The sequence below is a fragment of the Acinetobacter schindleri genome (genome assembly GCF_010918895.1).
In the GTDB taxonomy this organism is placed as follows: domain Bacteria; phylum Pseudomonadota; class Gammaproteobacteria; order Pseudomonadales; family Moraxellaceae; genus Acinetobacter; species Acinetobacter schindleri.
In genome coordinates, this window is the sequence record NZ_CP044483.1 from 2,652,766 (window position 1) to 2,710,436 (window position 57,671).

The 57,671-nt window shown below is 44.0% G+C and carries 54 protein-coding genes and 3 pseudogenes (1 of these 57 running past the window's edge); 28 read left to right on the top strand and 29 right to left on the bottom strand.

Annotated features, from left to right (window positions below):
• The 7 genes and pseudogenes from pcaF to msrA all read left to right on the top strand — a co-directional run.
• Window positions 1–196, top strand: a pseudogene (gene pcaF, locus FSC11_RS12675) (3-oxoadipyl-CoA thiolase); it begins 1,010 nt to the left of the window's first position.
• A gap of 68 nt (window positions 197–264) precedes the next feature.
• Window positions 265–1,041, top strand: a complete 777-nt coding sequence (pcaD, locus tag FSC11_RS12680) for a 3-oxoadipate enol-lactonase (protein WP_163167267.1) — start codon at window positions 265–267, stop codon at window positions 1,039–1,041.
• A gap of 1 nt (window position 1,042) precedes the next feature.
• Window positions 1,043–1,225: pseudogene (locus FSC11_RS12685) on the top strand (thymidylate synthase); the annotation flags it as partial.
• A gap of 96 nt (window positions 1,226–1,321) precedes the next feature.
• Window positions 1,322–1,834: a trimethoprim-resistant dihydrofolate reductase DfrA44 gene (gene dfrA44 / locus FSC11_RS12690; RefSeq protein WP_163167269.1), complete on the top strand. Its 513-nt coding sequence runs from the start codon at window positions 1,322–1,324 to the stop codon at window positions 1,832–1,834.
• A gap of 28 nt (window positions 1,835–1,862) precedes the next feature.
• On the top strand, window positions 1,863–2,909 hold the full coding sequence (locus FSC11_RS12695; RefSeq protein ID WP_163167271.1) for an Lnb N-terminal periplasmic domain-containing protein: 1,047 nt from the start codon (window positions 1,863–1,865) through the stop codon (window positions 2,907–2,909).
• A gap of 100 nt (window positions 2,910–3,009) precedes the next feature.
• Window positions 3,010–3,471 carry an META domain-containing protein gene (locus tag FSC11_RS12700; RefSeq protein ID WP_163167273.1) on the top strand — a complete coding sequence of 154 codons (462 nt, stop codon included), beginning with the start codon at window positions 3,010–3,012 and terminating at the stop codon, window positions 3,469–3,471.
• Between the two features lie 93 nt (window positions 3,472–3,564).
• Window positions 3,565–4,083: a peptide-methionine (S)-S-oxide reductase MsrA gene (msrA, locus tag FSC11_RS12705; protein WP_163167275.1), complete on the top strand. Its 519-nt coding sequence runs from the start codon at window positions 3,565–3,567 to the stop codon at window positions 4,081–4,083.
• A gap of 59 nt (window positions 4,084–4,142) precedes the next feature.
• Here msrA and FSC11_RS12710 read toward each other — a convergent pair whose 3' ends face one another.
• The 5 genes from FSC11_RS12710 to FSC11_RS12730 all read right to left on the bottom strand — a co-directional run bounded on the left by FSC11_RS12710 (window position 4,143) and on the right by FSC11_RS12730 (window position 7,802).
• Window positions 4,143–4,547, bottom strand: coding sequence for an ExbD/TolR family protein (locus FSC11_RS12710; RefSeq protein WP_004813257.1), 405 nt, complete (start codon window positions 4,545–4,547; stop codon window positions 4,143–4,145).
• Entirely contained in the window at window positions 4,547–5,167 is a 621-nt protein-coding gene (locus FSC11_RS12715) for a MotA/TolQ/ExbB proton channel family protein (RefSeq protein WP_163167277.1), read from the bottom strand. The genes FSC11_RS12710 and FSC11_RS12715 overlap by 1 nt, the downstream gene beginning before the upstream one ends.
• 25 nt (window positions 5,168–5,192) lie before the next feature.
• Complete coding sequence (locus FSC11_RS12720; RefSeq protein ID WP_163167279.1) at window positions 5,193–5,948, bottom strand: energy transducer TonB; 756 nt, start codon at window positions 5,946–5,948, stop codon at window positions 5,193–5,195.
• A gap of 207 nt (window positions 5,949–6,155) precedes the next feature.
• The gene (gene purU, locus FSC11_RS12725; RefSeq protein ID WP_004813265.1) at window positions 6,156–7,022 is read right to left on the bottom strand and encodes a formyltetrahydrofolate deformylase; all 867 of its coding nucleotides are present in this window, start codon (window positions 7,020–7,022) and stop codon (window positions 6,156–6,158) included.
• A 60-nt stretch (window positions 7,023–7,082) separates the two neighbouring features.
• Window positions 7,083–7,802 (bottom strand): TetR/AcrR family transcriptional regulator, encoded by a 720-nt coding sequence (locus FSC11_RS12730; protein ID WP_008302057.1) that lies wholly within the window; start codon window positions 7,800–7,802, stop codon window positions 7,083–7,085.
• Between the two features lie 136 nt (window positions 7,803–7,938).
• On the opposite strand from FSC11_RS12730, the gene FSC11_RS12735 reads away from it, so the two are divergent.
• The 5 genes from FSC11_RS12735 (at window position 7,939) to FSC11_RS12755 (ending at window position 12,588) form a co-directional block, all read left to right on the top strand.
• A complete protein-coding gene (locus FSC11_RS12735) occupies window positions 7,939–9,387 on the top strand; it encodes a coniferyl aldehyde dehydrogenase (protein WP_163167281.1) in 1,449 nt (482 codons plus the stop codon).
• Between the two features lie 165 nt (window positions 9,388–9,552).
• Window positions 9,553–9,789, top strand: coding sequence for a 50S ribosomal protein L28 (rpmB, locus tag FSC11_RS12740; RefSeq protein WP_004813275.1), 237 nt, complete (start codon window positions 9,553–9,555; stop codon window positions 9,787–9,789).
• Window positions 9,790–9,805: 16 nt separating this feature from the next.
• A complete protein-coding gene (rpmG, locus tag FSC11_RS12745) occupies window positions 9,806–9,961 on the top strand; it encodes a 50S ribosomal protein L33 (protein ID WP_001205031.1) in 156 nt (51 codons plus the stop codon).
• A gap of 153 nt (window positions 9,962–10,114) precedes the next feature.
• Complete coding sequence (locus FSC11_RS12750) at window positions 10,115–11,830, top strand: cation:proton antiporter (protein ID WP_004890287.1); 1,716 nt, start codon at window positions 10,115–10,117, stop codon at window positions 11,828–11,830.
• 155 nt (window positions 11,831–11,985) lie between these two features.
• On the top strand, window positions 11,986–12,588 hold the full coding sequence (locus FSC11_RS12755) for a DUF1294 domain-containing protein (RefSeq protein ID WP_004890290.1): 603 nt from the start codon (window positions 11,986–11,988) through the stop codon (window positions 12,586–12,588).
• 56 nt (window positions 12,589–12,644) lie between these two features.
• Here FSC11_RS12755 and FSC11_RS12760 read toward each other — a convergent pair whose 3' ends face one another.
• The 11 genes from FSC11_RS12760 to FSC11_RS12810 form a co-directional block, all read right to left on the bottom strand.
• A complete protein-coding gene (locus FSC11_RS12760; RefSeq protein WP_103800898.1) occupies window positions 12,645–12,923 on the bottom strand; it encodes a hypothetical protein in 279 nt (92 codons plus the stop codon).
• A 103-nt stretch (window positions 12,924–13,026) separates the two neighbouring features.
• Entirely contained in the window at window positions 13,027–13,530 is a 504-nt protein-coding gene (locus FSC11_RS12765; RefSeq protein ID WP_004813280.1) for a DUF6586 family protein, read from the bottom strand.
• 411 nt (window positions 13,531–13,941) lie between these two features.
• Complete coding sequence (locus FSC11_RS12770) at window positions 13,942–14,193, bottom strand: RNA recognition motif domain-containing protein (protein WP_163167283.1); 252 nt, start codon at window positions 14,191–14,193, stop codon at window positions 13,942–13,944.
• 83 nt (window positions 14,194–14,276) lie between these two features.
• Window positions 14,277–16,265, bottom strand: coding sequence for an ATP-dependent helicase (locus tag FSC11_RS12775; protein ID WP_163167285.1), 1,989 nt, complete (start codon window positions 16,263–16,265; stop codon window positions 14,277–14,279).
• Between the two features lie 287 nt (window positions 16,266–16,552).
• Window positions 16,553–17,695 carry a glycerate kinase family protein gene (locus tag FSC11_RS12780; RefSeq protein WP_163167287.1) on the bottom strand — a complete coding sequence of 381 codons (1,143 nt, stop codon included), beginning with the start codon at window positions 17,693–17,695 and terminating at the stop codon, window positions 16,553–16,555.
• Between the two features lie 121 nt (window positions 17,696–17,816).
• Window positions 17,817–18,575: a hypothetical protein gene (locus FSC11_RS12785; RefSeq protein ID WP_163167289.1), complete on the bottom strand. Its 759-nt coding sequence runs from the start codon at window positions 18,573–18,575 to the stop codon at window positions 17,817–17,819.
• Between the two features lie 3 nt (window positions 18,576–18,578).
• Window positions 18,579–19,382: an NYN domain-containing protein gene (locus FSC11_RS12790; RefSeq protein WP_004813289.1), complete on the bottom strand. Its 804-nt coding sequence runs from the start codon at window positions 19,380–19,382 to the stop codon at window positions 18,579–18,581.
• 92 nt (window positions 19,383–19,474) lie between these two features.
• Complete coding sequence (gene topA / locus FSC11_RS12795) at window positions 19,475–22,117, bottom strand: type I DNA topoisomerase (protein WP_008303258.1); 2,643 nt, start codon at window positions 22,115–22,117, stop codon at window positions 19,475–19,477.
• 32 nt (window positions 22,118–22,149) lie between these two features.
• A complete protein-coding gene (locus FSC11_RS12800; protein WP_004813293.1) occupies window positions 22,150–22,599 on the bottom strand; it encodes an ammonium transporter in 450 nt (149 codons plus the stop codon).
• A 70-nt stretch (window positions 22,600–22,669) separates the two neighbouring features.
• Complete coding sequence (locus FSC11_RS12805) at window positions 22,670–23,668, bottom strand: hypothetical protein (protein ID WP_163167291.1); 999 nt, start codon at window positions 23,666–23,668, stop codon at window positions 22,670–22,672.
• A gap of 178 nt (window positions 23,669–23,846) precedes the next feature.
• Entirely contained in the window at window positions 23,847–24,092 is a 246-nt protein-coding gene (locus FSC11_RS12810) for a SlyX family protein (protein WP_004813295.1), read from the bottom strand.
• A 35-nt stretch (window positions 24,093–24,127) separates the two neighbouring features.
• On the opposite strand from FSC11_RS12810, the gene FSC11_RS12815 reads away from it, so the two are divergent.
• Together FSC11_RS12815 and FSC11_RS12820 are read left to right on the top strand one after the other, a co-directional pair.
• The gene (locus FSC11_RS12815; protein ID WP_005220838.1) at window positions 24,128–26,038 is read left to right on the top strand and encodes an ATP-binding cassette domain-containing protein; all 1,911 of its coding nucleotides are present in this window, start codon (window positions 24,128–24,130) and stop codon (window positions 26,036–26,038) included.
• A 122-nt stretch (window positions 26,039–26,160) separates the two neighbouring features.
• Window positions 26,161–27,096 (top strand): LpxL/LpxP family acyltransferase, encoded by a 936-nt coding sequence (locus FSC11_RS12820; protein WP_004813297.1) that lies wholly within the window; start codon window positions 26,161–26,163, stop codon window positions 27,094–27,096.
• Window positions 27,097–27,863: 767 nt separating this feature from the next.
• Here the strand turns inward: FSC11_RS12820 and FSC11_RS12830 are convergent.
• On the bottom strand, window positions 27,864–28,991 hold the full coding sequence (locus tag FSC11_RS12830) for an endonuclease/exonuclease/phosphatase family protein (RefSeq protein WP_163167293.1): 1,128 nt from the start codon (window positions 28,989–28,991) through the stop codon (window positions 27,864–27,866).
• 188 nt (window positions 28,992–29,179) lie between these two features.
• Between FSC11_RS12830 and asd the strand changes: the two genes are divergently transcribed.
• From asd to truA, 5 genes are all read left to right on the top strand, one after another.
• Entirely contained in the window at window positions 29,180–30,298 is a 1,119-nt protein-coding gene (asd, locus tag FSC11_RS12835; RefSeq protein WP_048882548.1) for an aspartate-semialdehyde dehydrogenase, read from the top strand.
• 141 nt (window positions 30,299–30,439) lie between these two features.
• The gene (locus FSC11_RS12840) at window positions 30,440–32,026 is read left to right on the top strand and encodes a FimV/HubP-related protein (RefSeq protein WP_163167295.1); all 1,587 of its coding nucleotides are present in this window, start codon (window positions 30,440–30,442) and stop codon (window positions 32,024–32,026) included.
• Between the two features lie 73 nt (window positions 32,027–32,099).
• Window positions 32,100–33,512, top strand: a complete 1,413-nt coding sequence (locus FSC11_RS12845; protein ID WP_163167297.1) for a FimV/HubP family polar landmark protein — start codon at window positions 32,100–32,102, stop codon at window positions 33,510–33,512.
• 45 nt (window positions 33,513–33,557) lie between these two features.
• Window positions 33,558–34,526 carry an asparaginase gene (locus FSC11_RS12850; RefSeq protein WP_171521749.1) on the top strand — a complete coding sequence of 323 codons (969 nt, stop codon included), beginning with the start codon at window positions 33,558–33,560 and terminating at the stop codon, window positions 34,524–34,526.
• 18 nt (window positions 34,527–34,544) lie between these two features.
• Window positions 34,545–35,342 (top strand): tRNA pseudouridine(38-40) synthase TruA, encoded by a 798-nt coding sequence (gene truA, locus FSC11_RS12855; protein WP_163167301.1) that lies wholly within the window; start codon window positions 34,545–34,547, stop codon window positions 35,340–35,342.
• An 87-nt stretch (window positions 35,343–35,429) separates the two neighbouring features.
• On the opposite strand, the gene FSC11_RS12860 is transcribed toward truA, so the two are convergent.
• Window positions 35,430–36,437 (bottom strand): AraC family transcriptional regulator, encoded by a 1,008-nt coding sequence (locus FSC11_RS12860; RefSeq protein ID WP_071320561.1) that lies wholly within the window; start codon window positions 36,435–36,437, stop codon window positions 35,430–35,432.
• Window positions 36,438–36,668: 231 nt separating this feature from the next.
• Here FSC11_RS12860 and infA point away from each other — a divergent pair, with 231 nt between their 5' ends.
• The 3 genes and pseudogenes from infA (at window position 36,669) to FSC11_RS12875 (ending at window position 37,979) form a co-directional block, all read left to right on the top strand.
• Window positions 36,669–36,890 (top strand): translation initiation factor IF-1, encoded by a 222-nt coding sequence (infA, locus tag FSC11_RS12865; RefSeq protein ID WP_001284370.1) that lies wholly within the window; start codon window positions 36,669–36,671, stop codon window positions 36,888–36,890.
• 148 nt (window positions 36,891–37,038) lie between these two features.
• Window positions 37,039–37,418 (top strand): annotated as a pseudogene (locus FSC11_RS16475) (hypothetical protein).
• 150 nt (window positions 37,419–37,568) lie between these two features.
• The gene (locus tag FSC11_RS12875; RefSeq protein ID WP_004813325.1) at window positions 37,569–37,979 is read left to right on the top strand and encodes a hypothetical protein; all 411 of its coding nucleotides are present in this window, start codon (window positions 37,569–37,571) and stop codon (window positions 37,977–37,979) included.
• A 64-nt stretch (window positions 37,980–38,043) separates the two neighbouring features.
• On the opposite strand, the gene leuB is transcribed toward FSC11_RS12875, so the two are convergent.
• The 4 genes from leuB to leuC all read right to left on the bottom strand — a co-directional run bounded on the left by leuB (window position 38,044) and on the right by leuC (window position 41,919).
• The gene (leuB, locus tag FSC11_RS12880) at window positions 38,044–39,123 is read right to left on the bottom strand and encodes a 3-isopropylmalate dehydrogenase (protein WP_163167303.1); all 1,080 of its coding nucleotides are present in this window, start codon (window positions 39,121–39,123) and stop codon (window positions 38,044–38,046) included.
• Window positions 39,124–39,163: 40 nt separating this feature from the next.
• Complete coding sequence (locus FSC11_RS12885; RefSeq protein ID WP_004813328.1) at window positions 39,164–39,727, bottom strand: hypothetical protein; 564 nt, start codon at window positions 39,725–39,727, stop codon at window positions 39,164–39,166.
• 86 nt (window positions 39,728–39,813) lie between these two features.
• A complete protein-coding gene (leuD, locus tag FSC11_RS12890) occupies window positions 39,814–40,464 on the bottom strand; it encodes a 3-isopropylmalate dehydratase small subunit (RefSeq protein ID WP_163167305.1) in 651 nt (216 codons plus the stop codon).
• A gap of 21 nt (window positions 40,465–40,485) precedes the next feature.
• Window positions 40,486–41,919, bottom strand: coding sequence for a 3-isopropylmalate dehydratase large subunit (leuC, locus tag FSC11_RS12895; RefSeq protein ID WP_048882556.1), 1,434 nt, complete (start codon window positions 41,917–41,919; stop codon window positions 40,486–40,488).
• Window positions 41,920–42,185: 266 nt separating this feature from the next.
• Between leuC and FSC11_RS12900 the strand changes: the two genes are divergently transcribed.
• From FSC11_RS12900 to ovoA, 3 genes are all read left to right on the top strand, one after another.
• Window positions 42,186–42,425 carry a DUF2061 domain-containing protein gene (locus FSC11_RS12900; protein WP_004890352.1) on the top strand — a complete coding sequence of 80 codons (240 nt, stop codon included), beginning with the start codon at window positions 42,186–42,188 and terminating at the stop codon, window positions 42,423–42,425.
• Window positions 42,426–42,667: 242 nt separating this feature from the next.
• Entirely contained in the window at window positions 42,668–43,537 is an 870-nt protein-coding gene (locus tag FSC11_RS12905) for a LysR family transcriptional regulator (protein ID WP_004813333.1), read from the top strand.
• Window positions 43,538–43,696: 159 nt separating this feature from the next.
• Window positions 43,697–45,892, top strand: a complete 2,196-nt coding sequence (ovoA, locus tag FSC11_RS12910) for a 5-histidylcysteine sulfoxide synthase (protein ID WP_163167307.1) — start codon at window positions 43,697–43,699, stop codon at window positions 45,890–45,892.
• A 58-nt stretch (window positions 45,893–45,950) separates the two neighbouring features.
• Here ovoA and FSC11_RS12915 read toward each other — a convergent pair whose 3' ends face one another.
• Together FSC11_RS12915 and FSC11_RS12920 are read right to left on the bottom strand one after the other, a co-directional pair.
• Complete coding sequence (locus FSC11_RS12915; RefSeq protein WP_004813337.1) at window positions 45,951–46,199, bottom strand: DUF2789 family protein; 249 nt, start codon at window positions 46,197–46,199, stop codon at window positions 45,951–45,953.
• A 160-nt stretch (window positions 46,200–46,359) separates the two neighbouring features.
• On the bottom strand, window positions 46,360–47,010 hold the full coding sequence (locus FSC11_RS12920) for an HAD family hydrolase (protein WP_004813338.1): 651 nt from the start codon (window positions 47,008–47,010) through the stop codon (window positions 46,360–46,362).
• Between the two features lie 180 nt (window positions 47,011–47,190).
• On the opposite strand from FSC11_RS12920, the gene FSC11_RS12925 reads away from it, so the two are divergent.
• Together FSC11_RS12925 and ptsP are read left to right on the top strand one after the other, a co-directional pair.
• On the top strand, window positions 47,191–47,673 hold the full coding sequence (locus FSC11_RS12925) for an RNA pyrophosphohydrolase (RefSeq protein ID WP_004813339.1): 483 nt from the start codon (window positions 47,191–47,193) through the stop codon (window positions 47,671–47,673).
• A gap of 87 nt (window positions 47,674–47,760) precedes the next feature.
• On the top strand, window positions 47,761–50,058 hold the full coding sequence (gene ptsP, locus FSC11_RS12930; protein WP_004813340.1) for a phosphoenolpyruvate--protein phosphotransferase: 2,298 nt from the start codon (window positions 47,761–47,763) through the stop codon (window positions 50,056–50,058).
• Window positions 50,059–50,068: 10 nt separating this feature from the next.
• Here the strand turns inward: ptsP and FSC11_RS12935 are convergent, their stop codons facing one another.
• From FSC11_RS12935 to FSC11_RS12950, 4 genes are all read right to left on the bottom strand, one after another.
• Window positions 50,069–50,251 carry a DUF7230 family protein gene (locus FSC11_RS12935; protein WP_163167309.1) on the bottom strand — a complete coding sequence of 61 codons (183 nt, stop codon included), beginning with the start codon at window positions 50,249–50,251 and terminating at the stop codon, window positions 50,069–50,071.
• A 146-nt stretch (window positions 50,252–50,397) separates the two neighbouring features.
• Window positions 50,398–52,059 carry an acyl-CoA dehydrogenase family protein gene (locus FSC11_RS12940; RefSeq protein ID WP_163167311.1) on the bottom strand — a complete coding sequence of 554 codons (1,662 nt, stop codon included), beginning with the start codon at window positions 52,057–52,059 and terminating at the stop codon, window positions 50,398–50,400.
• Window positions 52,060–52,254: 195 nt separating this feature from the next.
• Complete coding sequence (gene katG / locus FSC11_RS12945; protein WP_004813351.1) at window positions 52,255–54,453, bottom strand: catalase/peroxidase HPI; 2,199 nt, start codon at window positions 54,451–54,453, stop codon at window positions 52,255–52,257.
• Window positions 54,454–54,956: 503 nt separating this feature from the next.
• The gene (locus FSC11_RS12950) at window positions 54,957–55,895 is read right to left on the bottom strand and encodes a cation diffusion facilitator family transporter (RefSeq protein ID WP_004890364.1); all 939 of its coding nucleotides are present in this window, start codon (window positions 55,893–55,895) and stop codon (window positions 54,957–54,959) included.
• Between the two features lie 132 nt (window positions 55,896–56,027).
• On the opposite strand from FSC11_RS12950, the gene FSC11_RS12955 reads away from it, so the two are divergent.
• Window positions 56,028–56,465, top strand: coding sequence for a GNAT family N-acetyltransferase (locus FSC11_RS12955; protein ID WP_004781822.1), 438 nt, complete (start codon window positions 56,028–56,030; stop codon window positions 56,463–56,465).
• A gap of 53 nt (window positions 56,466–56,518) precedes the next feature.
• On the opposite strand, the gene FSC11_RS12960 is transcribed toward FSC11_RS12955, so the two are convergent.
• A complete protein-coding gene (locus FSC11_RS12960) occupies window positions 56,519–57,427 on the bottom strand; it encodes a DMT family transporter (protein ID WP_163167313.1) in 909 nt (302 codons plus the stop codon).
• Window positions 57,428–57,671 lie beyond the last annotated feature (244 nt).

Here is a 57,671-nt window from a genome sequence, read left to right on the forward strand (position 1 = left end):
GAGTATCGAAGACGGCTCAGAGAAAGTCAATCCAAATGGCGGTGCGATTGCTTTGGGTCATCCACTCGGTGCTTCAGGTGCGCGTCTGGTGACAACGGCACTGAACCAGCTTGAACAAACCGGTGGTCAATACGCTCTATGTTCAATGTGTATTGGTGTGGGTCAAGGCATCGCTTTGATTATTGAACGTGTTTAATTATTAAATGCTCGCTCGATCCTCCTTTCGTAAAGGAGGGATCGAAGCAGGATTAAGGATTTAAAAAGATGCCAACATTTACATCAAATGATGCACAAATTAATTACCAGACTTTTGGTGATGCCGCAAAACCTGCACTGGTTTTCTCAAATTCGCTGGGTACCAACTTCAAAATGTGGCAACCACAGATTGATTTCTTTGCACAAGATCATTTTGTGATTTGCTATGACACCCGTGGTCACGGTGGGTCGGAAGCGCCACAAGGCCCTTACACGATTGATCAATTGGGTCAGGACGTCGTAAATTTGCTTGATCATCTGAATATTGAAAAAGCTGCCTTCTGTGGCATTTCAATGGGTGGTTTAACCGGTCAATGGTTGGCAATTAACCGTCCAGAACGCTTTAATCAGGTGATAGTATGCAATACGGCAGCAAAAATTGGTCAGGAAAAAGCATGGTTAGAGCGTGCGACACTGGTTCGTGAACAAGGTTTAACGCCGATCGCATCGACTGCAGCTGGGCGTTGGTTTACTGAAGCTTTTGTCCAAAGCAACCCAGACATTATTACTAAACTTTCAAACGACTTAGGCACTGGCAGCCCTGAAGGTTATGCAAGTTGCTGTGAAGCTTTAGCGAAGGCAGATCTTCGAGAACAACTAAAGCAAGTTAAAATTCCGGTATTTATCATTGCTGGTCAACAAGATCCCGTTACGACCATCGAAGATGGCTTGTTTATTCAAAAGCAAATTTTTAACAGCCAATTATTTAATATAAATGCATCTCATATTTCTAACCTTGAACAGCCTGAAGATTTTAATAATACTATAATTAATTTTTTAAATTAGTGATAAGCACCTGTATGCCAACCACTTTGCACAGGCCAAACTTCAGCTGAGTCGTGAGCCTTTAGGTCTATGTCAGTTAAAATTGAATCCTGAAATTAAAGATCTATTCGATTTCAAATTTGAAGATATTGAAATTGTCGGCTATGAATCCCATCCGGGAATTAAAGCGCCTGTCGCGGTTTAATTTTTCCCAAACCCAAGAAAATCGAAATCCCACTTTGCTTAAAGTGGGATTTTGCATTTTAATAGGAACAATTTTTACTTGTTTTTGAGTGTGGGTATGGCATTTCAGGATTTAGAAGTCGTTCATGTCGTTGCAATGGATCAGCAGCGCTGTATTGGTAAGGACAATGACCTGCCTTGGCATATCTCAGCAGATCTAAAACATTTTAAGGAAATCACCCAGGGCGGTGTAATTGTAATGGGACGCAAGACCCTTGAATCCATGGGACGTGCCTTGCCTAAACGTGTCAACTGGGTCATTACCCGTGATACAGACTGGTCTTTTGAAGGCACTAAAGTCGCACACATGATTGAAGATGCCTTGAATCAAGCTGTTGCAGATGTAAAAGCGTCAGCAAAACCGGAGTCTATTTATATTATTGGGGGTGGTGAAATCTTCAAACAGACAATGAGTATTGCTGACCGTCTGGAACTGACCCATGTCGAACTGGATGTACAAGGTCATGCCTTCTACCCGGAAATTCCTGCTGAATTCAAAAAAGTTTTTTCCGAACAACATATCGACGACAAAACCGGGATTGCTTTTGAGTTTGCAACTTATAGAAAATGAAGAATAATTTTTAATTAAAGATTCAATTATGCATATACAGGGAAATCCTGCACCTCACTGGCTATTCTGGTTACTGAATGCAGTATTTACCCTGTTTGTCATCGCATCAAGTCTATGGCTGTGCCTTGCGATTTGGGTACAGCAACCCTTAGGCATGATTGGCAGCTCTGTGCTGATTGGTCTTTGGATTGTTTTAGCCTGTGCAGTTCTCGGCATTTATTTTAGCCGTCATCTGATTTCACGTGGTGTAGATACCCTTCTTTATATTCTGGCTTTTCTGTTTAGCCTGTTCTGGTATTTCAGTCTGGACGCTCGTCAGGACCGGGAGTGGAATCCTGAAGTTGCCCGTATTCTCAGTTATGAACAACAAGGCGATCAAGTCACCTTACATAATGTGCGTAATTTTGTCTGGCTGCCAAATGGGAAATATATTGAGCGCTGGGAAAGTCGCAGCATCAATTTAAATCAGATCACCGGGGTCAATGTCATCACCTCTTACTGGATGGGACCGCATATTGCCCATACCTTGGTGAGTTTTGACTTTGCTGACCAGAAGCCACTGACCTTTTCGATAGAAATCCGTAAGGAAAAAAATGAAGATTTCTCTGCTATCGGCGGCTTCTTCCGCAAGTTTGAGCTGAGTCTGGTGGCAGCTGATGAACGGGATATTATCTACACCCGTAGCAACACCCGCGGTGAGCAGGTATATTTTTTTCCGGTTAATATGCCACAGGCACAAGCCAAGGCGCTTTTCAAAGAATATCTCCACAAGGTGGATGATCTGGCTCAACAGCCGAAGTGGTATAACACTCTAACCAGTAATTGCACTACCCTGGTGTTTGATATGGTTCAGGCTGTTTCCCAGAAACCATTACCAACAGATTATCGCCTGCTGGCGTCGGGTTATTTGCCGAATTATATGTATGACCTGCAAGCGCTAAATCAGGATTGGGACTTAAGCACCTGGTATGCTCGAGCGCATGTAAACCCACGTGTCAAAGAATTTGCTCAGGTCAGTAGTGAACAATATTCTGCCCTACTGCGGCAAGGATTACCTGCGCCAAAAGCAGAATAGAACCTATCATCCCGGGAGCCCGAAGATACAAATTGTATTGGTATCATTCTATTTTTTCTGTTTATATACAGTGATGTATCAAAGAAAAAGAGTAAGCCCAATGTTAAAAAAAGTGACCGCAATTGCTATGTTCGTTTCAGCGCTGGCCATAACAGGCTGTCAAACCACACCAGACCAGACCTCCTCCCAAGCGGTTGAAAATCTGCAGCAACTTCAGAACCGCACCTGGATTGTCACTCACATTGGCAGTACAGAAATCACCACTGCACCTACCACACGTAATATTCCAAGCCTGCAATTTGATGCTGCCACTCAGCGTGTTAGCGGTGCCGATGGCTGTAACCGCATTATGGGCAGCTATACTGCCGGCAAAGACACTTTGAATCTTAGCCAGATGGCGGGTACAAAAATGGCTTGTCTGAACAATGACAATCTGGATCAGGAATTTAATGAAGCCCTGGCTAAAGTAACCCATTATCAGGTTTTTGGTAAAACCCTGAAGCTGCTCGATAGCTATGGTAACCCAGTCATCCAGCTGGCAAGCCCGGTACAACCGCGCTAAAGCTTAAATAAAAAGCCTGTTTTTACAGGCTTTTTTCTATTTGATATTTACAGCGTAGAATAGAAACAGAAACTCGAAATTAAGGACAAGATTATGCAACAGGCGCTATTTGGTGGTGGATGCTTTTGGTGTACCGAAGCGGTATCCCTGCAAATTCGTGGTATCAACAAAGTTGTTAGTGGCTATGCCGGTGGACATACCACTCATCCAACCTATGAAGAGATCTGTAATGGTGATACCAACCATGCAGAAGTGATTCTGATTGATTTCGATGAAAGTCAGATCAGCTTTAAGCAATTGCTGGATGTATTCTTTGCCACGCATGATCCAACAACGCTCAATCGCCAAGGCAATGATGTCGGTACACAGTATCGTTCTGTTATTTACTATCTGAACGAAGAACAGCAACAGCAGTCACAAGAAACTATTGATGCACTGAAGGCTGAAGGTTTAAATATAGTCACTGAACTCAGTCCTGCTCCGACCTTCTATCCAGCTAAAGATTATCATCAGAACTTTTTTGCCAAAAACCCAAGTCAGGGTTATTGCAACTTTGCCATTCCCCCAAAGCTCAACAAGCTACGTGCCAAATTTGTAGAACTGTTGAAGTAAAGCAATATTGTCATAAAAAAAGCGACCATCTCAGGTCGCTCTTTTTGATCTTGGAAAAATCAGTTATCGGTTGCAAAAGCAATATCGGTGAGTCCGGCTCCACTCGCGCGTGACATCACTTGAGCAACGGTGTCGTAACGTGATTCTTTATCCGCCTTCAATACAATCGTTGGCTGACGCTCTGCCTGCCCAGCTTCATTGAAACGGGTTTCCAGCTGTTCCAGGCTAAGCACATCACCATTCCATGCCACATCACCCTGAGAGTTAATGCTGATGGTAATGTTCTCTGGCGGAAGATCAATAATTTCCGCAGTCGTTTGTGGCAAGGTTAATGGAATTGATGGGTTCGCAACGGTCGCTGTCACCAGGAAGATGATCATCAATACCAACATAATGTCGATCAGGGGAATGAGATTCATCTCATTCATGCCTACATCGTTGTCTTCACCCAATTGAAAAGCCATTAAACTTGACCTCCCACTAAACTGTCTTGTGCAACTTTGGTTTCAGCTTTCTTGGCAGATTCCTGTTGCAGCATCGTATCAATCAATAAGCTATGAGCATGGTCCTGCAGTTCATGCGATAAACCACGGTTAAAACGTACCGCGATGTTATAAGCCAATACAGCTGGAATCGCCACTGCCAGACCCAGACCCGTCATGATCAGTGCTTCACCTACTGGTGTTGCCACCTGAGCCAGACCTGCCTGACCACTCTTACCCACTGCTACCAGTGCATGGAAAATACCCCATACTGTACCGAATAAACCAATGAAAGGTGAAATCGATGCGATGGTACCCAGAACTGAAACACCTTTCTCTGCATTGGCTTTTTCAGCTGCAATCTGGCGTAGCAATGCTTGTTCAGCTACGGCTTTGCGTTGTTCAAAGCCCAAAGGCGCCATTTTTGATTTCAGTTTATCTAGGGCATCAGATAACTGTGCATAAGCCACTTGCTTGAGTTGGCGCGTACCGAGTAAACGCAGTACAAAGATCGTCCATGTCGCAATCGACATTGCCAGTAACACAAAATAAAGTGTTTTACTGACTGCATCAGCATGTTGCCAATAAACTGAAAAGTTCATATTCGAACTCCTAATGGGTTAGCCGTTATCTGGTAATCTGGAAGTCAAAGGGCTGCTCAACACGTGTTGGATAAGCAACACCATTTTCAACATATTTGGTTAATTGTGCACGACGTACAGCAGACTCGACCTTACGGTTAATCGAAGGGCTGCAGCTTGAATTACGTGCTGTCGCAGCCACTACCTTGCCTTGTTCATTCGCTGAGATATCCACCACCATGGAACAGGAACTTTTCAATTCACCTGCTGACATCGATACTTTTGGCGTACGCAACCAGGTCACACCACCACCCAAAGAAACACTCTTAGGAGAAGGAGGCGCAGGTGGTGCCGGTGGCGCAACAGGTGCTGGTGGAGGTGTCGGAGCGACTTTGGTTTCTTTCACAACCGTTGGTACAACCGGACTTGGCGTTGGTTTTGCTTCAACTGGTGGTGCCACAACCTTAGGTGTTTCAGCCTTCTTCACTTCCTGGATTTTTTCCACCTTTTTCGGAGGTGGTGGCAACGGTTTTTCAACAATCTTGACCTCTTTCGGCTTCGGCGGCTCTTTCTTCGGCTCAGGCTTTGGCTTCGGAGGTAATGGTTTTGGTGCTTCCTGCAGTTTTACAAAGCGAACCTTCATCGGCTCCTTGTCTACAGGCTTGAGGTCAGGTGCTTCCATCTGGCTGACAGCCCACAATAGGCCAACATGTCCCACCAGTACAGCTGCCATAACAGCTGCGACTTTCTTTTTCATCTGGTTGGGTGGAGTAGGCATCATAGGAGAAGCAACTTGGCTCATTAAATCTTTTACCTTGAAGAGATGATATGAAACAAATAATCAAGCTCATCGGTTAGCACAATTAAAGTACGCCAATAATAAATGAGAAGGGTTTTCATTTGCAATAACAATCCCCAACTTTCTTCATTTTTTTCGACAAATGAGAGAAACAACTCAAATAAAAAAAGGCATACTTAAAGTATGCCTTTTTGAATGATGATGCAAGACTTATTGGAATACCACTGTCTTGTTACCATCCACAATAATACGGTCTTCCAGATGCCATCTTACGGCACGCGCCAGTACATTACGCTCTACGTCCTGCCCCAGTTCACGCAGCTGCTCTACAGTAAAGTCATGGTTTACACGCTCTACGTCCTGCTCAATGATTGGACCTTGGTCCAGATCAGCCGTTACATAGTGGGCAGTCGCACCAATCAGTTTCACACCTTTTTCATAAGCCTGCTTGTACGGATTTGCACCGACAAACGCTGGCAGGAATGAATGGTGAATGTTGATCACTTTCATTTCCCATTTTTGTACAAATTCTTCATCCAGAATCTGCATATAGCGCGCCAGTACTAACAAATCATTGCCTTGCATCAGCTCATCAATTTTTGCATAAGCTTCACGTTTATTGTCTTTAGTCACTGGTACTACTTCAAATGGAATACCAAAATTTTCAACCGATTCACGCAGCGTTTCATGATTCGATACCACTTTGGTGATTTCACATGGCAGACCGCCACGTGCATGACGCCATAACAGCTCAAGTAAAGCGTGATCAACTTTAGACACCAGAATGCCGACTTTTTTCACATCACTTACCAGCGCCAGACGCCAATGCATGTTATAGCGTTCCGCAACATTGACAGCAAAAGTCTGTAACAGGCTTTCTTTACGGCTTTGCAGGTTATCGAGTTCAAACTCAACACGCATGAAGTAACGTCCGCCCTGAGCTTCTGTCGCGTATTGATCAAGCGCAGTAATATTGGCGCCCTGATGATACAAGAAGCTTGAAACAGCCTGCACGATGCCCGGCTTGTCTTCACAAGTAATCAATAAACGTGCGGTGTTAGCAGTCGTCATATTCATGTTGGTAAACGTCACTAATCAGATAAATTAAAAAATAAGCCGAGTATTCTAGCGCGTTTCTTAATTATTCTGAATAGTTTGTTCAGTTTCCCGATCTTTAGCGGATGACAGACTGGCAAAAAGCTCGGAAGAACCAAAAGAGTTCAACAGGCTTTCATAGGTATGACGGCTCTCACCACGCAGATAGGCACCTTCCAGGAATACCATTTGACGCAATGCCTGCCATACCCATTTTTCTTCCAGATGGTTCGAGTCGGTAATATGACCAGACATATACAGGAAGTTGGTCCAGTTGGTCAGCACGATCCACAGGTTGATAATTAAGGCTTCAATTTCCGAATCAGTCATTTCCATTAAGCCAGCATTGACAAAGGCTTTATAGATTTTTTGTCCCTGCTGCATGACTTCACCCGCAAAGCGCGGATACAGCTTACGGAAGTCTTCATTATTTTCCACCAGGTGATAAACATCACGATGCAGAAAACGATAGGCCCATAACTGGCTGCTAAGCACCTGAAAATAATGGATCTTGTCATTGGCATCCAGTGGACGGTCATCCGGTAATGCCAGCATTTCCAGGGTTTCCTTCTGGTACTGCTCCATCAGTTCCTTGATGATTTCATTCTTATTACGGAAATGATAGTACAGGTTACCCGGGCTCATACCGAGTTCAGCAGCAATATGATTCGTCGTAACAGAACGCTCACCACGCTCATTAAATAACTGCAAACTGAGCTGCAAAATACGTTCTTTCGTTTTCAACGTTTTGGTTTGGGACATCCTAAAATAACCATTCAGTTCATATACCCGCACGCACCAGCAGCGCATTGACGGTCGAGTACACAAAGTAACTTGACTAATTAGAGTATTTACTCTAAAAATAAATAATCGATTTTCTTAAAAGTGGTAGTGCTGCATGAACAGTCACACAAAAACGACATTAATGACACCACATTTTTTTGACAGCCAGTGCCTTAATGACATTCTGGCACAACAAAAACATGCCTACTTACGTTACCCGTTGCCGACTGCAAAGGAACGTATCGATCGTTTAGCTCGACTTAAGCGTATCTTAGTTAAGTATCAAGATCAATTTGCCGATGCAATTAATCAGGATTATGGTAACCGTTCGATTGGGGAAACCAAAATCGGGGAACTGTTGACCTGCCTGGAACACATCAAATATTACAGCAAGAATCTGACTGGCTGGATGAAACCATCCAAGCGTCACGTCAGCATTATTCACCAGCCAGCCAAAGCCTGGGTGCAGTACCAGCCGTTGGGCGTGGTCGGCATTATTGCACCCTGGAACTATCCTTTACTCCTCTCGATTGGCCCATTGGTCTGTGCACTGGCTGCAGGCAACCATGCCATGATAAAAATTTCGAGTGCCTCTGCTCATTTTGGAGCTGTACTTGAAACAGCCTTGGCGGAAGCCTTTCCGAAAGAACTGGTCGCAGTGATTACGGGTGGCGGTACAGTATCTGATGCCTTTTGTCGCTTGGCTTTCGATAAAATGATTTTCACCGGCTCAACCGCGGTGGGTAAAACCGTGATGGCAGCAGCTGCAGAAAATCTGGTGCCGGTGATTCTGGAACTGGGGGGCAAATCTCCGGTACTGGTTCATCCATCTATTGATATTGAAGATGTGGCAGAGCGTATTGCAGTAGGTAAACTCTGGAATGCTGGTCAAACCTGTGTGGCCCCTGACTACATGTTCCTGCCACGTGGTAAAACCGCTGAATTTATCGATCATTTCCGTAGCTATGTGGAAACCATGTATCCGGATATCACCCATAATCAGGACTACACTTCGATTGTGAATGACAAGCAGTACAATCGTCTGCAAGGCTATTTGGAAGATGCACGTGCACATGGCGCCCAGATTATTGAAATCAACCCGCGTAATGAAACACCGGCAGATCTGCGTAAAATAGCACCGACCGTTCTGACCAATGTGACGCCAGATATGGATATCATGAAAAATGAAATCTTTGGTCCACTGCTGCCAATCATGGAATATGATCAAATTGACGATGTAATCGACTTTATTAATAGCCGTCCGCGTCCACTTGCATTATACTATTTCGACTTTGATCAGGCGCGTGCCGATTATGTCGCACAGCGTACCCATTCAGGGCACTTCGGCCAGAACACGGTACTCACTCATGTTGCACAGGATGACCTGCCATTTGGCGGCGTTGGCGCTTCGGGGATGGGTAAATACCATGGGCCAGAAGGCTTCTTCAGTTTGTCGCATGAACGGTCTGTAATGTCCAATCCTAAGCTGTATAGCTTGAAATACATTCTCCCGCCGTTTAATAAGCCGATTCATAAACTGATTTCGAAGACTCTTCTTCGATAAATGATCAAGGCATGAGCTGTTGCACCAACTCATGCCCGGTTTTAGACAAAATCGCTTGTCTTTTAAGCGCATTTTTGGTATAAAACGCCCCTTGAATGAATTCAATCCGTTTATTTTTGACTGGCCATACAGATTTGCTGTTGGCTAAATCAATGGAGTTACACCATGTCTAAGGTTTGCCAAGTTACCGGCAAGCGTCCAGTCGTTGGTAACAACGTCTCACACGCCAACAACAAAACTAAGCGCCGGTTCGAGCCGAACCTGCACCAACACCGCTTCTGGTTAGAAAGCGAAAAACGTTTCGTACGTCTTCGTCTTACTACTAAAGGTATGCGTATTATCGATAAATTGGGCATTGAAAAGGTTGTTGCTGACCTTCGTGCTCAAGGTCAAAAGATCTAAGTAAGGAGTCAGGACAATGCGTGATAAGATTCGCTTAGTTTCTTCAGCTGGTACAGGTTATTTCTATACCACTACTAAGAACAAACGTACTATGCCGGAAAAAATGGAAATCAAAAAATTTGATCCAAAAATCCGTCAACACGTGATCTTCAAAGAAGCTAAAATTAAATAATTTTAGTTTTTTGAAAAAAAGCGACCTTTTAGGGTCGTTTTTTTTTGCATTTTTTTTATTCAGCTTGATAAACTTTCTTTTTGTTTTGGCACTTTTTGTGCTTATTTCCCATAAAAAACTGAAATTTTAAAATTCACCTTAAAGGAGTGTTTAGTGCCACATGACGTAGATCTCATCATATTACTGGCTGTAGGCTTTGGACTGGCGCTGGCATTCGGCTATATCGCTGCGCGCTTGCGTCTACCTCCCTTGATCGGATATCTGATTGCCGGGATCCTGATTAGCCCCAATACCCCTGGGGTGGTTGGTGACATCCAGCTCGCCAACCAGCTTGCCGAATTAGGCGTCATGTTCCTGATGTTTGGTGTCGGGATGCACTTTTCCTTAAATGACCTGATGCAGGTAAGGCGCATTGCCCTGCCTGGTGCGATCCTGCAAATTGCAGTGGCTACCCTGCTTGGCGTTGGTGTATCCATGCTCTGGGGCTGGAGTTTTGGTTCTGCGCTTGTTTTTGGTTTAAGTCTCTCCTGTGCCAGTACTGTCGTGCTCCTAAAAGCACTTGGAGACCGTGGTCTGCTTGAATCCATTAACGGTAAGATTGCTGTAGGCTGGCTGTTGGTTGAAGATCTGGTCATGGTATTGGCACTGGTGTTACTTCCTGCAACCGCAGTTTTACTCGGTGGTCAGGCACTGGAAGGTAGCAGTGATGGGAATATCTGGCTCACCTTGGGCATTACCCTACTCAAGGTCGCAGGCTTTATTGCCTTTATGCTGATTGTTGGTAAACGTCTAATACCAATGATCATGCAGGTTGTCGCGCGTCTAGGCTCACGTGAACTGTTTACGCTAACTGTTGTGGCCGCTGCTGTATCGATTGCCTTTGGTGCCTACAAAGTCTTTGGTGTCTCTATGGCACTAGGTGCATTCTTTGCGGGTATGGTCGTGAAAGAATCTGATTTCAGCCATCGTGCAGAAGAAGAAACCCTTCCGCTACGTGAAATTTTCTCGATTCTATTCTTCGTTTCTGTTGGTATGCTGTTTGATCCGCGGATTATGATTGAGCAACCCCTGCATGTGCTGGCGGTTGTTGCCATTATTATGATTGGTAAGACCATTGCTGCGATGGCATTGGTACTGTTCTTCCGTTATCCAATCAACACAGCGCTGACAGTGGGTGCGTCACTGGCGCAAATCGGTGAATTCTCGTTCATTCTTGCTGCACTTGGGGTATCGCTAAATCTGCTGTCACTGGAAGGGCAAAACCTGATTCTGGCGGGTGCCTTGATTTCAATTACCCTGAACTCTTTTATTTTCGCTGCCATTGAACCAGTACAGAAATGGATTCGCGAACGTTCCAACCTGGCGCGTTTACTGGAGCGCAGTGGCGATCCACTGGCCATGCTGCCTGATGAAGTATCCCAGGACTACCTGCGCGATCAGGTAGTGATTGTCGGCCATGGTGAAGTGGGACGTCGCATCACGACTTCCTTGATGGAACAAAATATTAAAGTTGTGATTGCTGAAGAAAACCGGGAGATTGTTGAAAAATTGCGTGCCAAAGGCATTGCAGCGGTATCGGGTGTGGCGACTGAACCAGGCGTCTTGATTCAGGCGCATATTCAGCATGCACGTCTATTGGTCATTTCCCCTATGGATATTTTGGATATTCATAAAATCGTGGATATTGCCAAAACTTTAAATCCTGAAATTCAGGTACTGGTCTGTGCCGAAAGTAAGGAAGAAGCTGAAGTCATCCGCCGCGATAATGTGGGTGCGGTCTACTATGCTAAAGAAGAAATGGCGAAGAACATGAGTCGTCATATCCTGCATCAGATTCAGATGGCTCATCAACATGGTTCGGCACATTAAATTTTAATTTTTTAAATTGGGCAGATCATGAGTATCTGCCTTTTTTATGACAAAAAAATTGATCGACTTTATAATAAACTCCTAATTTAAATAACTTATAGACTTTTATATTTGATTTTAAAGTCTTTTAAACAGGATTCTTGTGGGGGAATAGTATGCGTTATAAAGGTAAATTAACCACATGGAAAGATGACCAAGGCTTTGGATTCGCGACTACCCATGAAACTTCAGAACGTGTTTTTGTTCATATTAAAAATTTTAGTTATAAGACCAGACGCCCTGTAGATGGTGATGAACTGATTTATAATGTTGTACAAGGGACTAAGAAAAACTTACAAGCAACCAATATTCAGTTTTTACATGATTATGAACGTCAACGATTAAGAGACCAACGCCATCAACAACAAGAAGGTGGCAAAAGCTTATTGTCTAAAATTGCAGCTTACCCATTTATTCTTACCTTATTAGTTCTATTTTTGACAGGACAAATCTCGGTTTGGGTCTTAGTTTATTATGCAGTGATTAACCTCATCACGTTCTTCGCTTATTGGCAAGATAAACAATCAGCCCAAAACAATAAACGTCGTACACCAGAGCAAACTCTGCATAATCTGAGTTTATTTGGTGGTTGGATAGGTGCTTTAGTTGCTCAGCTCAGTTTAAGACATAAATCACAAAAACAAGAGTTCCGAAAAAAGTTTTGGTTAACCACAGTGATCCATATTATTTTTTTTGGTATATATTTAATAATGAAATAAATCCAATAAAAAAGCGCACTTTAAAGTGCGCTTTTTTATTTAGAATGGGAGAGCAGTCAACTTAAATATTTTGGTTTTTCATCCATAATTTCAGCCTGCATCTCATTTGCCTGCTTTTCGAGCAGGCCAAATAAAGCCGCCTGAATCATATGCTGAGCAACCACCGGGGTCTGATCACCGAGAAGTGCTTTTACTTCATCATTAAACTGAATAATGACCAATGGCTGTTTTTCTGAGCCTGCATTGCGTAATGCTAACTCACCACTTTCCAGTTGAACGAGTTCTAAAATCGCTTCTTGACTACCAAATAGTTCTTTCAATTGTTCTATAGACATATGTCCTCCATGTTCAACATGGTGGCAAAGCGCAGAATCACTTTGCATCGCTGTTTATTGGATATATGGTTAATAATTTCAATTTCAAGGGCCATTGGTCGGATTAAAATTCCACCATCTCATTGCGAAAACCATCAATCAATTGTGTCAGGTCTCGATGCCATTCACGCAGGATTGCTGTATCTGGTAACCACGCTTGAGGTGTTTGAGTGACTTTAATAATCAGTTTAGAAGATGTTTCATCTTCAGGCTCCGGCACACTCGGCTCGGGTGTGTACTGACACAAACGATAAGCACGCTTCAGCTCAGCGATAAAGCCGTCTTTAGAAAGTTGCTGCATTACGGTGACTTCTGGAGAGATCTGCCCTTTCGCAGCCATCTGCTCTTCAATCGATTTCAAGGTCGGACTCAGATCATTTAAACGGTAGTAACGCACCAGTTCCTGCAAAAAAGCCAGGACTGCACCATGCAAATGAAAAACTGCTGATTCACGATGTGCCTGAGCCTGCTGGACATGATCGGTTTGCTCTGCCTGCTGACAGGCAAGGCGGGCGAAATAAAGTTTCTGATTGGTACGGTCCGCATGATAGCGAGCAACACGAGTCATGGATTTTTCCTAAGTGTTAAAACAAATTTTGGCTTTTATAACTTAAGACCAGATCATTATTTTTACAATGGAATTTATTTTATTTATTGATTTTTTCAGGAAATATGAACAACCGGGCTGAATTACTAATGCAATTTATTTTAATTTTTGAGGAGTCATTAAAGCTCTTTCATAAATCAAAAAATGATCATTCTATTCATACTTAAATAGATATTTAAAGCCCCTTATCCCTCTGGAATGAGATGCACTGCTTCGCTTTATAATGATTAAAAAATGATTTATGACAGAACTCTATTTTATTGAATGGATAATAAAATTTGGATTGAGTTATTCAACCAGAAGCTCTAACTATTTGGTCATTCAGAAAAGTTATTTCCATAAAAAAGGAGCATTATCTGCTCCTTTTTCTATTTACGCCTGTGGCTTTTCTTCAGCCTGTTTCACACGAATGCCTGTACCATGTAAGCGCAAGGTATTCAGACCTTTGATCGCTTTAACTGCTTCACGGCCATGCGGCATTTCTACAAAGGCAAAGCCTTTAGACTTACCAGTTTCAGCATCCAGCACCAGCGTACAAGTATCTACTGTGCCATATTGCTTGAACAATTCCAGTAACTCAGTCTCTCTCACAGTACGTTCCAAGTTACGAACTAAAATTTTCATTTGATAACCTTAAGAAGATAGGCAAAAAACATCAAAAAGCACTCGCCTACTCTACTTTTTGCATACAACAACATCTGTCTAGTTTAATCGAGATCAATGCCAAAATCTAAATTAATCGACTGGCGTTCGATTAAGGCACTTTTCACGGTTTGCTGACGGGTCTTGTAATGGGTTTCCGTAGTACACAGCTGGCGAGTTAGGTCATTCATAAAATAACTCTCTACTTTACGGCCCTGCTCATCCACGGTTTCGCGTGCCCAGTGATTCAGATTCTGTTTTGTCAAAATCAACTCATTCTGCGCACGGGTCAATGCCACATACAGCACCCGGCGTTCTTCTTCAACATCATCAAAATCACCTTGCGCACGCGCATGAGGGTACTGTCCCGGTGTCACATTCGCCACATAACAGACCTTCTGCTCTGTACCCTTGGCAGAATGGATGGTGATTAAAGTCACCACATCAGGATCTGACTGGCGTTCAATTTCAGAAATCGATACCGGATCGAGTACATACTCTTCCAGAAACTCGCTCAGCTGGGTATGTTTGGAAGCCAGCTGCTTGACCAGTTCAAAATCACCCTGACGGCGATTCCAGTCTTTTTTATAATTCTCGGCGAGCTGGTTTTCGATGGCCTGAATGGCTAGGCTGACGCAGGCTTCAACTTCTGTTTTTAACACAGTCATCTGCTTCATGATCAGAATGGATTCCAATGGAATCTTGCCAAATTTTTCCAGCTTGTCTGCAATGATATCCATCTCAGGCTCTGCCAAGAGTTGCTGTGACAGTTTGCTGGCACCGACATCACCTACGCCATTCCACAGCGTCAGGAAACGCATCCAGGCAATATCATCCAGCGAATTGGCAACTACACGCAGTAAACTCAACAAGTCTTTAACATGTGCGGTTTCTAACAGCTTCATCCCCCCAATAAAGCGATACGGCACATTGGCAGCAATACAGGCCGCTTCAATATGGCGTGCCGCAAAACTGGAACGCACCAGCACCATATGATCAGACCATTTACTGCCTTGTAAGTAATGACGCTCTTTGATATCGATGGCGATCCATTTGGCTTCATCAAACTCGTTCGGGAAGATATGCATTTTTGGCTTAATGCCTTCACCCCGATGTGCATCCAGCCGCTTGTCATATTTAATTTCGGATTGATCCAGCAGCCAGTTGGACAGGTCTAGAATTTCCTGAGTCGAGCGGTAATTTTTTTCCAGTTTAAAAATCTGTGCATCAGGCACACGCTCTTTGAAATGGTGAATATTTTCAAAGTCCGCACCACGGAAGCCATAAATTGACTGTGCATCATCTCCAACACAGAACAGGCTGATATGATCTTTGAGGGGTTCTAGCAAAGCCCATTGCAATGGATTGGTGTCCTGCATCTCATCGACCAGCATATGACGGCAAATTGAAGCGACATAATCCACCAGTCCTTCTGATTGTACCAATGCACTCGCGACCACTGCCAGAATATCGTCATAGTCCAGGAAACTACGTGCCTTTTTACGTGTTTCGTATTCTTTCATGATGTCAGCAATCTGGTCTTTCAGCGCCAGATATTCCGGCATTTGTTTTTCCAGTGCCAGACTCAGTTTCTGCCGAGTATTTCGTGCAAAGGAATACAGGTCACACAACTCTTGTGGCTTGGGTAGGTAATTCGGGTTTTTCTTGTCATCACGTCCGCGAATCAGGCGGAACATCATCAACTGATCATCACGATCAATAATCGAAAACTGCTCCAGTCCAAATGCTTTGGGAATACGGCGAAGCAGATACATACAGAAGGTATGGAAAGTCGATGCCCGCAGACCTTTGGCCTCATCCCCCAAAGCCAATTCCACACGCGCGACAATTTCACTGGCTGCACGACGGGTAAAAGTCAAAATCTGAATCTGATTGGCGGGTACGCCCTGATCGATCAGATAAGCTGCACGTGCGACGATGGTTTTAGTTTTGCCACAGCCCGCCCCAGCCAAGACCAAACTGTGCTTTGCTTCAGTCGTCGCAGCTTGTTTTTGTTGGGGGTTCAGTTCATCTATTAGGGTGGCTAAACTCATGATCACTCATCATTCTGTGGATGCGTGTAGTTTAACAGATCACTCTTATAATTATGGCTTTTCATCCGCGCTAAAACAGCACCCAATTTTATCTCTAGATTTGCTATAGGGTCGACGGCATGGATGCCGTCTGGATTGGGGTATAGGGATATACCCTCAATCCAGCAAAGGATTTTTGTTACCTTGCAAAGCAGTGCCTCTCATCCAGGAAAAGTAAGATCTGCTTACGCATTATTATCTACCATTATGTAAAGCTTTTGCAGCAATGACTATCTTGCAAGAGAAAACTAAGTCCTCGGTTCCCAAATATTTTTAATAGTTTTAGACACTGCTTTTTCCAGATTCACTTCCGCATTTTTTAATGCTTCTTCCAAGCTACAATCTGGTGGATTAATTCCCACAATCTGACTAAAGCCGGCATCAAATAAAGACTCAATTCCTTCACCCACCAGACCAGCAAAAGCTAACACCGGTTTATTGAACTGCTGTGCGACCTGAGCAACGCCAAACGGTGTTTTGCCTAAGGCCGTCTGGCTGTCAATCTTGCCTTCACCAGTCAGCACATAATCCGCTTGAGCAATTTTTTCGGCTAATCGGCTTTGCTCAATAATCAATTCCACACCGGATTGCAACTTGGCACCCGCAAATGCCATAAGGCCAAAACCCAAACCACCCGCTGCACCCGAGCCTGCTACATTCTTTATAGAAATACCTAAACTTGCTTCGACCAGATCAGCAAAATGGCTGAGATTACGATCCAGTTGCTGCACCATTTCCGGAGTTGCTCCCTTCTGCGGCCCAAAGATTGCCGAAGCGCCATTCGGTCCACACAGTGGATTATTGACATCAGAAGCGATTAGAATTTGGGTGTTTTTCAAACGAGCATCTAACTGGGAAATATCTATTTGATTAATCTGATCTAGATTACCGCCGCAGACCTGAATCGCTTCACCTGTACTATTGAAAAACTGGACACCCAATGCCTGTGCCATCCCGGCACCGCCGTCATTGGTGACACTACCACCAAGTCCAATAATGATTTTTTCAATACCGCGATCTAATGCCTGTTTGATCATCTCTCCTGTGCCATAGGTTGAGGTCAGCATGGGGTTACGTTGTTCTGCTGCGAGCAAATGTATGCCATTGGCTTTGGCCATTTCAAGGACGGCAGTTCGACCATAATCGACTATGGCAAAATAAGTTGAAACTTGCTGAGTCACTAAAGGCCCAGTCACCGTACAAGTAATACATTGACCATCCAAGGAGCGCAGCAAGGCATCTACTGTTCCCTCACCACCATCTGCCATAGGCACAGCGATACAGCATGCATCAGGAAAGACCTGCAAAACACCGCGTTGCATAGCTTGGCACGCTTGCTCGGCTGACATACTTTCCTTAAAGGAATCGGGAGCCAGGACAAAAGTATGCATATTCTTCTCAATTATTAATATTTTATGGTTAGAAGTTTCAGTCTATCTATAAGCTCATAAGCCAGTATCAAATTTATTTACAAGCACGACTAAAGTTCTGGGTAAATTCAGCATTATCCAATCAGTGTTTCCAACCCAATTCAATCGCAGTGATCTCATTAATTAGAGTCTGACTTAAAGATTCTGGCATTTTGCTAGTTGTTTGAGAAATGGGAATATGACCTGCCATTAGCTCTGCTTTGGCTTGTGGAAACAAAGGTTGCTGATTAGGAAATGCATATCCCACAGGATACATCGGCTGACCGGTCGCCAGATCATATTTATCGTTGGCTCCAAAAGCATGTAATAGCTCATGTACAAGGACAATCTTGTTTTGTTCAGTCTGTTTCCTGGAAGCAAACAGATTTACTGAACCAATCCGGCCTTTTTGTAAAGCCGTTGAATGCTTTAACACTTTATGCTGTGCCGGATCATAGTAGTTTAAATATAAGATCACATTGGCCGAAGGATCTGAGCTTTGCTGCTGTTGCCAGGCATAGAAACGGAATTTCAGGCTCCAGAAAATGGTATCTATAACTGAGGCCTGCTCAGGAACTTTAGGTGGTAATTCTTTCAGTTCACGTCCAAGATTAAAATAGAAATATGTTGGTTGACCACGATACTGCTGCGCAGCCTTTTCCAGATATTCTTGTGCTCCATTTAAATCCTGAGCCGAGAGTTGCTGAATATATTGTTGGGTAGCTGCTGAACCATCCGCATTAATTGGATGCAACAAGACAAAAATAGGCTTGGACCAGTCCTGGTTTTGGTCACGATAGGCATTGACTGCGACCATAAATAAAATCAGTAGCAGAATCAGGATTCGGATTTTTTTCCACATGCTTTAAGCACTCTGTTTTTTTATTTTTCTAAGAAACATCTGGCTCATTTCAATTTTAGTTTCAAAAAGATTTAAAGTCTTGATTAACCCAGAAAGTTTGGCACGACCATAATTACGAGAGTCAAAATCAGGTTTTACCGCACTTATGTATTGCCCAACCATACTTAAATTGGCCCAACCATTTTCATCTGCATTATCTTTTACAGCTTTATAAATTAAATTAAGTGTGGCTCGGTCCATCCCTTCAGGTAACTGAATTTCCTTTTGGGCAGATATGGTTTTTTGTCCACTTGTCTTGCTAATATCCGAAACTTTTTTATCGGTTAAGTCTGTTTCTTCACTATCCTCATTATTTTTAATTTCACTATCTACAAGTAAGTTTTCAATATAAATAAACTTGTCACAAGCTTTTTTGAATGCTTCAGGAGTAGCTTTTTTGCCAAAACCATAGACGGTGAGACCATTTTCACGAATACGTGAAGCTAAGGGCGTGAAATCGCTATCACTGGATACGATACAGAACCCATCTAATGCACCTGCATAAAGTAAATCCATAACATCAATAATCAGAATCATGTCTGTTGCGTCTTTACCTTTGGTATAGGCAAATTGCTGTACAGGTGTAATTGCATGTGGAAGCAAAACATCGCGCCAATTTTTTAAGGTTTCACTACTCCAATCTCCATAAACACGTTTAACACTGGCAATACCGTATTTAGCAACTTCTTCTAATACTGATGCGATTGCATTAATCGATGAATTATCCGCATCAATGAGCACTGCGAATTTTTTTGTTTGAATATCCACACCTTCCCCAAATTTTATTATTAATCAAATTTCTAAAATTTATTCTGCCATAAAAAATGCCGACTGATGTCGGCATTTTTTACTTTTAGCTTTTAGGCTTCAACCCATTTTCCATCCTGGTAGACCAGCGACCATTTGGTTTGCTTACCTTCAGGTGTTTCTGAACCAATATATTGCGACTGGTTCTTACGGCTGAACTTCACCAAGGTTGGATTCCCTTCAGGATCTACATCTGGCGCCTGCAAGATAAACTGATACTTCGGATCCAGCTGCTCTGCAACGGTACGTAGTTCCGCCACCTTCGGTGCACGGGTTTCACGTACTTTAGGGAATTTGCTCGCTGCCAGGAACAGACCTGCGGCACCATCACGCAGGACAAAGAAGTCATCATGCTTGGTTGAGCGTAAGTGTTCCATCTTGATTGGATCAACACGCGGTGGCGCAGGCTGACCATTTTTCAAAACCTTACGGGTATTTTCACAGCTGGTGCAGGCAAAATAAGGACCAAAACGGCCAGTCTTCAGCTGCATTTCGCCATCACATTTGTCACATGGAATGGTTGGGCCATCATAGCCCTTGATCTTGAACTCACCTTCTTCCAGTTCAAAACCGGCACAGTCCGGGTTGTTACCGCAGATATGCAGTTTACGACCGCCATCAATGACGTAGCTGTCCATCGCAGTTGAGCAGATCGGACAACGTTTTTTCGACATCAGATCAGCAGTTTCAGCGGCATCATCGTCAGACAGTGCAGCCAAAGACTCAACCGGGGTCAGGTTCAGTGTGCCTTTACAACGCTCTTTAGGCGGCAGGTTATAACCTGAACACCCCAAGAATACACCTGTCGTTCCGGTACGGATCTGCATTGGACGTTCACATTCTTTACAGTGTACGGCATTGACTTCTACCGGCTGGTTACGGCGCATACCGCTCTCACCCTGTGCATTGGTCAAACGCTTCTTAAAGTCACCGTAGAAGCTGTCTAAAAGATCTTTCCAGTTCCGTTCACCATCTGCCACCTTATCCAGCTGACCTTCAAGATCTGCTGTAAAAGCATAGTTCATCAGGTTGTTGAAACTTTCATCCAGACGATCAGTAACGATCTCACCCATTTTTTCAGCAAACAGGCGACGGTTATCCAGTTTCACATAACCACGGTCTTGAATGGTCGAGATAATCGCGGCATAGGTCGAAGGACGACCGATACCACGTTTTTCAAGCTCTTTTACCAAGGATGCTTCAGTGAAGCGTGCAGGTGGTTTAGTGAAATGTTGAGAAGGATCAAGTTTCTCTAGCTTCAGGACTTCACCCACTTTGACAGCTGGCAATAAAATATCGTCATCTGCCTTGTTGGCACCACGAACTTTAGTGAAACCATCAAATACCAGCGTACGGCCTTTGGCTTTTAGCTCCACACCATTGGCATCGACTAAAATCGTAGAAGATAAATATTCAGCAGGTGTCATCTGGCAGGCAACAAACTGACGCCAGATCAGGTCATACAAACGTTGTGCATCTCGTTCCACACCGACCAAGCTATCACCTTTTAAGCCAACAGTTGAAGGACGAATTGCTTCATGAGCTTCCTGCGCACCGGCTTTATTGCCATAACGGTTTGGCTTGGCTGGTAAGTATTTTTCACCAAATTCAGATTCGATGTGACCACGTACCATATTGACTGCATCATCGCTCAAGAACGTGGAGTCAGTACGCATATAGGTAATAAAGCCAGCTTCATACAGACGCTGGGCCAGCATCATGGTTTTCTTCACCGAGAAGCCTAAACGTGTGCTGGCTGCCTGCTGTAGCGTTGAAGTGATATACGGCGCGCTTGGATTGACCTTGGTTGGTTTATCCTCACGGCTCATCACCTTGTATTCAGCATCTTTGATCAGGCTCAACAAAGCATCAGTTTCAGCTTTATTGTGCAGCTTTAAGGTCTTACCATTTTGCTTCACTGCTTCCAGGCGAATGTCATCTTTTTTCGCTTTGGTATCAGCAAATACTTGCCAGTATTCTTCAGGAATAAAGGCACGGATTTCACGTTCACGCTCAACCACCAGTTTTACTGCAACGGATTGCACACGACCTGCCGATAAACCACGGGCAATTTTTTCCCACAGCAATGGCGAGATCATAAAGCCTACAACACGGTCCAAGAAACGGCGTGCCTGTTGAGCATTGACTTTGTTGGTATCCAGACGGGTTGGATGCTTGAATGCTTCCTGAATGGCATTTTTGGTAATTTCGTTGAAGACCACACGCTGGTAACGTGAATCATCACCGCCGATCACTTCTTTTAAATGCCAGGCAATCGCTTCCCCTTCACGGTCCAAATCCGTTGCCAGATAGACTTCATCGACTTGCGAGGCCAGTTTTTTCAGTTCAGCAACCACATGTTCTTTGCCAGGCAGGACTTCGTATTTGGCTTTCCAATCGTGTTCCGGGTCTACGCCCATACGGTTAATCAACGCCTGCTGTGATTTTTCCGCTTTTTCTGCTTCAGTCAGCTTGGTTCGCGTTGCTGGCTTTTTCTCTGTACTTTTGGCAGAGCCGCCTGTCGGCAAATCACGCACGTGACCGACAGATGATTTCACAATGTAGTTCGAACCGAGGTATTTGTTGATTGTTTTCGCTTTTGCAGGCGACTCCACAATCACTAAGGCACGCTTATTTCCAGCGTCGGAAGACTTCGCTGTGCTGCTTTTTGATGTGGACCGAGGAGCGTTCGCCATAATTAACCGTTAATCCTGTATATTCTAAAAAATTAAAGTTCAGCCAAGGAATGTAATAGTGCCTTGATGTCATCGAGCTGGGCCGCTTTTAGATCAGCTTCTTCATCCCAATACAGTCCAACACAGTTTGCCTGCATATCAATAGCATAAATGCCTTTTAATGCAATGGGAAAATCTTTAAATTTGTCATCGCCTTGTACCAGCTCAAGCTTTTGATCGACCACACGGGCACGCATCAGTGGCAAACGTGCGTCTGGTATCAGCACACTATAATAAGCCACCATACTGGCACGCTTTTCAGTGGCCATCGGCACTTTGGTCCAGTCAGGAGCCACAACCAGACGTGGGTGTAATCCCATCTTGCGGGCTTTCTCACGCATCATGCCCAAAGCTCTTTCTCGTGGGCTGACACGCAGACCAAAAATAGATCCCAGTACAAATACAATGATGACGACAGCAACCCAGATTCCTGTATTTTCCATAGCTCAACCTTTATGTTCTATTATTAGAGTTGCATAAGCTCAATATAAAACGCAAGTTTGCGCGACAAAATTAATTCAGGAACATCTCATGGCTATAGAGAACTTCATGACCATTCCAGTAAATATAGCCTTTCTCCAGCAGTTCCTTCAGCAATAAACGCACATCGGATTTTGGAAATAACTGTTCCAGTAAATCTCGCAATTCATAAATATCTTTAGGCTTGTCACCTTGTAGTTCACGCAGCTTGCGTGCCACTTCCATTTGTACCGGATCAATGCGGTCAAAGTTTTTGAACAATCCCTGTTGTACAGACTGAATGGCAGATTGTTCTTCAATGACTTTTTCTGGCTCTTCCGGGGTCAATTCAGCAATGGCCTGACTCAGATCAAGCGATGTAGTTGGTGCAGCAGACAGATCCAGTTGAGACCATTGCTTTAATACCTTTTTACGGAAGGCAATCTGATCCTCATAGCGTTTTACAATCTTAAGGTTAATCAGCATTCCGACGACATGCTGTGCTTTGCCTGGCAGTACTTGCAAAATATTTGCCACAGAATTTTTCAGGCTTTCCAGTGTGCTTGGCTTGCCTGGCATTTTTGCCAGTGCATCACAATATTTTTTCACCAGTTGTAGAGCGGGTTTCTGCTGAATGGTGTCGAGACTTGGGATCTTAAATTTAGGATTGGCTTTTTTATCCTGTTCCGGTTCTGCCTGTACCTGAATCAGGCTACAACTAATGTCAGATGCAATCAGCATTTGCATCAGCATTTCACTGCTGGCTATGGCTGAAATCAGTTCTACATGGGTATCCGGTTCCAGCAGTGCCATCAGCTGTCCGACAATGACCGCATATTCATATTCACGGTGTTCAGCTTCAGGAATGTCCAGAATGACCACTTGCCCACTGGCGATCCAGCCTGCCAGTTCGGTCAGGTCTTCCAGTTCAAATTCAAACTTACCGGCACAGCTAAACAGGTACAAGATTGGATAATGCTTGGTGATTTCACGTAATAGAGTGGCGGTCGGGAAATTATTTTCAAGATCGAGTAAAACAACTTTCTGTGACATGGAACACCAATCTGAACAAAACCTGGAAGCGCTATTAGAGGGGCAAGCGTGAAAAAGGTCAAATTATTTTCAGCATGGCTAGTTTTACTGACTAGGATTACCCTGCTGAAACAAAGCATAAACCCATTAAAGCGAAAACCCTCACAATCGAGGGTTTTCTACATGACCAATTACATAATTAATAATGCGGTGGTCGATCAATAATGGGGTCGAATTCTGCAATGCCTTCGGACAAATCTGCCGACTCAACACGTTGATATAACAGCGTCATTTGCTTCTGAAGATTGATGATTTCCAGATTCTGCCTGGTCACCTGCTGATTCAACTGTTCAACTAAATCGTCCAAAAATGCAATTCGGACTTGCAAATCTTCAATGGGTGCGGAAAATGACGCCTGTTCATTTAGATTTTGTTGTTTAGTCATTTTAAGTCCTCATCATAGGATTTCAGGAAACCATTATGGCATATATTACCCTAAGGGACGTCCAACTCGCGTTTGGCGGACCTGCACTGCTCGACGGCGCTAACTTTAATTTAGAACGCGGTGAACGAGTGTGTTTGATTGGCCGTAATGGTGAAGGTAAGTCTACCTTACTTAAACTGATTGAAGGAAGCCTGTTACCTGACAGTGGTGAAGTTTCCTTACAAAATGGCATCACAATTTCCATGTTGGCCCAAGACGTGCCGATGGATTCAGGCAAAGTCGCCGATATCGTGGCGGATGGCGCAGGTGAAGCATCAGAAGTTCTACGTGCTTATCATGAAGCCAGCGAAGCCTGCGTACTGGGTGATATGGAAGCTTGTGACCGCATGGGTTCATTGCAGCACAAGATGGATCAGCTGGATGGCTGGGCTTTAGAAACCAAGGTGAACTCTATCCTGAGTAAAATGGGCCTAGATCCGGATGCAGACCTTGCCGATTTATCCGGTGGTCGTAAGCGTCGTGTACTGCTGGCTCGTGCCCTGCTCACTCAACCAGACGTTCTGTTACTTGATGAACCGACCAACCATCTGGACGTGGAAAGTATTGAATGGTTAGAGAAATTCCTGCTCGATCAAAATAATTTAACGCTTCTGTTTATTTCGCATGACCGTTCATTTGTAGACAGCATTGCAACCCGTATTGTTGAACTGGATCGTGGTACATTGCGTAGCTACGAAGGTAACTATTCACGTTATCTCGAGCTTAAAGCACAGCAGATGGAAGCCGAAGAAAAGCAGAATGCGCTGTTTGACAAGCGTCTTGCTGAAGAGGAAGTATGGATTCGCCAGGGAATTAAAGCGCGTCGTACCCGTAACGAAGGTCGTGTCCGTGCGCTTAAAGCATTACGCGAAGAATCAAAAGCACGCCGCTCACAACAAGGTAAAGTGAGCATGGCAACTCAGGATGCGAGCCGTTCTGGTAAAGTCGTATTTGAGATTGAACACCTCAGCGTGAAATTTGGTGACAATGCACCAATCATTAATGACTTCTCGGCACTGGTAATGCGTGGCGACCGTATTGGTTTAGTCGGTGATAACGGTGTTGGTAAAACCACACTGATTAAAGCGATTTTAGGCCAGCTTGAGCATGGCGGCACGGTGAAAACTGGTACACAGCTTGAAGTGGCTTATTTTGACCAGTTACGTAACGTACTGGATCTGGAAAAATCGGTAAAAGATAATGTCGCTGAAGGTTCTGACCATGTCGACATCAATGGCAGCCGTCGTCATATCTATAGCTATTTACAAGATTTCCTGTTCTCGCCTGAACGTGCCCGTACACCGGTAAAAGCGCTGTCTGGTGGTGAACGTAACCGTATTTTGCTGGCAAAGCTTTTGCTTAAACCATCAAACCTGATTGTGATGGACGAACCAACCAATGATCTGGATATGGTGACCCTTGAACTATTAGAAGAAATGTTAAGTGGCTATAAAGGCACATTACTGCTGATCTCGCATGACCGTGCCTTTATGGACAATGTCGTGACCTCAACCTGGGTATTTGATGGTAAAGGCAATATTGATGAATACATCGGTGGTTATCAGGATTATTTAGAACAGCGACCAAACCAGACAGCGGTTGATCAAAAATCTGCCGTTAAAAAAGCCGCAGCCAAAGCTGAAGCCGCAGCGGCTGCCGCTGCTCCTGCACCGAAAAAGGTGAAACTCAGCTACAAAGATCAACGTGAACTTGAACAATTGCCTGCAGAAATCGAAGCACTGGAAAGTGAACAGGCTGAACTTTCTGACAAACTGGCAGATGGCTCATGGTTTGTGAAAGATGCAGCAGCAGCGACCAAGGCATCTGAACGTCTAGGTGAAATTGACGAGATTTTGCTGGAAAAAATGGAACGCTGGGATGAACTGGAAAATATGACCAAAGGTTAAGTTTTCTATTTCTCCAATGCCAAGCATCTGTATTCGTACAGATGCTTTTTTTATTTTCACTTTTTTGTTTCAAAAAGCTCTTCTGCTACACTGCAGATATCTTGAGGTTTAAATAGCAGATTATGAGTAAAAAGCCAGATTACCAACCCGGTGAATTTCAGTGGGCCTTCCTGTCTCCCCAGTATTGGGGCATATGGATTGGCATTGTATTCCTGATGATTCTGGCGATTTTACCTTGGGCGATTCAGTACCGTCTGGCTTCTTTACTGGGTAGCTTAAGTTTTAAATATCTCAAATCTCGCCGTGAAACTACAGTGCGCAATCTGGAAGTGTGTTTTCCAGAATGGTCTGCGCAAGAAGTGCAGGAAAATTCCCGTCAGGTCTTTATTGACCAGATGCTCGGTGTGTTTGAAACCTTAAATGCCTGGTACACGCCAAAATGGTTTAAAGGCCGTGTAACTATTGAAGGTCTGGAATATATCCAGCAAGCACAAGCTGAAGGAAAAGGTGCATTATTACTGGGTACACACTCTACCCTGCTGGATGCTGGCGGCTACCTGTGTGCCCAATATTTTGAACCGGATGTCGTCTATCGTCCGCAGAATAACCCCTTGCTGGATATGCTGATTTATCGCTGCCGCGCCACAATTTATGCCAACCAGATTGACCATGATGATATGCGTGGTCTGGTGCGTAATCTGAAAAATGGACATGCGATCTGGTACAGCCCGGATCAGGATTTCGGTTTAAAACAAGGCGTAATGGCACCATTTTTTGGTGTTCCTGCTGCAACCGTGACCGCACACCGTCGTTTATTAAAAATGACCAAAGCCGCTGCGATCCCACTGTATTTCTACCGTCACGGCGATATCAAAAATCCAAAATATCATGTCCTGATTGAGCCACCCGTTGAAAACCTGCCAAGCGCAGATGAACTGGATGATGCCACTCGCGTGAACCAGATTATTGAACGCCAGTTACGGATCGCCCCAACACAATATATGTGGTTCCATCGCCGTTTTAAGACCCGTCCACAGGGTTATGATTCGATTTATTGAGTTCTCGAACTCTTTAATCATGGATTAATGATTTGTTCCCTGACAAATCCACATGGCTTCAGTATGACCAGCATAGCTAAAGCCTGATAAAAGCCGGTGGCATGCTGGTCAGCAACTAAAATTTTTTGATGAAATCCTGAATAATGCTGCTAGCATGGCCAGCATAACTCGGCGGTCAATGCCTGCCCTTATAATTCCAGATAAACCAGTAAATGAGAAAAATACATCACTAGTTAGCCATCAGAAATAGCATTATCGACTCCAACCAGTCAACCATTCATACCGGCAGTCACAAGACTATGAGAATGGTTCAAGGCTTCTAAAAGCAGTTGCGGTTTTTTTAGCTGCTGACCATCAATTGGTATGATAGAGTTCAAATATTTCAAATTCCTGGACTAAATCACTGTCAGAAGTAATAAACTGCATACACATTTTCCAGAAATTATTTAAAATCGAAAAATTGTTTTAATAATCAATTAAATAAAAAATAAAACTAAAGCTCTAAAATAGTTTAACCCGGGCTCTACATCCTGTAAAAACCCGGGTTAATGAGGTTGTGCTTTCAACATTTTAATTCTTGGTTTTTTGTGATTTCCATTTCATCATCATATCCATGATGTCTTCATTCAGCTTCGTCTTCCTTATGAGAAATTCCCTTCTCGACTCCCTGTGCTGATATAAGCAGAATATTGGAATCATCGAGGAATAAATATCGTTTAAGACCCCAATCTGTGTAAGCTATTTCGTACACTTTTCCGGTAAATCCATCACACTTTTGAGCCATTTTTGTAGGTTTGAGCAATTTCATCTGTGACTATTTTTTCTTCTTTCTCAGCTTTTTCAATACCTTCTTGTATAGCTTCCTGAGCCTGTTGCTCATCTTCTTCAGTCTGTTCCAGTTCTTCTTGTACATGATCAAAGACTCGCCCGGTTTGTAGTACCACAAACACCGGAAAATGATCCGAGCCCACATGTGGCAAACGCTCCATATGGACTAAAGCAAAGTCGGTACTGTGGAAGACATGGTCAAGTGACCAGCGGAACATCGGATAATCGGCATGAAAGGTATTCACATAACGGCGCCCGACACGCGGGTCGAGCAAGCCACTAATACGCTGAAACAAACGTGTAGTACGTGACCAGGCGACATCATTCAGATCGCCCATCACAATACAGCTTTCATCGAGATCCTTGATTTGATCTCCAACAATCAGCAATTCAGCATCACGCAGTTTCGAGTCCTTGGCTTCAGTCGGACTTGGCGGTTTCGGATGCAGGCAATATAACTGAACCGGATGGCCAGAACGTAAAGTAACTGTGGTATGAATTGAAGGAATTTCATTACTCAAAATAAATTTCACTTCGGTGTCACTGAGTTTTAATTTACTGTAGAGATGCATCCCATACAGGTTATCTAAGGGCACAGGTACACGGTAGGGATAGTCCGCTTCAATCACTGAGAGTTGTTTCTGCCATTCGGAATTGGTTTCCAGCGTCAGTACCAGATCTGGAGTTAAACGTTGAATCTGTTCGAGTAATAGATGATATTTTTCATTGGTCATTAACACGTTAGAAACCAGTAAAGAAATTTGTTTGCTTGGATCCAGTTGCTGCCGTTTGACCTTCTTCACCTGTTTCTTCCAGATAAAGGTATAAGGCAAGACCATCTTCAACTGGTAGGCTTGTGCCGCGACTAGTCCTACAAAAATACTTTGGTCTATCAAGGTCCAGGAATGCTCCCAGAATATATAAAGCCCTAGTGCAATGAAGCCAATGATCAGAATTTGTAGTCGCGGGAAATCGGCGCCACGGATCCACCATTCATCACGAGGAATCAGGGACCAGAAACTGAGCCAGATGACCAGCACTGACAATATCTGAATAAACAAAATCATAAAGTGACTCTTTTACTATGTTGTTATTTTTTCTAGAAGAAAATCTGCGTTATCAATTTTGTATGTAACATAAACAAGATATTTCGCTCAATATTATTGATGTTTCTATTGTGTAGCTATTGCAGTTGAGTCCCTTTTTGGTACACTCGAACCCCCTTTAATTTTTTAACGCACCGAGGCAAAGTGACATGAAAGTAGGTCTGGTCGGTTGGCGCGGGATGGTTGGTTCCGTCCTAATGCAACGTATGGTTGAAGAGAATGATTTTGCTCATTTTGAGCCATTCTATTTCTCTACCAGTAATGCAGGTGGTGAAGCACCGGCATTTGGTGGTAAAACTGCCCCAGCACTTATGGATGCGACAGACATTGATCGTCTGAAGCAAATGGATGTCATTATTACCTGCCAAGGTGGCGATTATACCACTGCGGTTTTCCCTAAGCTGAAAGCTGCAGGCTGGAATGGTTACTGGATTGACGCTGCGTCTACCCTGCGTATGGATGATGAAGCAATCATTGTACTTGACCCGGTTAATCTGAACGTGATCAAAGATGGCCTAGTGAAAGGTACTAAAACTTTCGTTGGCGGTAACTGTACGGTTTCCCTGATGCTGATGGGCCTAGGTTCTCTCTTCCAGAACAACCTAGTGGAATGGGCAACTTCGATGACCTATCAGGCGGCATCTGGTGCAGGTGCACAAAACATGCGTGAGCTGATCACAGGCATGGGTTACCTGTATAACAATACTAAAGACCTACTCGATGATCCACGTTCTCCAATTTTGGACATTGATTCTAAAATTGCTGAATTACAACGTGGTGAAGGCTTCCCGTCTGCAAACTTTGGTGTACCGCTAGCTGGTTCTCTGATTCCATATATCGACAAGCAGCTGGAAAGCGGCCAGTCGAAAGAAGAATGGAAAGGTCAGGTTGAAACCAACAAGATCCTCGGCAACCAGCAGATCGTTCCAATCGATGGTCACTGTGTACGTATCGGTGCAATGCGCTGTCACTCTCAGGCAATTACCTTGAAGCTAAAACGTGACGTACCTTTGAATGAAATCGAAGATATGATTCGTCAGTCTAGCCAATGGGCCAAAGTGGTACCAAATACACGTGAAGCATCAATGACTGATCTGACGCCTGTCGCAGTAACCGGTACATTGACTGTTCCAGTCGGCCGTCTGCGTAAAATGAACATGGGTAAAGAATACCTGGGTGCATTCACTGTAGGTGACCAGTTACTTTGGGGTGCTGCTGAGCCTTTACGCCGTATGCTACGCATTCTGATCGATTATAAAAATGCTTAATTAAGCACGTTATAATCAATCTAAAAGCCGATCTTTATTGATCGGCTTTTTTGTGTCACTATCAAGAAAATAGTTGAACAAACATAGACATCCCAATCATCGAGTCATACTGCCCATAATATGACCGATGCTGAGCCTAGAATGAAGATGACTGTATATAAAAAATTTAAAATTGCTACTTTAACCATGATGATGGCACAGCCTGTTTTTGCAATCACGGTTGAGCCAGTTCAGGTTCAATCGGCACCCGGGGAATTACTCTATGCGGAAATGAATTTCCGTCAGTCAGATATCAATATACCGATTGAAGTGAGTTTAGCTACGCCAGAAGATTTAATGACGCTGGGCACTACGCATCAACCTCCCGGTCATCTTAATTTTTTTACCCGTCGTAGTAGCAATGGAACAGGTGTGATTACTATTACCTCTTCACGCCCAATCACTCAAAATGATCTGAATTTTGTAGTTAAGGTTAAAGAAGGCAATGCAGCACGCTTACAACACATCAAGACCACACTCAAACCCAAGACAGATCTGCTAAAAGCTTCAATCAGCGCGAATGAACGAACATTAACCCCAGTCGTGGTGGTGAATGAAAATGAAATTGGTTTAAATTTACCTGTCAGTACGCAATACAAGACTGCAGCAGCGAATACCAAGGCTCTGGAAAAACTATTGGCTGTACAGCGTCTTGCTCCACCACCATTATCACCAAACTCTATCCCTCAGACAACATCGATAACGACTCCCGCTGTTCAGGCTCCAGCCAAGGTTGAGGAAGCTATTACAGCTGTGAATACGCGTCCAGTCACAAGTACTTTGACGACACCCACATCAATCGCTGAACCGGCAATACCAGCTATTCAACAAAAGCCTCTGGTCCCAAATAGTCTGCAAAAAAATCCTGCCACCCCTACAACTCAAGTAAAAACTCAGGTAGCGGAAGATACATCAGTAGCACCTGTTGCACAGCAGAATCAAGATATACCAGCTCAAAAAGTACAAAATCAAAAGCCAGTGGCGACCTATCCTGCTGCTGCGCCACAATCGAATTCCAGCGACCCATTAGTTAAAAAATATGCCGAAGAACAAGTCGCAAAACAGAAGCAAGTTACTCCTAAAAAACCGCCTCAAGCAGCTTCGGCTCCAGTGCAACACTCCCCTCAAGCGAGCCCGACATCTACTGCAAAAGCAAGTTATGTGGTTCAATCCAATGAATCTCTCTGGAAAATTGCTGCACGTATTGCTCAGGAACAAAACCGCGGTGTCGGTGAAGTCATGCAGCAAATTAAAAAAAATAATGAACAGGCCTTTATTGGCGGAGATGCGAATCGCCTGAAACGTGGTGCGGCACTGAATTTGAATATTGCGCCCGCACAAAAACAGCCAATTACCGTCAAGACATCTGAGCTTGCACAAGTTCAGAATAAGGCTAAAGGCAGTACCAAATATCGTTTAAATCAAGCTGAAATGAGCCTGGTTGCTGAGAACCAACAAGAAACTAAGCAACTTTCTGCAAATCAAAACACATTAGACCGTCAAACTTCGAAAGAGTTGTCATTAAAAGTTATGACAGTTCGAGAAAAAACCGTTAAATTACAGAGAAACGTAACTGAATTAGAATTGGCGCTTAATCAGAAGGATCAGAGAATTCAATTATTAAATGCCCGTCTTGCCCGACTGCAACAGCAGCTGAAAGCACAACAGGCAGATAAAAAAGCCAATTAACTAATCATTACATACATTGATTTACAGGGATGAGTGGATATATGGAGCCCTCTATCTCTAAGGGGTACTTATCATGCTGATTTATGTGATTCCATTAATTTTATTGATCATCGTTCTGATCGTAGTCAAAAAACGTCAGGATGCTCAAGGGTCAGATAAACCAAAGGCAAATACAGCGAAAGCGAGAAAAACCACCAGTTCAGTACGGGCTACCCCAGCGAAAACCCGGGTGGTTGAAGAAGTTGCAGCGAATCCTCAGGAAGCTATTGCTCTTTCAGCAGATCTGCGCAAGAAAATTGAGCGCCTGATCAATGAAGGAAATTTTTTTGCCGCTGAAGCGCAAATCAATCAGGCACTCAAAAAAGACAACCGCCAGCATGAACTGTATCTGTTGCTCCTTGATATCCATATTCAGCAGAAAGATGAATTTGCCATTTCTCAGTTAATCACACATGTCCGTTCACTCGGTTTGGATGACATTCTTGCGCAGGCAGAAACTAAAAAGGCAGAGTTTGAAAATTCAGCTACTTCAACCAAGGATACAATTGATTTTCCTTCTGCACAGTTAAGCGCTGGCTCATCAGTAACTGAGACAGCATCTATAGACAACACTGCTGCCTTTGAAGAGCTATCCCCAACCCACAGCCCAGTAGTTAATGACCTCGCTTTTGATGAACTGCAACAAGAAAATAAGCCTCAAAAAGCTGTATTTGAGCCGGCGCTATCACAGAATGATATCCAGCCGCTGGAATTTAATTTTGAGCCCACTCTAACTAAACCGGCAAGTGATGCAGCCCAGGATCTCCCAGGAGCTACAGGTTTAGAGTTTAACTTCTCTGACGCTCCTGCAGTATCTGAGCCGGTACCGACGACAATACCGGATACGGCCCCATCTGCACTAAACTTTAGCTTTGACTTAGATAGCTCAACAAAAGCTGAAACTGAAATTGCACCTGCTGCTGAGCCTGAAACTGCCGCACCGGTTATGGATTTTAAGCTTGACTTAGGCAGCTTAGAAAAACCAGAAGTGACACCAGTACCTACTGCAGAATCAGTTCAACCTCTTGATTTTTCTTTCTCGGCAGATACAACGTCAACGACAGAAACTCAGCCAGAAATCGCAGTACCAGAATTTAATTTATCAGGTTTAACTACACATGAACCTATAAGTCCAGCAGTCCCTACTGTCTCAGAATTGGACTTTAAACTGGATGCCGTTCCTGAAAAACCAGCCAGTGCTGCAATCAGTTTTGATATTCCATCTGCGCCCGTTACTTCAACCGCTCATCAAAATGATCCACTGGTTCAATCATTCCCTGAATTAACGGAAACTGATGAAGTAGTATTAAATCTGGAATTGGCAGAGCAGTATATCCAATTGGGTGCCTATGATGCCGCACGTGAAATCCTGGCAGAAAAGGAAGCGGACTACAGTCCACAACAACGCACCCATGTTGATCAATTACTGAATCGAATCGCTTCTTAAGTAAATTCGTTCTACACTAAAGCAGTCACTATGGCTGCTTTTTTTATGATGAAAAATATTGCATTGATTTATATGGGAGGTACGTTTGGATGCGTTGGTGATCCACTCGCTCCTATGCCTGCCGAATCTTTTTTTATAAAACTAAAAGAATTATTGCATGAAGACACGCATTCAGTAGAGTGCTTCTGCGCCCCTGTAATTAAGGACAGCAGTGCATGTACTGCTCCTGACTGGCTAGCCTTGATTCAGTTTATTCAGCAACTGCAGGCTCAGGATTATCAGCGCTTTGTTATCATTCATGGTACAGATACCATGAGCTATGCCTGTGCCGTGCTAGCGCATCTTTTAGGGCAATCTGCCTATGTGGTTTTAACCGGTAGCCAGTACCCATTATTAAATGCAGCTGGCAAACAGCCACGCGAATTTAGTGATGCTTTGGACAATCTATGCTTTGCTCTAGATTCTGTACAGCAGGTCGAAACGGGCGTTTACCTGGCATTTAACCAAGAACTGGTTCATGGCAGAACAGCGTTAAAGCAACATACTACTGAACTCAAGGCCTTTGCTGGCATAGATGCAGAAGTAAAAATTCCACCGCAACTATATACACATATCATTACTGCACAAGATTTGATTAAGGCACAGCAATTTAATTGCCTGAGTATAATGATGCAGCCAGTTGGGCTAGATCAGCAGCTTCATAACCTTAAGCAATTATTGGCTTTACCTCCAGACTTCCTGATTCTGCAGGGCTTTGGCACGGGAAATCTCGCAGTTAATCCTGATCTCATTCAGCTCTTTGATGAGTTCTATAATGCTGGCTGTGCTGTAGTTTTGACTACACAAGTACCTTTCGGGAGCACAGACCAACGCTATGCTATTGCTGAATGGGTACAGGACTGCCGGATTTTACTCAATGATGCCTATGGCCATGCCGATCTATATGCAAAAGCCCTGAAAATGTATTTACAATACGACAGCGTGGAGCAATGGCATCACCATTGGTCTGATTAGTTGAATCTTGAGGTGAATATGCAGCGTTTTGCAGTCGGTATTGAATTTAGTGGAGCACACTACAGAGGTTGGCAAACCCAACAGCCCGGCGTAGCAAGCGTGCAGGAAACGATTGAAAAGGTTCTGTCTAAAGTCGCCAATGAAACTATTATCCTGCATGGTGCAGGTCGAACTGATGCCGGCGTGCATGCCACCAATATGGTTGCTCACTTCGATACCTCTGCTGATCGCTCCGAATATGGCTGGTTACGCGGCTGTAATAGTCAGCTGCCTAAAGATATTGCAATTCAGTGGATTCAGGAAATGGACATGGATTTCCATGCCCGTTTTAAAGCCCAAGCCCGTCGTTATCGTTATGTAGTCTACAATCACCCTGTGCGTTCTGCGCTATTGCATAAACAGGTCACCCATATCCATTACGATTTAGATGTCGACAAGATGATTAAGGCTGCGACAAAGTTTGAAGGCACACATAATTTCGAAAGTTTCCGTGCCTCTGCCTGTCAATCCAATCAACCTGTACGCCATGTGCATCACTGTCGCCTAATTCGTCATGGTCACTATCTGGTCCTGGATATTCAGGCTGATGGCTTCCTGCATCATATGGTGCGCAACATCATGGGCTGTTTGCTGGAAATTGGTCAGGGCATGTATGACATCGATCAGATTGATGCCATCTTTGCTGCACAAGACCGCAAAGCAGCAGGTGTGACTGCACCACCAGATGGACTCTACTTTATTCAGGCGCATTATCCTGAACAATTTAATTTACCAAAAGTGCCTTTAGGACCACATTGGTTAAACATGCCAGAATAATTGAATCCTTTTTATTCATTTACCTCCCCTACCCCCTTCTAGAAGGAGAGAAAATTCCTTCCTTTTTAAAGGGAGGTTAGGAGGGATTTAACGCTGTTTGCGCTTTCTATATTCCACTGGCGTTTCATTGGTCCAACGCTTAAAAGCACGATAGAAGGTACTTGGCTCGGAGAAACCGGTCAGATAAACAATCCGCTCTACACTTTCACTGGTTCCTGCCAGTAAGCGTTTAGCCAGACGACAACGATAATCCGAAAGGATCTGCTGAAAACTGGTATTGGCTTCACTCAGCTGGGTACGCAAACGGCGAGGGGTAATATTCAGCTGGGCAGCGACTGTTTCTAGCGTGGTTTCCCCACTTTCCAAGGTTGAGCCAATGGCACGGCGAACTTCACCCACCAGATCATAACGTGCCAGCTCTTGCAGCTTTTCAATTGCTAACTGCTCATGCAGCTGGAGTAATTCTGGTTCTGCCTGCCAAAGCGGATATTCAAGAATACTTGGATCAAAATAAAGACGTGTTTCTTTCTGTCCCAGACTTACTGGACATTCATAGACACGGAAGTATTCATCATCAGTTGCACCTTTAGAAAAATTGAAGTCGATATAAATCGGTTCAAAACGTCCCTCGGTAATAAATTTAAAGAAACGCAGTACACCAGACATGGCACATTCAGTGAAATGGCGATTGACGATGTTTTCGGCAAAAAGCTGCTCACCATTGGTCAAATAACAGCGGTCATCTTCCACGACCAGTTGCGCATGGAAGGCATCACTGATGAGGCGCTGGTAAGCCAAGGCACGTTTTAGCCCTTCACCAAAGTTTTCTGATGAAATAAACAAATGCTCAATGACCTGACCACGGTAAAGTGGCAGGTGTTCACCCAAATGTAAGCCGATATCAGGGTCTTTGCTGACCTCTTCTGCCGCGACCCAGAATGCATACTGTGCACTCAACGGGGTACGGTCATTGGCTTCAACCTGGTTTAAGGCAACTCCTGCTTTAGTAAGCAATTCTTCGGTTGGCAAACCCGCACGACGTATCGCCTGGTAGCCTAATCGCAGTACAACCGATGCATCTGTTAGCTGACCCACTCAAAAACCTTCCTTGTATGTGCTTCATTTATACCTAAAAAGATATTTTTTAGATTAACTGTGATTGACCAAACTGACAACATCAACAAGCAGTTTTTTAGTTAAAATATTTGTACTGATGCTTCGCTTATTTTGCTTTCAGATGATCAGTCTAAAGCCTGCTATGCCTTGTGTTATACGAAAAAATTGACTATAATTTGCGCCTTTCTAATTTATTCTTTTAGGTAGGCTATGGCCAATAAAGAGGAACTCATCGAGTTCGAAGGCGTTGTCACCGAGACGCTTCCTAATACTATGTTCCGTGTACGTTTAGAAAACGGTCACGAAGTGATTGCTCATATCTCTGGTAAAATGCGTAAACACTACATCCGTATTTTGACTGGCGACAGTGTAAAAGTGGAGATGACTCCTTACGACTTAACTAAGGGTCGCATCACTTATCGTGCACGCTAAGATTTAGCGTCAGTAAAAAAAGCCACTGATCAAGGTGGCTTTTTTTGTGACTTTAATTATTCATTATTTACCAATAAATAAAACAATTTGACATAGCCTGAGAATTACAAGACTATTCAATTTAATTAAAACAATATTTATAAAAATAATGAATATGAAATATTTGACTCTGCTTTCCAGCTTGTCTCTTGTTGCATGTGCTACAGGCAGCAATCAGCATCTGCATCATTCTCTACAGCCCTATATCGGTCAAACTGCCGCACAGGTTCGCAGCCAACTTGATCTTCGTGCAATGGGATTTAAACCTCCCAGCACCCCATTCAGACAGCAGACTTTCTCAGTTATACTATTTTCCGGGATGTGAATATTCCGATGGGTACACCTAATATTAGTCAAAGTATCTCCCCTGGTGCACCAATTCCAATGCCTTCGAATGGAGGTTATAACATTAAGATGAAATGCCAAATCTGGTTTGACTTGAAAGATGAAATTGTTCAGGACATTCGTTATACTGGTAAAGCTTGTTAAACTGTGTCCAGTGAAGTTTGAAACCTGTATGGGATTTAATGAGAAATCCAATTTATCAGGATACTTCTCTCTACCGTGTGTCAAATTACAACAATAAGCTCGTTTTCTACTCGCTACAATAACAGCAATGGCTTTTGTAGGAGTCAGAATATGTTATCTGCATTTCGCCAAATGAAACTCGTGTTACCAGGTATGCTTCTGTTATTGTCTGCATGTATGCATATGCCTACCCTGTCTCAAGCCGAACGTGACGCTTATTTACAGCAGTATATTGGACAGTCTAGCCAAACCATTTATGCCAATCTGGATTTAAGCAAACTCGGCTACCAGCAGGTAAATGAACCTGTAATTTCAGCCGGGCAACTGGTCTATATCGTGCAGCGTCCCGTTGCACTTCCACTCTCTGTTGCTCAGCATCCGGTTGCCGGTACTGGAACAGTACCCATTCCGGTGACACATAGTCCATCGCGTGGCTATGATGTAAACCTGCAATGTAAAATTGTTTTTGAACTCAAGGACAATATTGCACAAGCAGTGAAATATACCGGCCGAACCTGTTAATTCAGCAGACACAAAAAAACGCAGCCTGAGCTGCGTTTTTTATTGATCAGTTCTGGAGTGAAACTTAGTTCAATGCAGCAACTACTGCCTGGCCCATTTCCACTGTACCGACTTTGCTCATGCCTTCGGACATAATATCCGCAGTACGTAAACCTTGGTTCAATACATGGCCTACTGCATCTTCAATTGCTTTTGCAGCCACTTCTTCACGGAAAGTATAACGCAGCATCATTGCAACAGACAGGATGGTTGCCAATGGATTTGCTAGGTTTTGACCTGCGATGTCTGGTGCAGAACCATGACATGGTTCATACATGCCTTTGCCATTCTCATCTAGAGAAGCAGATGGCAACATACCAATTGAACCCGTTAACATTGCCGCTTCGTCAGACAGAATGTCACCGAACAGGTTAGAAGTGACAATTACGTCAAACTGTTTAGGCGCACGTACCAACTGCATTGCAGCATTGTCGACATACATATGCGACAGGTTGATGTCTGGATATTGCGCTTCTTTCAATGCAGTAACGGTTTGTTTCCAAAGCTCAGTCACTTCAAGCACGTTTGCTTTATCGACTGAACATACTTTACCGCCACGCAGACCGGCAAGTTCAAATGCAACTTTGGCAATACGCTTGATTTCAGACTCTGAATACACATCAGTGTTAAAACCTTGTTTTTCACCATTTTCCAGTTCACGGATACCACGTGGTTGACCGAAGTAGATACCACCTGTCAATTCACGTACGATCAGGATATCTAGACCAGCTACAATTTCAGGTTTCAGGCTAGATGCATCAGCAAGTTGCGGATAGAGAATCGCCGGACGCAGGTTCGCGAACAGGTTCAGTTCACTACGCAATTTTAACAGACCACGTTCAGGACGAATTGAGCGTTCAATCGTATCCCATTTAGGACCACCCACAGCGCCAAGCAGAATTGCATCAGCTTTTTTCGCCTGCTCAGACGTCACATCTGGATAAGGTGCACCATGTGCATCAATCGCAGCACCACCCAACAGGCCATGTTCCCAGCTTAGATCTAAATTAAATTTTTCATTTACGCGAGTCAGCACTTGCTCTGCTGCTTTCACAATTTCAGGACCGATGCCGTCACCAGCTAAAATCAAAATTTGTTTAGACATGAGATATTCCATTTATAAAGTCAGCATTTCACTGACTGGGTTAAATTTTCTGTTCTACAAACTCGGCAATGCCAGTTTCAACATTGTATGGCTTGCAGAAGCGTCGAATTATTTTGGTGTTTTGCAACAGATCTACACACAGTGGATCAGGTGCAGAGGCCTGCAATAAGCTGGTGTTTCGAGTCGAGCGCTGGCGATACATCTTAAAGGTGTACTTATGCTTGGCCTGAAAGTTCTGGAATACATGTAGAACTTCGGCCTTATCCGGACTAATCGGATAAAAGCGTACCACCAGTTCATGCTGCCCCGCGGGTACCGACAGGTAAACCGGATTAGGCTCTTTCAGGCTTTTTGCTTGTAAACGCACAAGCTTGAGCTTGAGCGCTTCACTCTCCACATGTCGCTTTTCAGCATTGATGATCTTGATATCATCCATACGTTCAAAATTACAATCGTGGGTACCTGAACAATAAATCAGGGCATCTGAACTATTTACAGCCGAATCTGACAATTTCTTCAACTGTATCGTATCGATGGTCTGACATGCTGTCATTAACATCGAAACCGTACCCAATGCAAATAACTGTTTCCAATAGCTGGCCATGCTGAATGTCTAACCCAAACGAAATTTCCATGATTTCACGATATTAGCAAGGGTTAGACTTTCCCGCTATGACAATTTAACTAGATTTAGCCACTAATTTCTGCAAATACCCAAGGGCGAGATCGTTTGGTTTTTTCTTCATAAGCTCGAATCGCATCAGCATCCTGCAAAGTTAAACCGATGTCATCCAAACCGTTTAAAAGACAATGCTTGCGGAATGGATCAACTTCAAACTTGAAGCTTTCACCTGCCGGGGTACGCACTTCTTGCGCTGCAAGATCAATCGTTAATTGATAACCTTCAGTCGCAGCGCATTCTCTAAATAACTGCTCAACAATTTCTTCAGACAGGATTACTGGCAACATGCCGTTTTTAAAACTGTTATTGAAGAAAATATCCGCATAGCTTGGTGCAATCACGGTACGGAAACCGTATTCATTCAATGCCCATGGCGCATGCTCGCGACTTGAACCACAACCAAAGTTTGCACGTGAAATTAAAATTGATGCACCTTGGTAACGGGGTTTGTTTAACTCAAAATCAGGGTTTAAGGGACGTTTTGAATTATCCTGACCTAAATAACCTTCATCCAGGTAACGCAATTCATCAAATAAATTTTCACCAAAACCGGTACGTTTGATCGATTTTAAAAACTGTTTTGGAATAATTAAGTCGGTATCTACATTGGCACGGTCTAATGGTGCAACGATACCTTGTTCAACGGTATAAGCTTTCATGTCTTTGCTCCTACTAGCCGATTAGAATGAACGTACATCAACAAAGTGACCGGCAATTGCTGCTGCTGCTGCCATTGCTGGGCTCACCAAGTGGGTACGACCGCCATTGCCCTGACGACCTTCGAAGTTACGGTTCGAGGTAGATGCACAGTGCTCGCCCGGCTGTAACTTATCAGCGTTCATGGCCAAGCACATTGAACAACCCGGCTCACGCCATTCAAAGCCTGCTTCAATCAGGATTTTATCTAAACCTTCAGCTTCAGCTTGTGCTTTGACCAAACCAGAACCTGGAACGACCATCGCCTGTTTAATGCTCGGTGCAACCTTTTTACCTTTCGCCACTTCAGCCGCAGCACGAATATCTTCAATACGTGAATTGGTACAAGAGCCGATAAATACACGGTCTAACTGGATATCAGACAAGGCCTGACCAGCAGTTAAACCCATGTATTGATAAGCACGTGTCCAGTCATTGCGTTGTACGTCATCTTTTGCCTGTTCTAAAGTAGGCACTGCCTGAGAGACTGGAATCACCATTTCAGGAGAAGTCCCCCAAGATACTTGTGGTTCAATCTCTTCACCTTGTAATACCACAACGGTATCAAAGTGCGCACCTTCATCAGAATGCAAGGTATTCCAGTAAGCAACGGCTTGATCCCACTGCTCACCTTTCGGTGCATATGGACGGTTTTTCACATATTCAATGGTTTTATCATCGACTGCGACCATACCAACACGGGCACCGCCTTCGATCGCCATATTACATACGGTCATACGACCTTCGATCGACATGTCGCGGAATACTTGACCGCCAAATTCGATGGCATGGCCTGTACCGCCCGCAGTCCCGATTTTGCCAATGATGGCTAAAACCACATCTTTTGGAGTTACGCCTTGACCCAATTTTCCGTCAACGCGCACCAACATGTTTTTCATTTTCTTTTGAACCAGGCATTGGGTTGCCAATACATGTTCAACTTCAGAAGTTCCGATACCATGTGCCAAACAGCCGAAGGCACCATGCGTTGCAGTGTGTGAGTCACCGCACACAACCGTCATCCCAGGCAAGGTCAAGCCCTGTTCTGGACCCACAACATGCGCAATACCTTGGCGAACATCATTAATGTCAAACTGCACCACATTAAAAGTTTTACAGTTGTCATCTAAGGTTTGTACCTGGATACGTGAAGTTTCATCTTCAATCCCAGAAATACCTTCTGAACGTTCTTTGGTAGAAGTCGGTACGTTATGGTCTGGCGTTGCCACGTTCGCGCTTAAACGCCATGGTTTACGACCCGCCAGTTGTAAGCCTTCGAATGCCTGCGGAGAAGTTACTTCATGCAATAAATGACGGTCGATATAAAGTAAAGCTGAACCATCGTCACGCTGTTTTACTAAATGGTCATCCCATAACTTATCGTATAATGTTTTTGCTGTTTGGGTCTCGCCTGCCATGTCGATGTACTCCACTGGACTGGGTAAATTCTATCTCTAATTTTGATTATATCGCTGCGGTCACATAAATCTAATTTATCATTTTTATTAGTTAATAAACTTTTTGGAATCTTTAAAATTGGATTCTAAACAGACCAATATTGATTTTTATTTAATCTAATTTTCCGATCATTTTTTGCAAAATATACGTTTTTACAAATTAAATGAGAATTATTATTATTTATTCATACAGAAAACATTGAATTTATTTTTTGAGGAATATCGACATGGCACACGTTCAAAAATTTGTTGTAGATAATCAGCGTATGTTCAAGAAAACCTTGAGCTATTACGTCATGCACATCACGGTAGCCATGTTAGTCGGTTATTTTGTGACTGGTAGTTTAGCCATGGCAATTGCATTAAGTTTATTAGAACCGACTGTTCAGGCTGTTGCTTTCTTCTTCCACGAAAAAGCCTGGGAGGCAAAATCTGAACAGAGCAATAATGAGGAAATCACAGCCTAAATTCTTTTCTGTCCTTATTCCTCATTTTGCCACCGCTTACCCTCGGTGGCTTTTTTTATTGATGCATATCCGATTTTTATAAAATATTTTTCTGGGTTCAAGCCGCTATTTCTACCGATCTATTGTATTAGCGATCAATGAATGTCGGATTTTACAGCAATAGATACAACTTTTCCTTTGATTTATTCTTAAAATATTACAACAATAGAGATACGCATAAAAAATCTTTATAGGTGATTAAGATGAATCTCGCAGCCTTTGAAGCCTTTGTAAAAGTCATGGAAACTGGATCGATTTCTCTGGCGGCAGATCAGCTTTTTATTACTCAACCCGCCGTGACCAAACGGATTCATAGTCTGGAAGAGTATTTTGGAGTCAAACTGTTTGAATCAGCTGGTCGTGGTGTACAAGCAACCCATGCCGCGCATTCGCTGTTACCGAAAGTGAAAAACTGGCTCAATGAACTGGGCGATATTCACCATACCCTCAGCCATGAACAAGGCCAGATTCAGGGCAAACTGAAAATTGGTACCAGTCACCATATTGGTCTGCATCACCTTCCAGCACATTTGCGTCAGTATGTACTGCAATATCCGGATGTAACCCTGGATGTGCACTTTGTTGATTCTGAACAGGCACATGAACAGGTGATTGCCGGTGACTTGGAACTGGCTTTTCTGACTTTACCTCCACATGGCGATGAACGGCTGAACTATGTGACTATCTGGAACGATCCATTGGTGTTTGTAGTTGCTCCATTCCATCCATTGGCCCAGCAGAAGAATCTGTCACTAGAAGATCTGGTGCATTACCCGAGCCTGTTACCGTCTGCACAAACCTATACCACGCAAATTACCATGGCAGAGTTTGAAAAGCGTGGTGTCAAACCAAAGATCACCATGAGTAATAATCCACTCGAATCGATCCGCATGCTGGTTTCCATTGGTCTAGGCTGGTCAGTACTACCACAAACTCTTGTAAATCATGACTTGCAACAGCTGGATATTCCTCTGGAAATGAATCGCCAGCTTGGCATGGTCTGGCATCCGGGACGTACCCAGTCCAAAGCTGCACAGGCCCTGGTTGAGTTAATGCAACAGCCTAAACTCTAAGTCACTTCATTTTAAAATAAGAGGCTACGATGGATTCAATTCGCAGCATTTTGTTACCTAAATGAGCAACAACTGCATCCTGCTTTGCATTAAGTTTAGGATATTCCCTGCGCGGACTTACCAGTGGAATATCTTAAAATTCTTCATGGAGTCTGATGGATGCAGCCCGATTCAACCTTATTTAAACCTAACCAGCCAAATAGTAAGTCACCTACATATTTAGCAGACGACAGCCCTTGGCAACAGGGCAAAATTCGCCTGCTTCCAACACCTAATTTAAACTTTGAAGACATTTCCACAGCGCGCCATGTGATTCGTGAATATTTCCTGAATACCTTTGACACCTACGAATCCCTGTTTGACTGTCTGCGCAATGAAGAAGCATTTTATGTCAAACCGATTAGTCTGCGTCATCCGCTGATTTTCTATTTCGGTCATACCGCTACTTTTTTTGTCAATAAACTGCTGCTCAGCAAACTGATTCCTGAACAGCTGAATCCACATATGGAAAGTATCTTTGCCATCGGTGTAGATGAGATGAGCTGGGACGATCTGGATGATCAGAATTATGACTGGCCTGAAGTCAGTGAAGTAAAAGCGTATCGGCACCGGGTACGAGCCTTGGTACTGAAGATCATAGAAAATGCACCTCTAGAACTCCCCCTCAACTGGCAGAATCCATGGTGGTCAATCCTGATGGGCATTGAACATGAACGGATCCATCTGGAAACTTCGTCGGTATTGATTCGACAACATCAACTGCAATATGTGCAGAATCATCCACTATGGCATGCCCGAATCCTGACTGGACCTGCACCAGAAAATCAGCTTCTTCCTGTTCCTGCGGGAACTGTTCGACTGAATAAAAATTTCACTGATCCATATTATGGCTGGGACAATGAATACGGTCTGCATGAAGCGGAAATCAATGCGTTTCAGGCATCACAATTTCTGGTGTCCAATCAGGAATTTTTCAACTTTGTCGAAGCTGATGGTTATCAGCAGTCAGAATACTGGAGTGAAGAAGGTAAAGCCTGGCTGGAATTTATTGAAGCGCAACATCCAAGCTTCTGGATCAAAAAAGAGGATGGCTGGCATTTGCGTATCATGCTGGAAGAAATTCCGATGCCGTGGGATTGGCCAGTCGAGGTGAATTACCACGAAGCCAAAGCCTTCTGTAACTGGAAATCAGCACAAACCGGTGAATCAATCCGTTTGCCGAGCGAAGATGAATGGTATCGGCTGTATGACCATGTCGGCCTGAATCCTAAACGACCGCTACCTTTAGAAGCCAATATCGCCTTGCAACATGCACCTAATCCTTGTCCGGTACACCAGTTCCAGCAAGGCGAGTTTTATGATGTACAAGGCAATGTCTGGCAATGGACTGAAACTGCAATCTATCCCTTTGAAGGTTTTCAGGTCCATCCAATTTATGATGACTTTAGTACCCCAACCTTCGATGATCGGCATAACCTGATTAAAGGCGGCTCCTGGATTTCAGGTGGTAATGAAGCTCTGCATAGTTCCCGCTATGCCTTTAGACGACACTTTTTCCAGCATACGGGTTTTCGTTATGTAGCTGGGTCAGATGAGCCAGTTTCACCTTATCACTCACATTATCAGACGGATGAACTGATTTCGCAGTATCTGGAATTTCAGTACGGTCAGGAGTATTTTGGCGTTCCGAATTTTGCCAGGTCTCTCATTATCCTCGCCGAGCCTTATTTTGTAAAAACTGCCAGAAAAAAAGCACTTGATCTTGGCTGTGCCACAGGACGCGCCAGCTTTGAACTGGCGCAGCATTTTGAACAGGTAACAGGTCTAGATTTCTCGGCACGTTTTATTCAGCAAGGTGTAGCCTTAGCGCAAGGTGAAACTTTAGGTTATACCATTCCGGTTGAAGGTGAACTGGTCGAATATAAATCCTGTTCACTGCAAGAGACTGGACTTGATCAGGTTGCTCATAAGGTCGAGTTTTATCAGGCGGATGCCTGCAATCTAAAACCACAATTTAAGGAATACGATTTCATTCTGGCAGCCAATCTGATTGACCGGCTGCACCACCCTAAAGCCTTTCTGCACGAAATTCATCAGCGACTGAATATTGGCGGTATTCTGATGCTGGCTTCACCTTATACCTGGCTGGACGAACATACCGCGCGTAGTGAATGGCTGGGCGGTTTTAAGCGGGCTGGAGAAAATTGTACGACCTTAGATGGAATACAGGAATTATTGAGTCCACATTTTGAAATGCTGGCTGAACCTATAGATGTTCCCTTTGTGATCCGTGAAACAGCGCGTAAATATCAGCATACCCTGTCACAGGTCACTTTATGGAAACGCATACGTTAAGATGCCAAAATCAAATAAAAAGCCAGTCATCAGACTGGCTTTTGGTTTTAAGATACATTCAGATTTCGATGGTCGCATCCTCATGCAGGGATTCATTCAGTTGGTCTACCACGATGGCCCATTCACCATCAGACGCAATCTTTTCAGCGAGAAACTGGCGCTGTGCCTCAGACCAGTAGGGTGCATCCAGCAGATTAAAATCCTTATGCAGCTGATGATCGTTAATGAAGGTTGCAATTCCTTCCTCACTGGCATCCAGGCCCAACTGTTCAAATAGGTGCGTCATGCGTGGTCGTACTTTATTCATTTCAACTACCTCTGAGTTTCCCTTATTCTCATTATGCAAATTAAGCTTAGCATGAGCTGCAGTGAGCTAGTGTGACAATAGTTTATTTTTCACCTTGAATCTGTGCACATAAAAAAGCACAACCTGAGTTGTGCTTCACAGATTTGAACGCTTCAGATGATTAAATCGACCAGTCCTGAATTTCCCAGCCCTGCTCTTTCGCCAGTGCTTCTAAACGATCATCCGGATTGACTGCAATGGCGTGATCAGCATGTTCCAGCAAGAAGCGGTCATTGATTGAATCCGAATAGGCCCAGGACTCGGTCACATCACGGCCTTCCAGCCACTGTTCCAGGCGGATCAGTTTGCCTTTCTGGTAACAGGCAGTATTGATCACTTTACCGGTATATTTACCATCAACAATTTCAGCATTCGTCGCGATAATTTCGGTAATGCCAAATTCACGAAAAATTGGTGCAGTAATAAAGTCAGAAGTTGCAGTAATACCGACCAATTCATGTCCTGCTTCACGGTGACGTTCAATTGCCTTAAAACCTTCTGGACGCATTTGCGGACGAATGACTTTTTGCATGAAGAGTTGATGTAGTTCAATCAGATAATCATTGTCATGTTTGGTTAAAAATTCAAAGACAAATTCATTATAGGCATAGGGGTCCAGCTGACCTTTTTTATAATCTTCATAGAACTTGTCATTCATGGCACGGTGATGAACAGGGTCAACCAGGCCCTCGTTGACCAAGAACTCTCCCCAAGAATGATCCGAATCTGTATTTAACAAGGTGTGATCGAGATCAAATAGCGCCAATTTCATGAAAATACTCGTAAAAACTGAAATTTAAGAAAAAAATTGTAAATCTATCTCCGCTAGTCGATAGAAATTCGTTAAGATCATAGCAATTTTAACATTTTTAAACTTTGCTTTTTTCGTGCTGGATACAGAAATAAAAATCCCCGAGGGCAAAGGCATAAATTACACAATATTAGGTGCCAAATGATCGACTCTGAAGGTTTCCGACCGAATGTCGGGATCATTTTGGCAAACGATGCTGGACAGGTTTTATGGGCGAAGCGCATTGGACACAATGCATGGCAATTTCCACAAGGAGGTATCCAATATGGAGAAACCCCTGAGCAGGCACTCTACCGTGAGCTGAGAGAAGAAGTCGGCTTACTGCCCGAACATGTCCAAATTATAGCGCAAACCAAAGGCTGGCTGCGTTATCGTTTGCCGCACCGGTACATTCGTACGGATTCAGATCCGGTGTGTATCGGCCAGAAACAAAAGTGGTTTTTACTCAAATTGACGGCGTCAGTACAGAACATTCAACTTGATCTGTCTGACCCGCCCGAATTTGATCAATGGCAGTGGGTCAGTTACTGGTACCCGCTCGGTCAGGTCGTGAATTTTAAACGTGACGTATACCGCAAGGCCATGGTAGAACTGTGTCAGCAACTTCCCAAGGAAAAACCTTAAGAATTGCATAAATATGCAGATTTTTTAGGCAGTTATTGTTATAAATAAAGAAGATACCGGACCCTAAATTACGAAGGAGCAGCGCGAATGTCGAATATGCAACTGGAGACCCTGAGACGTATTGTTCAAGAGATCAATGCGTCAGCCAGTTTGCATGAATCGCTCGACATTATGGTTAATCAGGTAGCCCAGGCGATGCAGGTCGACGTCTGCTCCATTTATCTGCTGGATGAGCGCAACCAGCGCTATCTACTGATGGCATCTAAGGGCCTAAAACCTGAAGCGGTGGGCCATGTGTCGCTGCAAACCGGTGAAGGTCTGGTGGGGCTGGTCGGACAGCGCGAGGAAATCGTCAACCTTGACAATGCCCCGAAACATGAGCGTTTCTTGTATTTACCTGAAACGGGGGAAGAAATTTATAACTCTTTCCTTGGCGTTCCGGTCATGTACCGCCGTAAGGTCATGGGCGTTCTTGTAGTTCAGAATAAAGAACCTCAGGATTTCTCAGAAGCTGCTGAATCCTTCTTAGTGACGCTCTGTGCTCAGCTCTCTGGTGTAATTGCCCATGCCCATGCAGTGGGTAATATTGATGTATTCCGCAAACCTAGCAATCTGCCTGCTTATAAAACCTTCCAGGGCGTATCAGGTTCAGGTGGTATTGCTCTAGGTCGTGCCGTGATCCTCTATCCACCAGCAGATCTGGGAGCAGTTCCGGATCGTGAAGCGGATGACATCAGCGAAGAACTTGCCCTGCTCGACAACGCGCTAAATTCCGTACGTGAAGAAATCCAGTCTCTCGATGACAAGATGCAGGATGCTCTCATGGCTGAGGAACGTGCACTGTTCAGTGTGTTCCTGCGTATGCTGGACGAAAATGCCCTGCCGGCTGAAATCAAGGAACTGATCCGTGAAGGTCACTGGGCGCAAGGAGCGGTACGAATTGTCATTGAAAACCATGTGGCGCAGTTTGCCCAGATGGAAGATGACTATTTACGTGAACGTGTTGCTGACCTGAAAGATTTAGGCCGCCGGATTCTGGCTAAATTACAGGAAGCTGATGAAAGCCATCGTGAACTGACCGATGAAAGCATCCTGATTGGCGAGGAAATCTCGACCGCAGCGCTGGTAGAATTACCTGTTGATAAAATTGCAGCGATTGTCACCACTGAAGGTGCAATGAATTCACATATGGTGATTGTCGCGCGTGCACTCGGTATTCCGACCGTAGTGGGTGTGACCGAATTACCTATCAATACCCTTGATGATGTCGAAATGATTGTTGATGCGCATCAGGGTCGGGTATTTATCAATCCGCCACGTCGTCTGCGTACCCGTTATAAAGAAATTCAGAAAGAAGAAGAACAGCTCGCCAAAGATCTGCGTCAGTATGAAACCAAGGATGCGATTACCCCAGATGGTGTGGCTGTACGCTTGTTCGTGAATACAGGCTTGATGATTGATGTGGTACGCGGTGTACAGCGCGGTGCCAAAGGCGTCGGTTTATACCGTTCTGAAATTCCGTTTATGCTGCGCGACCGCTTCCCGGGTGAAGAAGAACAGCGTGCCATTTACCGCCAGCAACTTACTCATTTCGCCAATAAACCCGTGGTGATGCGTACCCTCGATATTGGGGCAGATAAAGACCTGCCATACTTCTCGATTGAAGAAGAAAATTCAGCATTGGGCTGGCGCGGGATTCGTTTTACCCTCGATCATCCAGAAATTTTCTCTTCGCAAATTCGTGCGATGTTAAAAGCCAGTATTGGACTGAATAATCTACATATCCTGCTACCAATGATCACCAGTGTCAGCGAAGTAGAAGAAGCACTATATTTGCTGGAGCGTGACTGGGTTGCAGTCCAGGAAGAAGAACAGGTCAAGATCACCAAGCCTAAAATTGGTATCATGCTAGAAGTGCCGAGTGTCCTGTATCAGATTGATGAATTTTCTGAATTTGTCGACTTCTTCTCGGTCGGCTCTAATGACTTGACCCAATATTTACTGGCAGTGGATCGTAATAACCCGCGTGTCGCCAACGTTTATTCGCATTTGCACCCTGCCGTTTTACGTGCCCTGACCCGTTTGGTACAGGATTGTCATCGTAATGAAAAACCGATCAGTATATGCGGGGAAATGGCAGGTGATCCGATTTCGGCTGTGCTGCTGATGGCCATGGGCTTTAATACCCTGTCAATGAGTTCAAGTAATATTCTGCGGGTGCGTAAGACGATTTGTCATGTCCCCATGCCGGATGCTCAGGACTTATTGGAACATGTGCTAAAACTGGATAATCCGCTGGTCGTAAAAAGCTGGATGGAACATTACTTCCGCACGCATGGTCTGGGAGATATGGTGAAAGGCGCGACCCGAATCGTGGGAGCTTAAGCTGCTGAATTTAGCAAAACTGCCATAAAAAAGGGAGATAGTCATTTGAGTATCTCCCTTTTTTGTGCTTGCTATAGCCACGTTTTGCATCTTTTTTGCGGTCTGTAAACACTTGGCTTTTGTTGACCTCATGCATATGTTTGGCCACAAAGTTATGTGTTACTGCTTCTGGCAGCTGCTTTTTCTTTGCCATCTTTTCACCTGTTTTTTGACATAGCATCTGAATTGACACTGTACATATATTGCGCTCTATTCAGCATATTTCAAGTGGTTTTCAATATTTTTAGGATTTGAGAATAACCTTTAACAAGAAGCTATTCTCTCCTCCTTTTTAATATTTTATGAAGATGAGTCTTGAGCTAAAGCCCGTTCCAAAATCCTTTCTACATCTACTTGTTTGGCACTCATCATACCTACTACTCGCCCATGAAACTCACTGTATCGGGTCTGAATAAATGCATTAAAAATAAATTCAGGTGCATGACGTTTTAACAATACAGCTTGAGCTAAAAGAGTCAAGCGGCTGACCAGACTACGCCCCATAAATTGCAGTTCATCTGCAGGCTGCTGAAACAGTTTAAACAGCGTTTGAAGTTCCTGTTTCAGTCTTTCATCCTGCATTGCAGTAGCAGCCAGATCCTGAAACAGTATTTCAATCGATTCCGGTTCACGACCAATGGCACGCAGCACATCCAGACACATGACATTGCCTGAGCCTTCCCAAATGGTATTCACTGGCGCTTCTTTGAAAATTCGTGCCATGATGCCATTATCGACATAGCCATTGCCACCAAAGACTTCCATGGTTTCACCGGTCAATTCTACGGCACGTTTGCAGATCCAGAATTTGGAAGCCGGGGTCATAATCCGCTTCCAGGCCAGTGACAAGGCATCATCATTTTCATAACAGGAAGCCAGATAGAAACTCAGCTGTATTGCCGCTTCTGTTTCCAGTGCCAGATCAACCAGCACTGCCTGTATTAAGGGCTGTGCTGCCAGATGCTTGCCAAAAGCCTTACGCTGTCGGGTATAGGCCAGACATTGCACCAGCGCCTGACGTAACATCGCAGTACTGCCAACCGAGCAGGTCAGACGGGTATAATTCGCCATTTCAATAATAGTTGGGATACCCCGTCCTGCTTCACCGATCATGATGCCCCAAGCTTCCTGAAACTCGACTTCCGAGCTGGAATTGCTACGATTCCCAACTTTGTCTTTGAGGCGCTGTACATGAATATTGTTCTTGGTTCCATCCTCACGCCAACGTGGAACAAAGAAACAGGCCAGACCATCCTGTTCAGTTTTCGCCACGACCAGATGAGCATCACACATCGGTGCCGAAAAAAACCATTTATGACCGGTCAGCAGATAAGCCTGTCCTCGACCTGATTCACCGATAGGCACGGCAAAGGTTTCATTCGCCCGAACGTCGGAACCACCCTGCTTTTCGGTCATCCCCATACCCAGCCAGATTGATTTTTTTTGGGCAATCGGCAGATCACGTTCATCGTATTCAGTAGATAATAATTTATCGCCAATTTTGGCCCAAAGTTCCGGTTCACGCTGGATCAAAGGAATACTGCCGAGGGTCATCGAAGTCGGGCACAGACTGCCACATTCTACCTGTCCACTCAGGTAAAACCGTGCTGCCCAGTCGACCCATTTAGATTTTGATTCAGCCTGATTAAAAGGATGTGCATGACTATCAAACTGACGATTAATGCGCATCCATTGATGCCATGCAGGATGAAATTCAATATAATCACGACGGCGACCCCGGGCATCAAAAGCATGCAGAATAGGCGTATGCCGGTTTGCCAGATCGGCATATTGATAATATTCTGATGAACCCACCACCTGCCCCATTTCATTTAAAATTGTCTGATCCTGACTACCATAGCTCTGCAAAATTTCCTGCAAAGTGGCGTCAGTTGCAAACAGGTTATAGTCCTGTTTTTCATCAAACTGATTGCTGATCTGATGGGTTGTCCATGTGTTCATCTTCTCTTCCTTAATCTTCATTTTTGTTGTGTGGTTTTCAGTCCAGTATAGAGAAAAAGTGGCGAATACCTATTAAGTTTTCAGTAAGACCATCTATTTTTCATGACTGGTCGTTCTATGAGCTGATTGACCAATAAAAATTCAGGTAATAAAAAACCGGCCCTACGACCGGTTTCCTATTTCAAGATCGAAAAATTATCGTTTCACATCAAAACGGTCTGCATTCATGACTTTGACCCATGCCTTGACAAAGTCACGCACGAATTTTTCTTTATTGTCATCCTGAGCATATACTTCTGCATAAGCACGAAGAATCGAATTCGAACCAAAGACCAGGTCTACACGTGTTGCAGTCCATTTCTTCACACCTGTCGCACGTTCAACAATGTCATACTGGTTACGGCCAGTTGCTTTCCATTGATAGTTCATATCCGTCAGGTTCACAAAGAAGTCATTGCTTAAGACACCAACATTGTTGGTGAGGACACCTTCTGGCGCACCACCATAGTTGGTTCCGAGTACACGCATACCCCCAACCAGCGCAGTCATCTCAGGTGCAGTCAGCCCTAACAGTTGTGCACGATCGACTAGCAGCTCTTCAGCCTGAACCACATATTCATCTTTTAGCCAGTTACGGAAACCATCGTATTTCGGTAACAGGTCTTCAAATGAATAGGCATCTGTCTGTTCCTGAGATGCATCGCCACGGCCTGGTGTAAATGGCACCTTGATATTTACACCTGCTGCTTTGGCTGCCTGTTCAATTGCTGCGCTACCGCCCAATACAATCAAATCGGCAATGCTGACTTTCTTCTCAAGACCCGCCTGAATCTCTTCAAGTTTGTTCAATACTTTATTCAGGCGTTCCGGTTCATTCCCTTCCCATTGACGTTGTGGCTCTAGACGGATACGCGCTCCATTGGCACCACCACGATAGTCGGAACCACGGTAAGTACGTGCACTATCCCAAGCCGTATTGATCAGTTCGGTTGGGGTTAAACCACTGATCAGTAATTTTGCTTTGAGTTCTTCAATTTCAGCCTCAGACAAGGTGTAGTCCACTTTTGGAATTGGGTCCTGCCAGATCAGATCTTCAGCCGGTACGTCTGGGCCAAGATAACGGGATTTTGGCCCCATATCACGGTGGGTCAGTTTAAACCATGCGCGTGCAAACACTTCAGAGAAATAGGCCGGATCACGATAGAAACGCTCTGAAATTTTACGGTATTCCGGATCAATTTTCAGTGCCATATCAGCATCGGTCATCATCGGATTACGGCGTACACTGGTATCATGTGCATCAAATGGTTTGTCTTCTTCCTTGATGTTAATCGGTTCCCACTGTTTCCCGCCTGCCGGGCTGACAGTTTTTTCCCAATCATAGTTGAGCAATAGATAGAAGAATTCATTGTCCCATTTGGTTGGGTTGGTGGTCCAGGCACCTTCCAGACCACTGACCATGGTATTCGCCGCGTTACCAGTCCCTTCCGGGTTATGCCAGCCCAAGCCCTGAAATTCGATATCTGCGCTTTCAACATCTGGTCCAAGCAAATCTGCTTTACCATTACCGTGTGACTTACCTACGGTATGACCACCTGCGGTCAAGGCAACTGTTTCTTCGTCATTCATGCCCATACGGTCGAAAGTGACCCGCATATCCTGCGCCGTACGTAAAGGATCCTGTACACCATCCACTCCTTCAGGATTGACATAGATCAGGCCCATTTGCACCGCAGCAAGAGGATTTTCTAGCGTTGAACGATCTTGGTTATTTTCATAACGGCTTTCGGTCGGTGCCAACCATTGGCGTTCATCACCCCAGTACACATCTTTTTCAGGATGCCAGATATCTTCACGACCACCAGCAAAACCGAAAGTTTTCAAACCTGCAACTTCATAGGCCACTGTCCCTGCAAGGATAATCAGGTCACCCCAAGAGAGCTTGTTACCGTATTTCTTCTTGATCGGCCATAACAGACGACGGCCTTTATCGGTATTGACATTATCTGGCCAGCTGTTCAACGGTGCAAAACGCTGATTACCCGTATTGGCACCACCACGTCCATCCTGCTTACGGTAAGAACCTGCCAAGTGCCAGGCAGTACGAACAAACATACCAATATAGCTGCCATAATCTGCTGGCCACCATGCCTGGCTGGTCGTGATCAGTTCACGCAGATCTTGTTTTACTGCTTCAAGGTCAAGGGAATTAAATGCTGCTTTATAATCAAAGTCGGGATCAAAAGGATTGGTTTTTCTATCGTGTTGAGAAAGAATGTCGAGGTTAAGCGCATTTGGCCACCAGTCCGTATTGTGTGAGCTGGCATTGCTTGCCGCTGTACCTTCGTGTTTTTGATGAAATGGGCAGCCTGATGCTTGCAAATCTTGTGTCATTTTGTAGCTCCAAAACTTTATAAAGTCTGTTTGATCTGAACTGTTTAAACATCTTATTTACTTCAACATACCCCTTTTATGTGACAAGCTAAAACAATTTTTATGAATACAAACCATCGTTTTCTTCTATCTAAAAGCTTGTAAATCTATTGTTTATTTATTTTTTGCAATTTTCTAGGGAAAATTGCAGAGAACTGGTGAGTTGATGAAAATTAAACTATCTTCAACATTGCTTCTGTTATTCGACTAAAGTTATAGAACATAGATGTAAGAAAGGCGCTCCAGCGACAACATGAGTCTATCAATCATTACAAAGATTGATTTGAATCCTGAGATTTTTTAGTTCAAGACGCACTTTTGCGTCTGCTTACTGTTGTGTTTAGGGATATTATTGGAAAAAGCAAACGCCGCTGCGCCTATTTAAATCAGGGATCTGAATATGCAGCTTAAAAGGCTGCTATTTGAAGATATTTTCTATCCATATCAATTAAAAAAATAGCTTCTTATACACGTCCCTGGGTACGTTCCAGCCAGACGGCCTGAGTTTGTGGTTTCACAAACAGGGTAATAATTTCCGGATGGATCTGTTTGATCTGCGCTTCAATCCGGTTGACGCAGGCTTCAATTTCATCCGAATTCAGATTATCCATAAACTCCAGGCTTAAAGAAGCAATCACCTGATGTGCACCGATCTGTTCGGTCAGTACCCCGTTGGCACTAAACACTGCGATATCCTCCTGCGCAATCAGCAGCACATTTTCCCGCAGTTTCGGATCGGCAGTTTCACCAAGTAACAGCCCTTTTGTTTCACGCGCCAACAGCCAGGCCGATACAGCCAGTACCAAACCAATCAGAATTGAGGCCGCTCCATCTAGCTCAGGGATATTTAGCTGATGTGCGAGAAAAATACCTACCAGCGCAATAAAAAGTCCGATCAATGCAGCCGTATCTTCAAATAACACAGTAAAAGTCGTTGGGTCTTTACTGCGTCTAAAAGCTTCAAAATATCCCATTTTGCCTTTGTGTTTGCGAAAGGCTTTTAAAGCCACGAACCAAGAAGTTCCTTCACATAAAATCGCAATACCGAGCACAATATAGTTAATCATCGGGTCCCGCATTTCTTCAGGGTGGATAATGTGCTGGATACCCTGATAGATTGATACAATGGCGCCCAAAGCAAAGACCATTAAGGCGACAATAAAGGCCCAGAAATATAGCTCACGACCATAGCCAAAGGGATGCAATGCATCGGGGCGTTTTTGAGATTTTTTCATACCGTGCAGCAGCAGAATTTCATTCAGGGTATCCACTACCGAATGAATAGCTTCACTCAACATGGCAGAACTATTGGTAATATAGGCCGCGACAAATTTCACCAGCGCGATTGCCAGATTACCAAACAGCGCTGCATATACCACAATTTTATTCGATTCAGACGACATTCAAATTTGTCCTAATTTTTTTCTCAAACAGATGGATCTATTTGATTTTTCATTTTATCTCTTTGCATCTTAATAAACTGCTGCGATAAATTGTTTATTGTTTTGTTGTTCTCATTTTTAATCGGAATCTTCATGCCTGTAATTGTCCATACTTCTGCCGATCGGCATCCTCAGCTCCTAGAATTGTGGGAACAATCCGTCCGTGCTACGCATCATTTCCTAAATGACGCGCAGATCCTAAAGATCCGTCAGCAGATTATTGATCATAATTATTTCACCCACGTGCAATTGTTCCATGTGGAACATCAGCAGCAGATTCTGGGTTTTATGGGCATTGCAGGCAACAAACTGGAAATGCTGTTTGTCTCTCCTGCGGCATTTAGAAAAGGCATAGGCAGCCAGTTATTACAACATGCGCTTGCTCTAGGTGTGACTGAAGTCGATGTGAATGAGCAGAATCCTGATGCGACTGCTTTCTATTTAAAACATGGTTTCGAGATGATCAGCCGTTCAGAAACCGATGCTGAAGGTAATCCCTACCCAATTCTGCATCTAAAACTGCAAAAATAAAAAAGGAAGCCAAAGCTTCCTTTTAGGTCTGAATTTAACTTGAACAATCTATTTTAAGATTTAGAAAAATACTGCTCGCGCCATTCTTTCCAGAAGTACATCACGATCCCGAACATCACCACGGCAATTCCGGCAAAGGCATGACTGCTGATCACTTCGTTATTCAGGGTTGCGCCGAGAATCAGGGCAATGATTGGCGTCATCACATTGCTGAGGGATACGGTGGATGCAGCCAGACGGCGAATCAGCCAGAAGTAACACAGCATCGCCACAATCGAAGACAGGATCATGGTAAAACCAAAGCCGAATAGCGCCTGCATACTTGGCATTTGTGTTGGGAAAGATTGCCAGATAAAAGGAATGATTAGTAATGATCCCAATGAGGAAACAATCAAAGAACCCGTTGCTTGTGACATTGGTTTTAACGGTGCATTGATCTGCTTCACCCAGAAAATCGAGCTGATATAAGACACCATGCTAATCAGCATTAGCACCACACCCCACGGATTCACTTTACTATCTGCTGACTCCGCAAAGACAAAACTTAAACCACCGACGGCAACTGCCATACCGAGCCATTGCAGCCAGATCAGACGGTTGGTTTTCAGGATGACATGTCCGATCAGACCTGCAACCAGTGGTGAGAAACCGAAAATTAAGGCCATTAAGCCAGAGGTCAAATAATTCGCAGCCAGGTAGATAAATAACTGCGCGCCGATCAAGTTCAGGCTACCTGCTACATAGCTCATCATGGAGGTTCGATCAAATGGCAATGGATTACGCATGGCAGCCAAGATCGCCAACGCCAGCAGAGAAGCGCCGAAATAACGGATGATCAGCACCCACATCGGGTGCACTTCCTGCACGCTCCAGACAATCGCCAGTGGCGTTGCTGCCCAGATCAGCACCAGCAAGGTATAAATACTTGCCGTCACCAGCATGGGAGATGAATTTGAATTCATAAAAGACTCAATTAAATTTTTTTAGAAAGAATTGAACTAACTTCTCGTTCAAATCCACAATCGACAATACTGATGGTGGCAGGGATGCCGCTCGAGCTTTTGGGATACAGGGAAGTAGCCTCAAATGCTCAAAAGATTTTTGTTACCTTGCGCCATATATGGCTCATCTTTTAAAAGTAAAAGCACCTACTCTATAACTTATATAAGTAGAATCAAAATTGGAGGTCATGATAACTGCTCATCA

Coding starts and splice junctions, on each gene's coding strand:
- truA (WP_163167301.1), top strand. CDS start 34,545: ATGCAGCGTTTTGCAGTCGGTATTGAATTTAGTGGAGCACACTACAGA.
- FSC11_RS12775 (WP_163167285.1), bottom strand. CDS start 16,265: ATGAGTTTAGCCACCCTAATAGATGAACTGAACCCCCAACAAAAACAA.
- FSC11_RS12955 (WP_004781822.1), top strand. CDS start 56,028: ATGCCTGTAATTGTCCATACTTCTGCCGATCGGCATCCTCAGCTCCTA.
- FSC11_RS12785 (WP_163167289.1), bottom strand. CDS start 18,575: ATGTGGAAAAAAATCCGAATCCTGATTCTGCTACTGATTTTATTTATG.
- FSC11_RS12765 (WP_004813280.1), bottom strand. CDS start 13,530: ATGACTCGTGTTGCTCGCTATCATGCGGACCGTACCAATCAGAAACTT.
- pcaD (WP_163167267.1), top strand. CDS start 265: ATGCCAACATTTACATCAAATGATGCACAAATTAATTACCAGACTTTT.
- FSC11_RS12905 (WP_004813333.1), top strand. CDS start 42,668: ATGAATCTCGCAGCCTTTGAAGCCTTTGTAAAAGTCATGGAAACTGGA.
- leuB (WP_163167303.1), bottom strand. CDS start 39,123: ATGTCTAAACAAATTTTGATTTTAGCTGGTGACGGCATCGGTCCTGAA.
- rpmG (WP_001205031.1), top strand. CDS start 9,806: ATGCGTGATAAGATTCGCTTAGTTTCTTCAGCTGGTACAGGTTATTTC.
- infA (WP_001284370.1), top strand. CDS start 36,669: ATGGCCAATAAAGAGGAACTCATCGAGTTCGAAGGCGTTGTCACCGAG.
- ovoA (WP_163167307.1), top strand. CDS start 43,697: ATGCAGCCCGATTCAACCTTATTTAAACCTAACCAGCCAAATAGTAAG.
- FSC11_RS12755 (WP_004890290.1), top strand. CDS start 11,986: ATGCGTTATAAAGGTAAATTAACCACATGGAAAGATGACCAAGGCTTT.
- FSC11_RS12805 (WP_163167291.1), bottom strand. CDS start 23,668: ATGTCACAGAAAGTTGTTTTACTCGATCTTGAAAATAATTTCCCGACC.
- FSC11_RS12935 (WP_163167309.1), bottom strand. CDS start 50,251: ATGGCAAAGAAAAAGCAGCTGCCAGAAGCAGTAACACATAACTTTGTG.
- FSC11_RS12915 (WP_004813337.1), bottom strand. CDS start 46,199: ATGAATAAAGTACGACCACGCATGACGCACCTATTTGAACAGTTGGGC.
- asd (WP_048882548.1), top strand. CDS start 29,180: ATGAAAGTAGGTCTGGTCGGTTGGCGCGGGATGGTTGGTTCCGTCCTA.
- topA (WP_008303258.1), bottom strand. CDS start 22,117: ATGGCGAACGCTCCTCGGTCCACATCAAAAAGCAGCACAGCGAAGTCT.
- dfrA44 (WP_163167269.1), top strand. CDS start 1,322: ATGGCATTTCAGGATTTAGAAGTCGTTCATGTCGTTGCAATGGATCAG.
- purU (WP_004813265.1), bottom strand. CDS start 7,022: ATGAATATGACGACTGCTAACACCGCACGTTTATTGATTACTTGTGAA.
- FSC11_RS12780 (WP_163167287.1), bottom strand. CDS start 17,695: ATGCATACTTTTGTCCTGGCTCCCGATTCCTTTAAGGAAAGTATGTCA.
- FSC11_RS12840 (WP_163167295.1), top strand. CDS start 30,440: ATGAAGATGACTGTATATAAAAAATTTAAAATTGCTACTTTAACCATG.
- leuC (WP_048882556.1), bottom strand. CDS start 41,919: ATGGCAGGCGAGACCCAAACAGCAAAAACATTATACGATAAGTTATGG.
- FSC11_RS12730 (WP_008302057.1), bottom strand. CDS start 7,802: ATGTCCCAAACCAAAACGTTGAAAACGAAAGAACGTATTTTGCAGCTC.
- msrA (WP_163167275.1), top strand. CDS start 3,565: ATGCAACAGGCGCTATTTGGTGGTGGATGCTTTTGGTGTACCGAAGCG.
- FSC11_RS12925 (WP_004813339.1), top strand. CDS start 47,191: ATGATCGACTCTGAAGGTTTCCGACCGAATGTCGGGATCATTTTGGCA.
- FSC11_RS12850 (WP_171521749.1), top strand. CDS start 33,558: ATGATGAAAAATATTGCATTGATTTATATGGGAGGTACGTTTGGATGC.
- katG (WP_004813351.1), bottom strand. CDS start 54,453: ATGACACAAGATTTGCAAGCATCAGGCTGCCCATTTCATCAAAAACAC.
- FSC11_RS12950 (WP_004890364.1), bottom strand. CDS start 55,895: ATGTCGTCTGAATCGAATAAAATTGTGGTATATGCAGCGCTGTTTGGT.
- leuD (WP_163167305.1), bottom strand. CDS start 40,464: ATGAAAGCTTATACCGTTGAACAAGGTATCGTTGCACCATTAGACCGT.
- FSC11_RS12875 (WP_004813325.1), top strand. CDS start 37,569: ATGTTATCTGCATTTCGCCAAATGAAACTCGTGTTACCAGGTATGCTT.
- FSC11_RS12845 (WP_163167297.1), top strand. CDS start 32,100: ATGCTGATTTATGTGATTCCATTAATTTTATTGATCATCGTTCTGATC.
- FSC11_RS12710 (WP_004813257.1), bottom strand. CDS start 4,547: ATGGCTTTTCAATTGGGTGAAGACAACGATGTAGGCATGAATGAGATG.
- FSC11_RS12760 (WP_103800898.1), bottom strand. CDS start 12,923: ATGTCTATAGAACAATTGAAAGAACTATTTGGTAGTCAAGAAGCGATT.
- FSC11_RS12700 (WP_163167273.1), top strand. CDS start 3,010: ATGTTAAAAAAAGTGACCGCAATTGCTATGTTCGTTTCAGCGCTGGCC.
- FSC11_RS12960 (WP_163167313.1), bottom strand. CDS start 57,427: ATGAATTCAAATTCATCTCCCATGCTGGTGACGGCAAGTATTTATACC.
- FSC11_RS12810 (WP_004813295.1), bottom strand. CDS start 24,092: ATGACTAAACAACAAAATCTAAATGAACAGGCGTCATTTTCCGCACCC.
- FSC11_RS12920 (WP_004813338.1), bottom strand. CDS start 47,010: ATGAAATTGGCGCTATTTGATCTCGATCACACCTTGTTAAATACAGAT.
- FSC11_RS12820 (WP_004813297.1), top strand. CDS start 26,161: ATGAGTAAAAAGCCAGATTACCAACCCGGTGAATTTCAGTGGGCCTTC.
- rpmB (WP_004813275.1), top strand. CDS start 9,553: ATGTCTAAGGTTTGCCAAGTTACCGGCAAGCGTCCAGTCGTTGGTAAC.
- FSC11_RS12940 (WP_163167311.1), bottom strand. CDS start 52,059: ATGAACACATGGACAACCCATCAGATCAGCAATCAGTTTGATGAAAAA.
- FSC11_RS12885 (WP_004813328.1), bottom strand. CDS start 39,727: ATGGCCAGCTATTGGAAACAGTTATTTGCATTGGGTACGGTTTCGATG.
- ptsP (WP_004813340.1), top strand. CDS start 47,761: ATGTCGAATATGCAACTGGAGACCCTGAGACGTATTGTTCAAGAGATC.
- FSC11_RS12815 (WP_005220838.1), top strand. CDS start 24,128: ATGGCATATATTACCCTAAGGGACGTCCAACTCGCGTTTGGCGGACCT.
- FSC11_RS12900 (WP_004890352.1), top strand. CDS start 42,186: ATGGCACACGTTCAAAAATTTGTTGTAGATAATCAGCGTATGTTCAAG.
- FSC11_RS12715 (WP_163167277.1), bottom strand. CDS start 5,167: ATGAACTTTTCAGTTTATTGGCAACATGCTGATGCAGTCAGTAAAACA.
- FSC11_RS12720 (WP_163167279.1), bottom strand. CDS start 5,948: ATGAGCCAAGTTGCTTCTCCTATGATGCCTACTCCACCCAACCAGATG.
- FSC11_RS12800 (WP_004813293.1), bottom strand. CDS start 22,599: ATGGAAAATACAGGAATCTGGGTTGCTGTCGTCATCATTGTATTTGTA.
- FSC11_RS12770 (WP_163167283.1), bottom strand. CDS start 14,193: ATGAAAATTTTAGTTCGTAACTTGGAACGTACTGTGAGAGAGACTGAG.
- FSC11_RS12735 (WP_163167281.1), top strand. CDS start 7,939: ATGAACAGTCACACAAAAACGACATTAATGACACCACATTTTTTTGAC.
- FSC11_RS12830 (WP_163167293.1), bottom strand. CDS start 28,991: ATGATTTTGTTTATTCAGATATTGTCAGTGCTGGTCATCTGGCTCAGT.
- FSC11_RS12695 (WP_163167271.1), top strand. CDS start 1,863: ATGCATATACAGGGAAATCCTGCACCTCACTGGCTATTCTGGTTACTG.